At 68.9% G+C, this 45599-nt stretch carries 47 protein-coding genes and 3 pseudogenes; 25 read left to right on the forward strand and 25 right to left on the reverse strand.

Annotation, left to right across the window (positions count from 1 at the left end):
• Positions 1-278 (reverse strand): antitoxin (locus ACN675_RS13695; protein ID WP_420751362.1); only part of this gene is annotated, 278 nt, incomplete at its 3' end.
• A 58-nt stretch (positions 279-336) separates the two neighbouring features.
• Entirely contained in the window at positions 337-2814 is a 2478-nt protein-coding gene (locus ACN675_RS13700) for an HAD-IC family P-type ATPase (protein WP_420751363.1), read from the reverse strand.
• Positions 2815-2910: 96 nt separating this feature from the next.
• Between ACN675_RS13700 and ACN675_RS13705 the strand changes: the two genes are divergently transcribed.
• Positions 2911-3522, forward strand: coding sequence for a flavodoxin family protein (locus ACN675_RS13705; protein ID WP_420751364.1), 612 nt, complete (start codon positions 2911-2913; stop codon positions 3520-3522).
• 12 nt (positions 3523-3534) lie between these two features.
• Here the strand turns inward: ACN675_RS13705 and ACN675_RS13710 are convergent, their stop codons facing one another.
• Both ACN675_RS13710 and ACN675_RS13715 read right to left on the reverse strand, forming a co-directional pair.
• Entirely contained in the window at positions 3535-3723 is a 189-nt protein-coding gene (locus ACN675_RS13710; protein ID WP_420751365.1) for a hypothetical protein, read from the reverse strand.
• Positions 3724-3734: 11 nt separating this feature from the next.
• Complete coding sequence (locus ACN675_RS13715) at positions 3735-5135, reverse strand: cytochrome P450 (protein ID WP_420751366.1); 1401 nt, start codon at positions 5133-5135, stop codon at positions 3735-3737.
• 100 nt (positions 5136-5235) lie between these two features.
• Here ACN675_RS13715 and ACN675_RS13720 point away from each other — a divergent pair, with 100 nt between their 5' ends.
• Entirely contained in the window at positions 5236-5457 is a 222-nt protein-coding gene (locus ACN675_RS13720) for a helix-turn-helix transcriptional regulator (protein WP_420751367.1), read from the forward strand.
• Positions 5454-5957 carry a DUF2029 domain-containing protein gene (locus ACN675_RS13725; RefSeq protein WP_420751368.1) on the forward strand — a complete coding sequence of 168 codons (504 nt, stop codon included), beginning with the start codon at positions 5454-5456 and terminating at the stop codon, positions 5955-5957. Before ACN675_RS13720 ends, ACN675_RS13725 begins: the two co-directional genes overlap by 4 nt.
• Positions 5958-6043: 86 nt before the next feature.
• Here the strand turns inward: ACN675_RS13725 and ACN675_RS13730 are convergent, their stop codons facing one another.
• The 3 genes from ACN675_RS13730 to ACN675_RS13740 form a co-directional block, all read right to left on the reverse strand.
• Positions 6044-6544 (reverse strand): hemerythrin domain-containing protein, encoded by a 501-nt coding sequence (locus tag ACN675_RS13730; protein ID WP_197252599.1) that lies wholly within the window; start codon positions 6542-6544, stop codon positions 6044-6046.
• A gap of 109 nt (positions 6545-6653) precedes the next feature.
• The gene (locus ACN675_RS13735) at positions 6654-7772 is read right to left on the reverse strand and encodes an MBL fold metallo-hydrolase (RefSeq protein ID WP_420751369.1); all 1119 of its coding nucleotides are present in this window, start codon (positions 7770-7772) and stop codon (positions 6654-6656) included.
• Between the two features lie 67 nt (positions 7773-7839).
• The gene (locus ACN675_RS13740) at positions 7840-8571 is read right to left on the reverse strand and encodes an enoyl-CoA hydratase (RefSeq protein ID WP_420751370.1); all 732 of its coding nucleotides are present in this window, start codon (positions 8569-8571) and stop codon (positions 7840-7842) included.
• 173 nt (positions 8572-8744) lie between these two features.
• On the opposite strand from ACN675_RS13740, the gene ACN675_RS13745 reads away from it, so the two are divergent.
• The gene (locus ACN675_RS13745) at positions 8745-9734 is read left to right on the forward strand and encodes an Acg family FMN-binding oxidoreductase (RefSeq protein WP_420751371.1); all 990 of its coding nucleotides are present in this window, start codon (positions 8745-8747) and stop codon (positions 9732-9734) included.
• 39 nt (positions 9735-9773) lie between these two features.
• On the opposite strand, the gene ACN675_RS13750 is transcribed toward ACN675_RS13745, so the two are convergent.
• Positions 9774-10004: a hypothetical protein gene (locus tag ACN675_RS13750; RefSeq protein WP_420751372.1), complete on the reverse strand. Its 231-nt coding sequence runs from the start codon at positions 10002-10004 to the stop codon at positions 9774-9776.
• Positions 10005-10019: 15 nt separating this feature from the next.
• A complete protein-coding gene (locus ACN675_RS13755; protein ID WP_420751373.1) occupies positions 10020-10907 on the reverse strand; it encodes an SPFH domain-containing protein in 888 nt (295 codons plus the stop codon).
• 156 nt (positions 10908-11063) lie between these two features.
• Between ACN675_RS13755 and ACN675_RS13760 the strand changes: the two genes are divergently transcribed.
• Positions 11064-12164 carry an NAD(P)-binding domain-containing protein gene (locus ACN675_RS13760; RefSeq protein WP_420751374.1) on the forward strand — a complete coding sequence of 367 codons (1101 nt, stop codon included), beginning with the start codon at positions 11064-11066 and terminating at the stop codon, positions 12162-12164.
• Between the two features lie 2 nt (positions 12165-12166).
• Complete coding sequence (locus ACN675_RS13765; protein ID WP_420751405.1) at positions 12167-13234, forward strand: S1C family serine protease; 1068 nt, start codon at positions 12167-12169, stop codon at positions 13232-13234.
• A gap of 80 nt (positions 13235-13314) precedes the next feature.
• On the opposite strand, the gene ACN675_RS13770 is transcribed toward ACN675_RS13765, so the two are convergent.
• Positions 13315-13818, reverse strand: coding sequence for a pyridoxamine 5'-phosphate oxidase family protein (locus ACN675_RS13770; RefSeq protein WP_420751375.1), 504 nt, complete (start codon positions 13816-13818; stop codon positions 13315-13317).
• A gap of 110 nt (positions 13819-13928) precedes the next feature.
• On the opposite strand from ACN675_RS13770, the gene ACN675_RS13775 reads away from it, so the two are divergent.
• Positions 13929-15566: an ABC-F family ATP-binding cassette domain-containing protein gene (locus ACN675_RS13775; protein WP_420751376.1), complete on the forward strand. Its 1638-nt coding sequence runs from the start codon at positions 13929-13931 to the stop codon at positions 15564-15566.
• Positions 15563-15937: an RNA-binding S4 domain-containing protein gene (locus tag ACN675_RS13780; RefSeq protein ID WP_420751377.1), complete on the forward strand. Its 375-nt coding sequence runs from the start codon at positions 15563-15565 to the stop codon at positions 15935-15937. Before ACN675_RS13775 ends, ACN675_RS13780 begins: the two co-directional genes overlap by 4 nt.
• Before the next feature lie 12 nt (positions 15938-15949).
• On the opposite strand, the gene ACN675_RS13785 is transcribed toward ACN675_RS13780, so the two are convergent.
• Complete coding sequence (locus ACN675_RS13785; protein WP_420751378.1) at positions 15950-16525, reverse strand: TetR/AcrR family transcriptional regulator; 576 nt, start codon at positions 16523-16525, stop codon at positions 15950-15952.
• A gap of 92 nt (positions 16526-16617) precedes the next feature.
• Between ACN675_RS13785 and ACN675_RS13790 the strand changes: the two genes are divergently transcribed.
• The 5 genes from ACN675_RS13790 to ACN675_RS13810 all read left to right on the forward strand — a co-directional run bounded on the left by ACN675_RS13790 (position 16618) and on the right by ACN675_RS13810 (position 20545).
• The gene (locus ACN675_RS13790; protein ID WP_420751379.1) at positions 16618-17502 is read left to right on the forward strand and encodes an oxygenase MpaB family protein; all 885 of its coding nucleotides are present in this window, start codon (positions 16618-16620) and stop codon (positions 17500-17502) included.
• A gap of 152 nt (positions 17503-17654) precedes the next feature.
• Positions 17655-17930 carry a helix-turn-helix transcriptional regulator gene (locus tag ACN675_RS13795; RefSeq protein ID WP_420751380.1) on the forward strand — a complete coding sequence of 92 codons (276 nt, stop codon included), beginning with the start codon at positions 17655-17657 and terminating at the stop codon, positions 17928-17930.
• 1 nt (position 17931) lies between these two features.
• Positions 17932-18468, forward strand: a complete 537-nt coding sequence (locus tag ACN675_RS13800) for a hypothetical protein (protein ID WP_420751381.1) — start codon at positions 17932-17934, stop codon at positions 18466-18468.
• Positions 18465-19355: an ABC transporter ATP-binding protein gene (locus tag ACN675_RS13805; protein WP_420751382.1), complete on the forward strand. Its 891-nt coding sequence runs from the start codon at positions 18465-18467 to the stop codon at positions 19353-19355. The genes ACN675_RS13800 and ACN675_RS13805 overlap by 4 nt, the downstream gene beginning before the upstream one ends.
• Positions 19352-20545 (forward strand): ABC transporter permease, encoded by a 1194-nt coding sequence (locus tag ACN675_RS13810; RefSeq protein ID WP_420751383.1) that lies wholly within the window; start codon positions 19352-19354, stop codon positions 20543-20545. Before ACN675_RS13805 ends, ACN675_RS13810 begins: the two co-directional genes overlap by 4 nt.
• An 18-nt stretch (positions 20546-20563) precedes the next feature.
• Here ACN675_RS13810 and ACN675_RS13815 read toward each other — a convergent pair.
• From ACN675_RS13815 to ACN675_RS13845, 7 genes and pseudogenes are all read right to left on the reverse strand, one after another.
• Positions 20564-20887, reverse strand: a pseudogene (locus ACN675_RS13815) (carboxymuconolactone decarboxylase family protein); the annotation flags it as partial.
• A 32-nt stretch (positions 20888-20919) separates the two neighbouring features.
• Entirely contained in the window at positions 20920-22503 is a 1584-nt protein-coding gene (locus ACN675_RS13820; protein ID WP_420751384.1) for a long-chain-fatty-acid--CoA ligase, read from the reverse strand.
• Positions 22504-22548: 45 nt separating this feature from the next.
• Positions 22549-23130: an RBBP9/YdeN family alpha/beta hydrolase gene (locus ACN675_RS13825; RefSeq protein ID WP_420751406.1), complete on the reverse strand. Its 582-nt coding sequence runs from the start codon at positions 23128-23130 to the stop codon at positions 22549-22551.
• 39 nt (positions 23131-23169) lie between these two features.
• Positions 23170-24501, reverse strand: coding sequence for an MFS transporter (locus ACN675_RS13830; protein ID WP_420751385.1), 1332 nt, complete (start codon positions 24499-24501; stop codon positions 23170-23172).
• A 100-nt stretch (positions 24502-24601) separates the two neighbouring features.
• Positions 24602-25654 carry a 3-keto-5-aminohexanoate cleavage protein gene (locus ACN675_RS13835; RefSeq protein WP_420751386.1) on the reverse strand — a complete coding sequence of 351 codons (1053 nt, stop codon included), beginning with the start codon at positions 25652-25654 and terminating at the stop codon, positions 24602-24604.
• Between the two features lie 46 nt (positions 25655-25700).
• Entirely contained in the window at positions 25701-26591 is an 891-nt protein-coding gene (locus tag ACN675_RS13840) for a TauD/TfdA dioxygenase family protein (RefSeq protein ID WP_420751387.1), read from the reverse strand.
• A gap of 26 nt (positions 26592-26617) precedes the next feature.
• A complete protein-coding gene (locus ACN675_RS13845) occupies positions 26618-27592 on the reverse strand; it encodes a quinone oxidoreductase family protein (protein ID WP_420751388.1) in 975 nt (324 codons plus the stop codon).
• A gap of 231 nt (positions 27593-27823) precedes the next feature.
• Between ACN675_RS13845 and ACN675_RS13850 the strand changes: the two genes are divergently transcribed.
• Together ACN675_RS13850 and ACN675_RS13855 are read left to right on the forward strand one after the other, a co-directional pair.
• Positions 27824-28846, forward strand: a complete 1023-nt coding sequence (locus ACN675_RS13850) for an AraC family transcriptional regulator (RefSeq protein WP_420751389.1) — start codon at positions 27824-27826, stop codon at positions 28844-28846.
• A 73-nt stretch (positions 28847-28919) separates the two neighbouring features.
• The gene (locus ACN675_RS13855; protein WP_420751390.1) at positions 28920-29978 is read left to right on the forward strand and encodes a YeiH family protein; all 1059 of its coding nucleotides are present in this window, start codon (positions 28920-28922) and stop codon (positions 29976-29978) included.
• A 28-nt stretch (positions 29979-30006) separates the two neighbouring features.
• On the opposite strand, the gene ACN675_RS13860 is transcribed toward ACN675_RS13855, so the two are convergent.
• Complete coding sequence (locus tag ACN675_RS13860; RefSeq protein WP_420751391.1) at positions 30007-30798, reverse strand: hypothetical protein; 792 nt, start codon at positions 30796-30798, stop codon at positions 30007-30009.
• A gap of 208 nt (positions 30799-31006) precedes the next feature.
• On the opposite strand from ACN675_RS13860, the gene ACN675_RS13865 reads away from it, so the two are divergent.
• Both ACN675_RS13865 and ACN675_RS13870 read left to right on the forward strand, forming a co-directional pair.
• The gene (locus tag ACN675_RS13865; protein ID WP_420751392.1) at positions 31007-32512 is read left to right on the forward strand and encodes a carboxyl transferase domain-containing protein; all 1506 of its coding nucleotides are present in this window, start codon (positions 31007-31009) and stop codon (positions 32510-32512) included.
• A gap of 631 nt (positions 32513-33143) precedes the next feature.
• Positions 33144-33536, forward strand: coding sequence for a hypothetical protein (locus tag ACN675_RS13870; RefSeq protein WP_247848501.1), 393 nt, complete (start codon positions 33144-33146; stop codon positions 33534-33536).
• On the opposite strand, the gene ACN675_RS13875 is transcribed toward ACN675_RS13870, so the two are convergent.
• The 3 genes and pseudogenes from ACN675_RS13875 to ACN675_RS13885 form a co-directional block, all read right to left on the reverse strand.
• A complete protein-coding gene (locus ACN675_RS13875) occupies positions 33515-33898 on the reverse strand; it encodes a hypothetical protein (protein ID WP_420751393.1) in 384 nt (127 codons plus the stop codon). The two genes, ACN675_RS13870 and ACN675_RS13875, sit on opposite strands and share 22 nt — an antisense overlap.
• Positions 33899-34016: 118 nt before the next feature.
• A pseudogene (locus ACN675_RS13880) lies at positions 34017-34433 on the reverse strand (alpha/beta fold hydrolase); the annotation flags it as partial.
• Positions 34434-34531: 98 nt separating this feature from the next.
• Positions 34532-35206, reverse strand: a complete 675-nt coding sequence (locus ACN675_RS13885; RefSeq protein ID WP_420751394.1) for a GOLPH3/VPS74 family protein — start codon at positions 35204-35206, stop codon at positions 34532-34534.
• Positions 35207-35340: 134 nt separating this feature from the next.
• On the opposite strand from ACN675_RS13885, the gene ACN675_RS13890 reads away from it, so the two are divergent.
• Entirely contained in the window at positions 35341-37254 is a 1914-nt protein-coding gene (locus ACN675_RS13890) for a propionyl-CoA synthetase (protein WP_420751395.1), read from the forward strand.
• Positions 37255-37290: 36 nt separating this feature from the next.
• Here ACN675_RS13890 and ACN675_RS13895 read toward each other — a convergent pair whose 3' ends face one another.
• Positions 37291-38361, reverse strand: a complete 1071-nt coding sequence (locus ACN675_RS13895; protein ID WP_420751396.1) for a YihY/virulence factor BrkB family protein — start codon at positions 38359-38361, stop codon at positions 37291-37293.
• Positions 38362-38435: 74 nt separating this feature from the next.
• On the opposite strand from ACN675_RS13895, the gene ACN675_RS13900 reads away from it, so the two are divergent.
• The gene (locus tag ACN675_RS13900; protein ID WP_420751397.1) at positions 38436-38942 is read left to right on the forward strand and encodes a flavin reductase family protein; all 507 of its coding nucleotides are present in this window, start codon (positions 38436-38438) and stop codon (positions 38940-38942) included.
• 52 nt (positions 38943-38994) lie between these two features.
• On the opposite strand, the gene ACN675_RS13905 is transcribed toward ACN675_RS13900, so the two are convergent.
• Positions 38995-39888 (reverse strand): type IV toxin-antitoxin system AbiEi family antitoxin domain-containing protein, encoded by an 894-nt coding sequence (locus ACN675_RS13905; protein ID WP_420751398.1) that lies wholly within the window; start codon positions 39886-39888, stop codon positions 38995-38997.
• A 180-nt stretch (positions 39889-40068) separates the two neighbouring features.
• Here ACN675_RS13905 and ACN675_RS13910 point away from each other — a divergent pair, with 180 nt between their 5' ends.
• The 3 genes from ACN675_RS13910 to ACN675_RS13920 are packed head-to-tail and all read left to right on the forward strand — an operon-like array spanning position 40069 to position 41862.
• Positions 40069-40845, forward strand: coding sequence for a pyrimidine reductase family protein (locus ACN675_RS13910; RefSeq protein WP_420751399.1), 777 nt, complete (start codon positions 40069-40071; stop codon positions 40843-40845).
• On the forward strand, positions 40838-41323 hold the full coding sequence (locus tag ACN675_RS13915) for a CinA family protein (RefSeq protein ID WP_420751400.1): 486 nt from the start codon (positions 40838-40840) through the stop codon (positions 41321-41323). The genes ACN675_RS13910 and ACN675_RS13915 overlap by 8 nt, the downstream gene beginning before the upstream one ends.
• A gap of 50 nt (positions 41324-41373) precedes the next feature.
• Positions 41374-41862: a hypothetical protein gene (locus ACN675_RS13920; RefSeq protein ID WP_420751401.1), complete on the forward strand. Its 489-nt coding sequence runs from the start codon at positions 41374-41376 to the stop codon at positions 41860-41862.
• 4 nt (positions 41863-41866) lie between these two features.
• Here the strand turns inward: ACN675_RS13920 and ACN675_RS13925 are convergent, their stop codons facing one another.
• Positions 41867-43666 carry an acyl-CoA dehydrogenase gene (locus tag ACN675_RS13925; RefSeq protein ID WP_420751402.1) on the reverse strand — a complete coding sequence of 600 codons (1800 nt, stop codon included), beginning with the start codon at positions 43664-43666 and terminating at the stop codon, positions 41867-41869.
• A 93-nt stretch (positions 43667-43759) separates the two neighbouring features.
• Between ACN675_RS13925 and ACN675_RS13930 the strand changes: the two genes are divergently transcribed.
• From ACN675_RS13930 to ACN675_RS13940, 3 genes and pseudogenes are all read left to right on the forward strand, one after another.
• Positions 43760-44419, forward strand: a complete 660-nt coding sequence (locus ACN675_RS13930) for a TetR/AcrR family transcriptional regulator (RefSeq protein ID WP_420751403.1) — start codon at positions 43760-43762, stop codon at positions 44417-44419.
• Entirely contained in the window at positions 44416-45120 is a 705-nt protein-coding gene (locus tag ACN675_RS13935; protein WP_420751404.1) for a response regulator transcription factor, read from the forward strand. Before ACN675_RS13930 ends, ACN675_RS13935 begins: the two co-directional genes overlap by 4 nt.
• Positions 45120-45599, forward strand: a pseudogene (locus ACN675_RS13940) (two-component sensor histidine kinase); the annotation flags it as partial. The gene ACN675_RS13935 and the pseudogene ACN675_RS13940, both read left to right, overlap by 1 nt.

The raw sequence follows: 45599 nt of genomic DNA on the forward strand, positions 1-45599 counted from the left end.
GGCGGCGGGCCCGGCTGCTCCGTCCCGGGGGGCGGGGTCGGGGGCTGGGCCGGCGGCGCACCCGGCGGCGGTGTGCCCGCGTCCTGGCCACCGGTGGCACCGAGGTGCTTCTTCGCCGCGTCCTGCGCCTTGTCGACATGCTGGGCGTACTTGCCGCCTGTCCTCTGATCCACCTGGTCGCCGGCCTTGTCGATGGCCGAACCGACCTTGTCGGGATTCTGGGCGGCGTAGTCCTTGCCCTTGCCGAACAAGCCCTTCAACGTATCCATGAAGCCCATCTGCTGTTCCTTCCGTCGAAGCGGATGGTTCTTGCCGAGGGTGTTCGCAATACGCCGGTCAGTGTACGCCCGGGAGCAGATCGTCCGGGGCGGCGAACAGGCGGCGGTGCTCGCCGTGCAGACGCCCGGTGACCCACCACGAGACCTCCACCAGGAACACACCGACGGCGCCGCACACGAACGCGATCGTCGTGTAACCGAGGTCCGACGGGTCCAGCGCGAAGAACTCGCGGCAGAACGGCACCGTGAACAGGATGACGTAGCCGAGCACCGATCCGATCAGAAGCACAATCTTCCACAGCTGGTACGGCCGGGCGACGACCGCAAGCACCCACAGCGCGATCATGATCAGGGTGATCAGCGCGGACGTACCGGCCTGGATCTTCTGCTGCTCGGTCTGCTCCGGTCCCCCGTACACGAGCACGTAGCAGACGAACGTCGAGACACCGATGATCACACCCGACGGAATCGCCAGCCGCATCACGCGGGGTACGAACCCGGGCCGGGCCCGCTCGTTGTTCGGTGCCAGCGACAGCAGGAACGCCGGGATGCCGATGGTGAACCAGGCGGCGATCGTCACGTGCCGCGGCAGGAACGGGTAGGGCAGCGGATCGAAGTCGAACAGCTGTGACAGCACCCCGGAGACCCCGACGAAGAACGCCAGCAGCACCGAGTACACCGTCTTGGTGAGGAACAGATTCGACACCCGTTCGATGTTGCCGATGACGCGGCGGCCCTCCCCCACCACGTGCGGCAGCGTCGCGAACTTGTTGTCCAGCAACACGATCTGCGCAACCGCGCGGGTAGCGGGGCTGCCCGAGCCCATCGCGACTCCGATGTCGGCGTCCTTGAGGGCCAGCACGTCGTTCACGCCGTCGCCGGTCATCGCGACGGTGTGCCCACGCGACTGCAGTGCCCCGACCATCGCGCGCTTCTGATCGGGCCGCACCCGGCCGAACGTGGTCGCGGACGCGACGGTGGCGGCGAGCTCGTCCGGGTCCTCGGGGAGGGTACGCGCGTCGACGGGCCGATCCCCGTTCGCCAGACCCAGGGACGACGCGACGGCACCGACCGACACGGCGTTGTCACCGGAGATGATCTTGACGTCGACCTTCTGGCCGGCGAAGTATTCGAGGGTGTCCTTCGCGTCGGGCCGCACCCGCTGCTCGAGCACGACCAGCGCACGAGGAGTGACGATGCCCGGCGCGGCCTCGTCGTCGACGGGGCGGTCGCTCTCGGCGAGCAGCAGCACCCGCAGCCCCTGCGCGCCGATTTTCTCGGCCTTGCGGGCGGCGTCCGATGCCGGATCGAGCAGCACGTCGGGGGCGCCGAGCAGCCAGTTGCCGTGGGCACCGTACGACTGGCCGCTCCACTTCTTCGCCGACGAGAACGGGGCGGTCGCGGTCGCCTCACCCCAACCCGGATCGTCGGGCAGGGCTTCTCCGATCGCGGCGACGCTCGCGTTCGGGCGCGGATCGTCGCCGGCGATCGCCGCGAGCGCGGCGCGGACGGCGTTCTCGTCCGCCCCGTCGATCGGCACGATCTCGGCCAGCCGCATGCCGTTCTCGGTGAGGGTTCCGGTCTTGTCCGCGCACACCACGTCGACGCGGGCCAGGCCCTCGATGGCCGGCAGTTCCTGCACGAGGCACTGGCGCTGCCCGAGCCGGACCACTCCGACCGCGAACGCGATCGACGTCATCAGCACGAGACCTTCGGGGACCATCGGCACCAGCGCGGCCACCATGCCGCTCAGCGCGGGACCGAGCGACTCGCCGCTCGAGAACAGCTGGTTGTAGATGATGAGCAGACCGGCCGGGATCATCAGGTAGGTGATGAACTTCAGGATCTTGTTGATGCCGGCCATCAGTTCCGAGTGCACCAGTGTGAACTTGCTGGCCTCCTCGGCCAGCCGCGCCGCGTAGGCATCGCGACCGACCTTCGTCGCGCGGTAGGCGCCACTGCCCGACGCGACGAAACTGCCGGACATCACGGTCGCGCCGGGCGCCTTGTCGACGTTGTCGGATTCGCCGGTGAGCAGCGACTCGTCGAGCTCGAGGCCCTCGGCTTCGACGACGACACCGTCGACGACCAACTGGTCGCCGGGACCGAGTTCGATGATGTCGTCGAGCACCACCTCGCGCGGGGCGAGCTCGGCGGACCGGCCGTCGCGCCGCACGACCGGCTTGGTCTGGCTGACGATCGCGAGCTTGTCCAGGGTCCGTTTCGCGCGGACCTCCTGGATGATGCCGATGCCGCTGTTCGCCACGATCAGCAGGCCGAACATGCCGTCGATGATCGAGCCGGTGGCGAGCACGATGAGGAACAGCACACCGAGGATCGCGTTGATCCGCGTGAACACGTTCGCGCGGACGATGTCCTTGACGGACCGGGACGCGCGATCGGGAACGTCGTTCGTCGCGCCCCGCGCCACCCGTTCGGCGACCTGCTCGGTGGTCAGGCCGCCGGCGACATGGGCGGGATCGGTCACGACCGTCTCACCGGCACCGACGACCGCGGTGGGCTCTTCAACTGACATGAAGAACAGGCTATGCCAGCGCGGGGAAGTTGCGATCGCGCACCGAGCGGCACGAGCGCGTTTCACCCGCGAAGCGGCACGGGTACCCGCGACGGCATGACATCTCTGAAGGCGCTCGCACTGGTCTGCACGCTCAAGCCGTCCCCGGCCGCGTCCAGCAGCGATCTGATCACCGAACATGTCCTCGCCGAGCTCGGCAAGTACGACGTGACCGGTGAGACGATCCGGCTGGTCGATCTCGACATCCGTCCCGGCGTCGAGGCCGACATGGGGAACGGCGACCGATGGCCGGACGTCCGACGGCGCATCCTCGACGCAGACATCCTGCTGGTCGCGACGCCCACCTGGCTCGGCCAGATGTCGAGCGTGGCGAAACGCGCGCTGGAACGACTCGATGCCGAACTGTCCGAGACGGACGACGAGGGCCGCCCGATCCTGTTCGGGAAGGTCGCGGTCGCGGCGGTGGTCGGCAACGAGGACGGGGCGCACGCGATCGTGGCGAGTCTGTTCCAGGCGCTCGACGACTGCGGGTACACGATCCCGGCGCAGGGCTGTACCTACTGGAACGGAGAGGCCATGACGCCCGGTGACTACAACGACCTCGACTCCGTGCCCGAGGCGGTCGCGTCGGCGACGGCAACCCTCGCCCGCAATGCGGCGCATCTCGCCCGCGCACTGCGGAAGGAACCGTATCCGCCGGCCGAGTGAGGACCGGCCCGGTCACTGCTCGCCGACTCCGCCTTCTTCTCCTGCCCGGCGCGCCGGATCCGTCGCCTCCTGACCGGCGTCGGTGCCGCTGTCCGACCGGTCGTCGTGATCCGATTCGACGTCTTCCTCCTGCGGGGTTTCCTCGGGGTCGGGCGCCACCTTGTGGAAGCCCTCGTCGTCGTGCTTACCGGACGCGTTCATGTCGCTCCTCCTCACCCTTGCGCACCGGCGGTGCGCGCCACCTCGAACTTCAACCCGAAGTTGTCGAACGTGTTCGGCAACGGACGGTCGGGGGACGGCACCGGCTCGGAGACGACCCGGAAGTCCGCGGCGGTGAGCATCCGCGCCAGGAGGGTGCTGGTCACCAGCAGCACGAGGTTGCGTCCCGGGCAGGCCGCCGGCCCGGCGCTGAACGGCACCAGTTCCGGATGTCTCTCCGCGCGTCCGTCCAGCCACACCTCGGGGACGAACTCGTCGGCGAACGGCACGGTCTCGGCGTCGCGATGGAAACCGGCGGTGAGGATCATGAATCCGGTGCCGGCGGGGATGGTGAACGGCTCGCCCGCCGAGTCCCCTACCTCCGGGCCCCACATCGTGTCGCGGGTGGAGTCCCGCAGGATCATCGGCGTCGTCGGCCACAACCGCACCGCTTCGAGTACGGCGGCCCTCAGATACGGGTAGGGCTGCGGCTTTTCGGCGTCACCTGCGGCGATCTCCGCGCGTGCGCTCCCGCGCTGTCCCGGGTGACCGGCGAACAGCGCGAGCGTGCGCGCCGCGGCCATGCCCGCGGCGTCGAACGCGAACAGCCAGTGCGGAATCTGACCGACCGGATCGGTCGCACCTCCGGCGGGGAGGGCGGCGAGTGCTCCGGCGAGCGAACCCGGCTCGGCCCGGTCCACGTAGCGATACAGGTCTTCGGTGAAGCGGTCGCGCAGACGGCTCCGCTCGGGAATGAAGTAGGACCAATTTCCGTTCGCCCGGAGCTTTTTCAATCTGTCGGTGATGCCGTTGTCCTCGGCGGCGGAGTCACCCAGGACGATCCGGCGAACGATGCGCCACCACGTTCGGGTGAACTCGTCGTTGTCGAGAGTGCCGGTGCGGATCGCCGATTCGAGGAGGGTGCCCGCCTCCCGGTCGACGACCTCGACGATCGGCTCGGCCAGGTGATGCAGGGTGTGTTCGGTGTCCAGCGCCCCTTCGTTGAGCCGGCGGCGTTCGGCGCGGATGTGGCCCTGCGAGATGAGCACACCGTGCGGCTGGAACGGCGAGAGTGCACCCTTCTTCTCCCGGGTGACGGGGTCGAACGGGTCCGGCGAGTCCCCGAGGATCCTGCCGACGTCGGCCGGGTCGAGCACGACCGCCAGCCGCCTGCCGGGCAGCTCGATCTGCAGCGGCCCGGATCCGTGTTCCGCACGCAGCCGGCGCAGCGCGTGCACGGCGGACGCGTCGGCGCCGAACCGTTCCAGCAGCGCCATCGACCGGGGCCTGCGAGCGATGACACCGGCGGCGACCGACGGGAAGCCGAGGGTCGCGACCAGACGCAACGCCCGGAGGCCGCTCACGGCCGGGCCGGTCGCGGACGTCGAATGTGCGGTATCTGCGGGTATCGGCATGACGGACTGGTACCCGCTCCGCCTCCCCGCGAAACGAACCGGGGCCACGAAAAGACAAGCACCCTTGACACCGTATGACAAGGATGCTTGACTTCTCTTCGTGGCAGGCACACCGAGCAGCAACCGAGTTCGCGAGTTCCGCAAGCAATTGCGGATCACCCAAGCCGAACTGGGCGAGCGGGTCGGCGTCAGCCGCCAGAGCATCGTGTCCACGGAGAAGGGCGACTACGCGCCGAGCGTCTACCTCGCGTTACGGCTTGCCCGCACCCTCGGCACCACCGTCGAAGATCTGTTCCCACTCACCGAGGAGGACTCACCATGACCGCATTCGTCAAGGCCGCTCGCGTGATCGGGGATCTCGACGACGACTTCTACCGCGACGAACGTCAGCGCGACGTCTGGAACGAAACGTCCGCAGTGGGATTCCAACTGGCCCAATGGATTGCGCTCGTCGCGACGGCCGTCCTCCCTTGGGTCGCCGGACGCGTCGGCGCGTGGACCGCACTCGGCATTCTCCTCGCGTGGATCGTGGTCTCGATCGTCACCACCGCCTACGCACGCTCCCAGAACGTCGACGTGTACGCCTCGGCCAAGACGTGGCGTCCCCGCGCCGTCTTCGCTGCTGCGCTGTACATCGTCGGCGTGGTCGGGATCTATGCGCGCCTGTCGGCTCCGATCGACCAGGACCCGGAAACGTGGCTCGGAATGGTTGTCGGCGGAATCTGCGGTACAGCAGCAGTTTTCGCCATCATCACGTGGCGCAAGCGCCACGATGCCCGGCGGATCGCCGAGGAAGAAGCGCGCGACGCCGAGGACATGTGAGCGCTTCTTCCCCGGACTTCCGTTGCGCCGGACTTCCGTTGCGCCGAACTTCCGTTGCGCCGGACTTCCGTTGCACTGGAACAGGTTCAGGCCAGAACGGCGTCGACCGTCTTCTTGAGCGCCGACGGCTGGGCCGGTGAGCGCGGCGCCTTCTTCTTCAGTTCGAGCATCTCCGCACCGATCTCCTGCAGCTTCTTACGGCCGAGTTGCTCACGAACCTGCGGGAACCACTCTTCCTCTTCCTCTTCGATGTGGTGCTCGACGTTCTCGATCAGCACCGTGGCCTTGGCGTCGAAACGCTCGTCGGACGGCGACATTCCCGCCAGCTCGGTGACGAGCACGTCGGCGACGTGGTGTTCCTCGTAGGACTCGAGAACGTCTTCCTCGAGGTCCGGCAGGAGGTCGCGGACCTTCGGATACATGCACTCGTTCTCGATGTAGGTGTGCACGGTCAGCGCCTCGATGATCTTGTCGACGAGCTGGCCCTTCTCCTTCTCCGCGTTCTCACCCGCACCCCGGAAGGCACGGAACAACCGTCGAATCTCCTTGTGATCGTCCTTCAGAATCACGATGGCATCCGTCGACATCAGAACCCTCCTCGAGCCGTGGTCCGGCCACCCGAGCCGGACGCGGAATCCGTGTGGCTCCTTGGTACCCACGGCAGGAGTCGGGCAAACGGCGCATCGCGCGAAGTCTTCAGCCGAGGGTCACCCACCACGGATGCTGGGCACCCGGCCGGAGCGCGTCGACGCGCTGCCCCGGCATCGGGACCGCGGTCGCGACCCCCGCGGCCCGCGCTGCCGGCAACAGCCGCGCGATCGGCTCGGACCACGCGTGGAAGGCGAGGTTGAAGGTGCCCCAATGTACCGGCACGAGCAGACTGCCGGGACGGTCCGCGCAACCGAGGTCACCGTGCGTTCGCACGGCCTCCTCGGGGTTCATGTGGATGTCAGGCCAGCGACGGTCGTACGCGCCGACCGGCAGCAGCGTCAGATCGAACGGTCCGTACCGGTCCCCGACGTCGGCGAACCGCCTCGTGTATCCGCTGTCGCCGCCGAAGAACACGCGGCGAGTCGGGCCGGCGATCACCCACGACGACCACAACGTGATGTCTCGCGCGAATCCGCGACCGGAGAAGTGACGGGCCTCGGTGCACGTGATCGTCAGCTCCCCGACCTCGGTGTGCTGATCCCAGTCGAGTTCGACGATCCGCTCCTCCGGAACCCGCCACCGGCGCAGGTGCGCGCCGACGCCGAGCGGCACCAGGAAGCGGATGTCGCGTTGCGTGGCGGCCAGCAGTTCGATGGTGCGGCGGTCGAGATGGTCGTAGTGGTCGTGGGAGATCACGACCGCGTCGATGCGGGGCAGTTCGGCGAGCTGCACCGGCACCGGATGCATGCGGGCGGGCCCGATCGTCTCCGACGGCGACACCCGATCACTCCACACCGGGTCCGCGAGAATGCGATGCCCGTCGATCTCGACGAGCGCGCTCGAATGCCCGTACCAGGTGACCGCCAGCTCGGCGGCGTCCACCGGCGCGAGCGGCGGTGCGAGCGGCACCTCCGTCCGCGGTGTTCCGACGGTCCCGCGGGTCAGGATGTCCTTGAGGAAACCACCGCCCGCCTCCGGACCGAGCGTGCTGCTCGGCTCGGAGTTGTGGAACCGGCCGTCGCGATATCGGGGCGAACCCGCCGCGTACGGCCGGATGTCGGCGACGGACGCGCCGATCGAGGTCGGCAGACCGCGGGCGGCACGCGCCACCCACAGCAATCCGGCTCCGGCGAGGGCGGACGAGGCAGCCTGTTTGACGCTCACCACACCACTCTAGGGCGCGTCTCCCGATCCCTCTCGGATCGAAATGGGGAACGGGAGACGTGCCGGGCTACTTTCCGCGGAACACCGGATCGCGCTTCTCGGCGCGCGCCACGCGCGCCTCCTGCGCGTCCTCGCTGAGCCACGCCGCCGCCAGCGCCGACATCTGCTCCGGCGACGGTTCGTCGCGGGTGCGGTCGTCGTTGAGGAACAGTTTCATGGCGCGCAGCGACAGCGGCGCGAGTGTCGCGATCTCCTGCGCCCATGCCTGCGCGGCCTCGAGGTCGCCGATCCGGTTGGCCAGGCCCCGCGCGAGCGCTTCGTCCGCATGGATCGAATCGGCGGCGAGGAACACCGCGCGAGCGGCTCCCCCACCGATGAGCGTCGCGAGCCGGCGCACGGTCCATCGATCCACCGAGATCCCGAGCCGGGCGGCGGGCACCGCGAACCGGGCCTTCGGCGCGACCACGCGCAGGTCCGACGCGAGTGCGAGCTGCGTACCGGCTCCGATCGCGGGGCCGTTGACGGCGGCGATCACCGGAATCGGCGCCGTCTCGATGGTCGTCAGCATCTCGGTGAGGCTGTCGAGGAACCCCTCCGCGTACACGTCACCGGACAGATCGGCACCCGCGCAGAACGCCGGTCCTTCGCCGGTGATGACGGCGACGCGCGCGTCGTCCTCGACGGCCTGCTCGATGCACTCGCGGAGTTGCACGCACATCTCGGTGTTGAGCGCGTTCCGCCGCTCGGCGCGCTGCAGTTTCATCGTGACGACGTCACCGTCGCGGCTGATCCCGATCATGTTCCTTGCCTCACCTTCCGATCCTGGCGCAGGCATCATCCCATCCGGCGAGCCTGAGCGTTCCACGCGGTCGCGCCTGTCGCTGGCGGTAAAATCAGGGGCGGCGAACAATGATGGGGAGCGGATCAGCACACTCGTCGGCTGTACGGCGGGCTGCACTCCCAGGAGTGGTCATGGACCCACGGATTCCCGATGTGAACACGGTCAAGATGGCAGTCGATCTCGCCTGCCGCGCACCGTCGGTGCACAACAGCCAACCGTGGCGGTGGACGTACTCCGACGGGCACCTCGACCTCTTCAGCGACCGCAGCCGCCTGTTGCCGTCGACGGATCCGTCCGCACGGCAGCTCGTCCTGAGCTGCGGCGCCGCCCTCCATCACCTGCAGATCGCGGCGACCGCGTTGAAGTGGTCCACCGAGATCGAGCGCCTGCCGGTGGGAGAACATTCCAACCATCTGGCCAGCATCCGGTTCAGCCACGGTGCTCGACCGGCATCGCACGATTTCGATCTCGTGGCCGCGATCCGCAGGCGCTATTCCGACCGCAGGCCGTTCGCGCCGCCGTCGGCCGGCACCGGCTTCCCCGGACCGCTCCGTGAGGTGCTCCACCCCGGAACGAGAGTGACGGTGTTGCCGGAGGACGCTCGCCAGGTCCTCGGTGCGGCCACCGAACTCACTGCTGCGATGCGGCGCTACGACAGCGCGTATCAGACCGAACTTCATTGGTGGACCGGCCATTGCGTCGAATCCGTCGGCATTCCCCCGGAGGCGCTCGCCACGGCGGAGCAGAGCGCGCGCGTCGACATCGGCCGCCGGTTCCCGCCGGGCAGCCGAACGTCGGGCGAGGCCCCGGACATCGACCGCTCGACCGTCCTGGTGGTCAGCACCGAAGGAAACACGTGCGAGGACTGGCTGCGAGCGGGCGAGGCATTGTCGGCGGTATTGCTCGAGGCCACCGTCGATCGACTGGCCACGTGCCCGCTCACCCACGTAACCGAGTTCGGGCAGAGCCGGGAGATGATCCGCACGTTGCTGCCCGAGGGCGGATGCCCGCAGGCGCTGGTTCGTGTCGGCACGACCGCGCCGGAGAACCGTCCGAAGCCGACGCCGAGACTGCCCACGGATTCGGTGTTCACGGTGACCGTCCGGCGCGCGACACGGTAACTCGATCAGAAACTCTTGCAGAGCAACGGTTTCGTACCTTCAATCGTCCGTGTCGCCCGGGGCCGGCTCGGCGCGGTCGGTCTTCGCCGGGCGACCGGGCCGGCGGATCTTCTCCGCATGACCGGGCATCCGGCCGGCCTCGGTCAACGCGCGGCGCAGCAGGAACTCGATCTGCGCGTTGGTGCTGCGCAGCTCGTCGCCCGCCCACCTCGCCAGCGCATCGTGGACCGCCGGGTCGAGCCGCAGCAGCAGCTTCTTGCGTTCGGCCATGCGGATCGGACCTGACTACTGGTAGAGCGAACCGGTGTTGACGACGGGCTGGGCGCCCTGGTCTCCACAGAGTACGACGAGCAGGTTGCTGACCATCGTGGCCTTGCGTTCCTCGTCGAGTTCGACGGTGTGCTCGCGCTCGAGCTGATCGAGGGCGGTGGCGACCATCCCGACCGCGCCCATGACGATCTGCTCCCGCGCGGCGATGACCGCGCCCGCCTGCTGGCGGCGCAGCATGGCCTGTGCGATCTCGGGGGCGTAGGCGAGCTGGTTGATGCGCGATTCGACGACGTGCACGCCGGCCGAGTGGACGCGCTCGGCGACCTCCTCGGACAACTTGGTGGTGATCTCGTCGGCGTTCTGACGCAGCGACATCGTGTCGGCGGGCGCGTCGTAGGGATAGCTGCCGGCGATGTGACGAACGGCGGCTTCGGTCTGGACCGCGACGAACTCCTCGAAGTCGTCGACGTCGAAGACGGCGCGGGCGGTGTCCTGGACCTGCCACACGATGACCGCGGAGATCTCGATGGGGTTGCCGTCCGCGTCGTTGACCTTCGCCTTGCCGGTCTCGAGGTTGCGGATCCGGGTGGAGATCTTGCGGCGGGTGTTGAGCGGGTTCATCCAGCGCAGTCCCGGTTCCCGGAGAGTGCCCGCGTAGGAACCGCCGAGCAGCTGCAGCACGCGCGCCTGGTTCGGTTCGACCAGCACGAGACCGGCGAGGGCGGCGCTCGCGAGGGCGACCAGGACGGCACCGGCGACGATCAGCGGAATGTTCGTCTGCAGTGCACCCAGCACGATCAGCCCGATGCCGGCCAGTTCGACGAGGAGCCCGATGCCGAGCACCACCCAGCCGTTGCGGGAACGCCCGGGGCGTTCGGTGATCGTCGATTGCGTTGCGGCCATGGCACGCTCCTCGTCGTGGTTCGGTAATGCGATATTAAAGTGATATCACATTTTCCGCCACGGTTTCGAGGGCTCGGAGTCATAGCTCGGTGGACCGGCCGGACAGTTGGCATCATGATTGCCACAGACCAACCCACGACAGGGAGTGGACACGATATGACGACCGGCGATCCCGACACGTTCGTCGACATCGTCGTGATCGGAGCCGGACAGGCCGGCCTGTCGGCGGGCTACTACCTGCAGAAGTTCGGCAAGGAGCCGGACAGCGAGTTCGTGGTACTGGACCGGTCGTTCGGCCCCGGCGGGGCATGGCAGCACCGCTGGCCGACGCTGACCCTCGACACCGTCAACGGACTCCACGACCTGCCCGGATCCTCGTTCGCCGACGCCGTCGACACCACCGACGGGAAGGTACCCGCCGCCGCGGCGGTCCCCGAGTACTACCGCGCCTACGAGCAGCGCTACCACCTTCCGGTGCGCCGGCCCGTCCAGGTGATCGTCGTGTGCGACCGCGGCGAATACCTGCGCGTGGAAACCGATCACGGCGTGTACGCCGCGCGCGGCATCATCAACGCGACCGGCACCTGGGAGCACCCGTTCGTGCCGTGGTATCCCGGCGCCGCACGGTTCCGCGGACGGCAACTGCACACCAAGGACTACCGGACGGCCGACGAATTCGCCGGCAAGCACGTCCTCATCGTCGGCGGCGGCATCTCCGCGGTGCAACTGCTCGACGAGATCTCCCGCGTCACCGAAACCACCTGGGTCACCCGACGCGAACCTGCTTGGCGCGAAGAGGAATTCACTCCCGAGGAGGGGCGGGCCGCGGTCGCGGTCGTCGAAGACCGGGTCCGGCACGGGCTGCCACCGGGATCGGTGGTGTCGGTGACCGGCCTCCCCCTCACCCCGGCCCTCCGTGCCGCCCGCGAACGCGGTGTGCTCGAACATCTTCCGATCTTCTCGGAGATCACCGAGCACGGCGTCCGGTGGCCGGACGGACGGGAGCTGGACGTCGACGTCATCCTGTGGTGCACCGGATTCCGCAGTTCCCTCGATCATCTGGCACCGCTCGGCCTGCGCAACCCCGGCGGCGGAATCACCATGACCGGCCGGCTCGCGACCCAGGTCGCCGTCGATCCGCGCATCCACCTCGTCGGGTACGGTCCGTCGGCGTCGACGATCGGCGCGAACCGCGCCGGCCGGGCCGCAGCCCGCGAACTCGTCGACCACCTCGAAACGGAAGCCTCCGCGAGGTGAGCATGCGCGGCCTGTCGATGCTGGTCGTCGGACTCGCCACGGCCGCGAGCCTGACGCTGTCCGCACCGGCCACCGTCGACACGGTCGTGCCGCCCCCACCCCCACCGGTGCCGGCGGCGCCACCCCTGCCCGCGACCGCGGAGGAACTCGCCGCCCGGATCGTGCCCGCCGTCGTCACGATCACCGCCACCGACGGGTGGACGGGGATGGCGGGGACCGGGATCGTCCTGACCTCCGACGGCCTCGTGCTCACCAACCATCACGTCGTCAGCGGCGCCGACGAGATCACCGCCGTCAGCGCCGCGACCGGCCTCGCTTACGACGTCGCCGTCAACGGCTACGACCGCGTCCACGACATCGCGGTCGTGCAGCTCGGCAGCGCCCGGGATCTGCCGGTCGCGACGCTCGCCGACACCGAGGCGCCCCAGGTGGGTTCCGCCGTCACCGCGTTCGGCAATGCCGACGGCGGCGGGGTCGTCGTCGCCACTCCCGGCACGATCGTCGCGACCGGGCGCAATGTGCTGGTGCGGGACTCGGTCGACGGGTCGCGGCACCGGCTGACCGGGATGCTGCAGTCGGACGCAGCGATCCGGCCCGGCGATTCCGGTGGTCCGCTCGTCGACGCGTTCGGCGCCGTCGTAGGGGTGAACACGGCGGGCGCGATCTCGGAGGATCCCGCCGAGACCCCCCTCGCCCCGGAGGCCTACGCGGTGCCGATCTCCGCCGCGATGCGCATCGTCGAGCAGATCCGCTCGGGCACCGGCGGCGACACCGTGCACGTGGGCCCGACACCGCTGCTCGGAGTCACGGTCACCACCGTCCGCGAGAACGGCGAGAACCGCGGCGCGGAGGTGCTGTGGGTGTCGTTCGACTCACCGGCCGAGACCGCCGGACTCGACATCGGCGACATCATCACCTCGTTCGACGGCAAGCCGGTCGCCTCCAACGGCGACCTCGAAACCCTCCTGATGGCGCGACGCCCGGGCGACACCGTCGAGATCTCCTGGCGCGACAAGACCGGCGCCGCACAGACCGCGACGGTGACCGTCGAATCCGGTCCCCCGCGCTGACGCCCGAGGTCGAGTGCGCAGATCTTGTTGCGTCCCATCGAAAATCCCGACAAGTTCTGCACGCTCGCCGGCCGCGGCACTCACCGTAGCCGGTGCGTCGTCTGCCCGTGCGGGTGCTTCGCGAACACGAGGACCTTGCGCGGGTCGACCCGGAACACCTCCGCGCTGAACTCCTCGCCGCCGAACCCGCCGTCGACCACCTCGAAGCGCCACTGCTCCCCGTACTTGGCGAGGTAGGCGTCCGCCAGCGTCTGCAACTGGGCGGGATCGGCGATCCGGTGGGCGTCCCCTTCGACCACCACATCGGTGCCGTCGGCCCAGATGTTCGTGCCCGTCGTCACCGCGACCTGCGGCTCGTGCTGCAGGTTGCGGGCCTTCTGCTCGCCCGGACCCGTGCAGAACCAGAACGCGCCGTCGCGCCAGAGCCCGATCAGCGGGGTGACGTGCGGTCCTCCGCCGCGCCCGGTGGTACTCAGCCAGTACAGTTCCGCGTCCGCGAGCAGGCGTTCGGTGTCGCTCCACGCCATCGGCTGCGCGTCCGGATCACCGAACCGTGTGTCGATCGTCGTCACCGGTGTGCCCATGCCGGCCTCCCTCGTTTCGCCGATTGTCCACCGATACCGACCTCGCCGACCCCCGAAACTCAGCATCCCCGGGTGACGGGCCCGTTCACCCGGGGCGGGATAATCGCCCGGTGAGCGCAACACTACGAATCGACGGGCTGTCCGCGTCCCGCGGTGAACGGACCCTGTTCAGCGGACTGGACCTGACGGTCGCACCCGGCGACGTGATCGGCCTGGTCGGCGCGAACGGCGCCGGCAAGTCGACGCTGCTCACGACCCTCGCCGGCGTCGGTACCGCCGACGTAACCGGCACGATCACGCTCAGCCCGCCCGACGCGACCGTCGGCTATCTCGCGCAGGAACCCGAGCGCATCGCCGGGGAGACGATCCTCGGGTTCCTCGAACGACGGACCGGTGTCGCCGAGGCCGAGCGCGTGATGAATGCCGCGGCGGAAGCGCTCGGCGAGTCCGAGGTCGACGACTACACCCCTGCGCTCGAACGGTGGCTCGCGCTCGGCGGCGCCGACCTGGCCGAACGCGCGGAGAAAACCGTCGCCGACCTGGGCCTCGACGTCGGGCTCGACGCACCGATGACCGGTCTGTCCGGCGGGCAGGCGGCCCGGGCCGGGCTCGCGGCGCTGCTGCTGTCGCGCTACGACGTGCTGCTGCTCGACGAACCGACCAACGACCTCGATCTGGCCGGGCTCGAACAGCTGGAGCGGTTCGTCGCCGAGACCCGCACCGCGCTCGTGGTGGTCAGCCACGACCGCGAGTTCCTGGCGCGGACCGTCACCGGCATCGTCGAACTGGACCTGGCGCAGCAGCAGATCTCGGTGTACGACGGCGGATACGAGGCGTACCTCAACGAGCGGGAGGTCGCGCGACGGCACGCCCGCGAGGCCTACGAGGAGTTCGCCGACACCAAGCAGCAGCTCGAGGATCGCGCTCGGATGCAACGCAATTGGCTCGAGCACGGGGTCCGCAACGCGCGCCGCAAGTCGAAGGACAACGACAAGATCGGCAGGAAGTTCCGCGCCGAGGCCACCGAGAAGCAGGCAGCGAAAGCCCGGCAGACGCAGCGTCGCATCGAGCGGCTCGACGTCGTCGAGGAGCCTCGCAAGGAATGGGAACTGCGGATGTCGATCGCGGCCGCACCCCGCAGCGGCGCGGTCGTCGCGACCTTGAACGGTGCCGAGATCCGGCGTGGCGCTTTTCGTTTCGGCCCCGTGACGACCCAGGTCGACTGGGGTGACCGCATCCTGGTGACCGGCCCCAACGGCGCCGGGAAGACGACGCTGCTCGGCCTGCTGCTCGGCACGTTGACTCCCGATGCCGGCAGTGTGTCGCTCGGCTCCGGCGTCGAGATCGGCGAGATCGACCAGGCGCGTGGGCTGTTCGAGGGCGAGGAGCCGTTGGTCGAGGCGTTCGGTGCGCAAGTACCCGACTGGCCCGACGCGGACGTCCGGACGCTGCTCGCGAAATTCGGGCTGAAGGGCCACCACGTGTTGCGGCCGGCGTCGTCGCTGTCCCCGGGCGAACGCACCCGCGCCGGACTCGCACTGCTGCAGGCGCGCGGGGTGAACCTGCTGGTGCTCGACGAACCGACGAACCACCTGGACCTTCCGGCGATCGAGCAGCTCGAACAGGCCATCGACAGTTTCGAGGGCACGCTGCTGCTCGTCACGCACGACCGCCGGATGCTCGACACCACCCGCAGCACCCGGCGGTGGCGCCTCGACGACGGGAAGCTGAGCGAGGAGAACGCATGAGCGGCAGTGTCCGGGTGGACAGCTGGACGTGGTCGGTGCGGCTGTTCAAGACCCGCTCGGCTGCCGCGGCGGCGTGCCGCGCCGGGCACGTGCGCGTCGACGGGGTGACCGCGAAGCCGTCGACACCGGTGACGATCGGCGCGGAGGTCCGGCTCCGCGCCCACGGGCTCGAAAAGATCGTCGAAGTCACCCAATTGGTGAACAAGCGGGTCGGCGCCCCCATCGCGGCAACCGCCTACATCGACCACAGCCCGCCACCCCCGCCGAAGGAGATCCTCGCGTCGCTCCCCCGCCGCGACCGCGGTGCCGGCCGGCCGACGAAGAAGGAACGTCGGGAGCTGGACCGGATCCGCGGGTTCAACGAGGACTGATCCGCCCGGCGGTCACTTCTGCACGGCAATCGAGAGCGTGTGTTCCACGAAGGTGCGGAAGGCCCAGGCCAGGTCGTCCCGGGATCGGTGGGTTCCGCTCTCGTACCCGACGAGCATGTACATCGCGACGGTCGCCTGCCGTTCGGCCAGCTCGCGGTCGCCGGTCGCGTCGAAGAACGCGTCGGCGATGAACTGTCGACGTTCCTCGTCGGCCTCGATCTGGATCGCCCGGACGTCGGGGTCGTGGGCCGCCCACACGCGGATGGCCGCCTCGGTGTCGTGAGGCAGACTGAGGGCGACGTCGATGAGGAATTGGAGCCGCTCGACCGGGTCGGCGACCTCTCGTGCATCGCCGATGAGGCGGTCGCTCTTGGTTTCGCGCCAGTAGCGGATGAGCGCGGACGTGTACTCACCCCAGTTGGGGAACGCGTGGTAGAAGGAGCCGCTGGTGGCGTCGACCTCCTCGCACACCGTCGCGAGTTTCAGTCCGGCGTGCCCCTGCCTGCCGAGCACGTCGAGGCCGGCCTCGAGGTAGCGCAGCTGAGCGCCGCGCGTGGGCACCTTCCTCTTTCCCCCGTCCGAAGCCATGTCTCCTCCGATCCGGCCACGTACTCGATTGTGACCTCTTGCACAAAAATATAACCCTACTTACACTCCGACCGGGACGCGAAGGAGACGCCGTGAGCAAACCCAACCGCAATGCCGGTCTCGACCCGGAGAGCCGATTCCACGAGATCTACCGCAACCTGACCACCTACGAATTCCCGTGGGACTTCAACCAGGCCCTGAGCTTCGCACTGTTCCGCACGTATGCCGTGCCGAGCATCGGGTCCCTGCTCGATGCGACCGGAGCGTTCACCGAGACCACCCAGAAGCGCTACGACGACACCTCGATCCTGCTCGAGGTCCCGCTCCTCCAGGGATTCGACAGCGCCGAGGGCAAGGCCGCGATCCGTCGCATCAACCAGATGCACCGCATGTACGACATTTCCAACGACGACTTCCGCTACGTGCTCTCCACGTTCGTGGTCGTCCCGCAACGCTGGATCCAGGCCTACGGCTGGCGGCAGCTGACCGACGACGAACTGCTCGCCTCGGTCCGCTACTACCAGGCCCTCGGCCGCCACATGGGCATCAAGGATATTCCGGGCACCTACGGCGAGTTCGAGTCGCTGATGGACAGCTACGAGGCCGAGCACTTCGCGTTCGACCCCGGCGCACGACGCGTCGCCGACGCCACGATGGATCTGCTCGCGTCGTTCTATCCGAGCTTCGCCAAGCCGGCGGTCGAACTGTTCAGCCGCTGCCTCATGGACGAGCCGCTGCTCGCCGCATTCCGCTATCGCGAACCCGGAAACCTGGCCCGGAAGCTCTCGGTCGGGGCACTGCGGGGCCGCGCCCGGCTGCTCGCCGTCCTCCCACCGCGACGCAAGCCGCAGTTCGTCCACGATATGCCCCGAATCCGCAGCTATCCCAACGGCTTCGACATCAACAGCATGGGGACCTTCACCCCCGGCTGCCCGGTTCCGCACGCGGCGCCGGCGAAGTCCACCACCCAGCAGTAGCCGTCTCGGGATCCGGCCCGCCGACCGTACGCGTCGGCGGGCCTCCCCTTTTCCGAGCGAATGTATCGCTCGACTCCTCAGATCGACTGAGCGTGCCACTCGCTCGGATGGCACGGTTGACAGATCGTTGGGTTTTCACAACACTTTGTTGCATGAGCCCGGTACGCCGTGGGGAAACCCTCCCCATCTACAACCGGATCCGCGTACTCCGCGCGGACCGCGGACTGAGCCGCAGTCAGCTCGCCGCCCTGGTCGAGGTCAACCCTCAGACCATCGGAGCTCTCGAGCGCGGCGACCACTACCCCAGCCTCGACCTCGCGTTCCGCATCTGCGACGTGTTCGGCCTGCCCGTCGAGGCCGTGTTCTCGCGCACGGAGTTCGCGCCGCTGTCCGCCGGGCTGCACCGTTCCGCACCGAAGGAGGCTTGAGATGCCCGCGCAGAACCTGCTCGAGCGGTACGAGGCGCGTCGCACGCGCAGATTCCTCGACAACCAGGAACGGATGTCCGGGTGGCTCCCGAGCTGGCGCACACGAGCGCGTCGCCGGCTGCTCACCGTGATTCTCGCCGTCGTGCTGGCCTGCATGTTCGTTGCCACGACCGCGACCTATTTCGTCCCGCTCGCCGCACTCGCCTGGCTACCGCTGACACTCGTGTTCCTCGTGACCTGGACGTCCCTGCAGATCGTGTCGAGCCGGCTGTCCGACGCACCCCGGCACGCGCTCGACGAACGGGAGATCTCCGAACGCAACAGCGCCCGGTCGATCGGACTCGGCGTCGCTCAGGTGCTCGTGATGATTCCCATCCTGGCGCTGCTGGTCGGATCGACCATCGACAGCGTCGACCACCAGGACTTGGCCTACGCCGCAGGCGGTTTCACTCTCGCCTCGATCCTGTTCGCCGGCTGCCTGCCCGCGATGATCCTGGCCTGGATCCGCCCCGACGACGACCCGGAGGACCGTCTGTGACCTTGACGCTGAGCCACCTGACCAAACGCTACGGCGACACCGTCGCCCTCGACGACCTGAGCTTCGAGGTCCGGCCCGGCGAACTGTTCGGGTTCGTCGGCAGCAACGGCGCCGGCAAGACCACCACCATGCGCATCACGCTGGGCGTGCTCGCCGCGGACTCGGGTGAGGTGCTGCTCGACGGCAAGCCGGTCGATCTCGATGTGCGCCGCAGCATCGGCTACATGCCGGAGGAACGTGGACTGTATCCCAAAATGCAAGTGGGACAACAGCTGTCGTATCTCGCTCAGCTGCACTGCCTGTCCCGTTCCGAGGCGGACGGCGCGGTGCGCCGGTGGACGGAACGCCTGGGCATCGCAGACCGTCTCGGCGACACCGTCGATTCGCTCTCCCTCGGCAACCAGCAGCGGGTCCAGCTGGCGGCCGCGCTCGTGCACGACCCGACGGTACTCGTGCTCGACGAACCGTTCTCGGGCCTCGACCCCGTCGCCGTGGACGTCATGAGCGAGGTACTCATGGAGAAGGCGAACAGCGGTGTTCCCGTGGTTTTTTCGAGTCACCAGCTCGATCTCGTCCAGCGCCTGTGCCATCGGGTCGGCATCATCGCGAAAGGCCGGATGCGTGCCGTCGGCACCGTCGACGAACTACGCTCCGGCGGCGACGCCCGCCTCGTCGTGCACGCCCCGCAGGCACCGCCCGGCTGGGCGGACGGGCTGCCCGGCGTCGGCACCGTCGAGCACACGGACGGCCGGACGGTGCTGACCGTCGCACCCGGGGTCGACGACCAGCAGATCCTGAAGACCGCACTCGAAACCGGTCCCGTGCACGAATTCTCGCTGCACCGACCGTCGTTGGCCGATCTGTTCCGGGAGGTGGTGTCCGCATGAGCGCCCCGTTGACCACGACACGTGCGATCGGGCTCGTCGCGCGACGCGAGTTCGTCACCCAGGTCCGGAAGAAGAGCTTCGTCGTCAGCAACGCGATCGTGCTCGTCGCGATCGTGGTGGGCATCGTCGCGATGTCGGTCTTCGGCGGATCCGACGACGACCGGCCAACCGTCGGTGTCGTCGCCGCGCCGCAACTGGGCGCGACGCTCGGTGCGATCGGCGAGGCCACCGGCATGTCGCTCGACATCTCCGAAGTACCGGACGCCGAAACCGGTCGCGCGCGGGTCGCCGCAGGCGAACTCGACGTCGTGCTGATCCCCCGCGAGGTCGCGGGTTTCACCGCCGTCACCGAATCGGATATCGACGGCGGGCTGAAGACCGTTCTCGATGCCGCCGTCGTGCAGGACGCACGGTCGGCGGCGCTGACCGAACGCGGAGTCGATCCGGCCGAGATCGCCGACGCCACCGCGCGATCGACCATCGTCGTCGAAGCGATCGACCCGCCGGATCCGGAGCAGGGCCAGCGCGTCGTCCTGTCGATCGTCGCCGTGGTGCTGCTGTACATGCAGATCCTGATGTTCGGCATGTACGTCGCCATGGGGGTCGTCGAGGAGAAGTCGTCGCGTGTCGTCGAACTGCTCCTGTCGACGCTGCGCCCGCTGCAGTTGCTGTGGGGCAAGATCATCGGCATCGGCGCCGTCGGCCTGTTGCAGCTCGCCGCGTACGGCGTCGTCGGTGTCGGAACCGCCCTGGCCACCGACACCCTCACCATCACCGGCACCGCGCTCGGGGTATTCGCGAGCACGCTCGGCTGGTTCGTCCTCGGATTCGCGTTCTTCGCGGTGCTCTACGCCGCCGCCGGGTCGATGGTGTCACGGCAGGAGGACGTGAACTCGACCTCCGGTCCGTTGATGATCGTCATCCTCGCGATGTTCCTCGCCGCGTTCTCGTCCGTCGACGATCCCGACGCCACGTGGAGCACGGTGCTGAGCTGGATTCCACCGTTCTCGGCGATCCTCATGCCCCTGCGGATCGCGGCCGGCGTCGCATCACCGTTCCAGATCGTCGGCACGATCGTGCTCATGATCGCGGTCACCGCGCTCCTCGGTGTCGTGGCCGCGAAGATCTACCAGCGTTCGATCCTGCGGATCGGCCGCACCGTCACGTGGAAGGAAGCCCTCGGGCGGTGACACTGCACCCGAGGTAGCCCGACGTTCCATCTCCTCCACGAGGATGGGAACACCGATGTTGCAGGAGTGGATCCCGACGGTCGTCGCGAACTTCAGGACGTCGAGGATCGCCTCGGGTTCCACTCCGAGTTCGAGTGCGGCGCGGATGTGGCGGCGGACGCCGGGCGCGTACATGTGCAGGCAACTGGCGTCCACCGCGATGCACAGGAGCTGGATCTCCCGGGGCGTGAGCGAGCCGGACTCCAGCGGTTGCATCGCCGCCGCCATGTACTGCTCGGTCCACCCCGGGTCCATCCGGTCCAGGTCGTCCCACAGCGGATTCCAGAAGCCCTCGTCCCGCATGCGTTCCACGGTCGGGCGGGATCCCGGGCCGGTCACGACACGTCCTGTCGCGGAGACGCCGCGGCCTCGACCAGAGCCCGCTTGAGGATCTTCCCGGTGGCGGTCATGGGCAGCACGGTCGTGAACTCGATCCGGCGGGGATACTTGTAGGCCGCCATCTGGTCCCTGCACCAGTCGATCAGCTCGGCCTCGCCGAGTCGTTCTCCCGGCTCGGGGATGACGAATGCCTTGACCTCCTCGCCGTGTCGCTCGTCGGGGACTCCGACGACCGCGGCCAGCGAAACCGCCGGGTGGCTCATCAGCACCTCCTCGATCTCGCGCGGATAGACGTTGAATCCGCCCCGGACGATCAGGTCCTTGGCCCGATCGACGATGTAGTAGAAGCCGTCGTCGTCCCTGCGTGCGAGGTCGCCGGTGCGGAACCAGCCGTCGCGCATCACCTCCGCCGTCGCATCGGGCCGATCCAGATAGCCCTTCATGACGTTGTGCCCGCGCAGCACGAGTTCACCGACCACGTCGGGCCCGACCACGGGATTTCCGTGCTCGTCGACGAGCATCGCCTCGATCCCCCACACCGGAACCCCGATCGAACCGGGCCGCGGGTCCCGTTCGGGGTCACTGAACATCGCCAAAGGCGACGTCTCCGACAGGCCGTAGCCCTCGAGGATGCCGATGCCGAAGCGATCGGCGAACCGGGTCAGGATCTCCACGGGCAGTGCCGCACCGCCGGAGATCGCACGGCGGAGTGTGCAGGCGATGCGCTCCACGTCGACGGACTCGTCCACCGCGCCGAGCAGCGCCCAGTACATCGTCGGCACACCCGCGAACACCGTGACCGACTCGGCGAGCATCAGATCCAGGGCGGCCCTCGCCTCGAATCGGGGCAGGAGCACCAGCGTTGCGCCCACCGACAACCCGGCATTCATCGTCACCGTCTGCCCGAAGGAATGGAACAGCGGCAGCGTGAGCAGGTAGGTGTCGTGGCGCAGCGGATTGCTGTCGAACAGGCGGTTCGCGGTCAGGGCGTTGAGGACCATGTTCGCGTGCGTGAGTTCCGCACCCTTCGGCCGACCGGTGGTGCCGCTCGTGTAGAGCACGACCGCGGTGTCGGTGGGGCAGCGCACCACGGCGCCGGTTCCGACCACCCACCCGGGGTCGACGCCGGGTTGTGCCTCGGTGCCGTCGGCCGTCGTCACCGCATCCGAATCCGCGGAGAGGAAAAGAATTTCACGACAACCGTCCGCTTCCGCGAACGCGGATCGCCCGTACTCGCCCGTCGGCATCTCGCCTGTGCCCTCGAAGCAGAAGTAGAGGACTGCACCGGAATCGTTCAGGTGATAGGCGATCTCGCGGGACTTGAGCAGGGTGTTCAGCGGCACCACCACGCCCCCGGCCTTGAGGATGCCGTAGTACACGGCGGGGAACGCAGGGATGTTCGGGCACGTCAGCGCAATTCGGTCGCCCGGCCGGATGCCGCGGTCGACCAGCAGGGCCGCGATTCGGTCGGCGCGGGCATCCAGTTCGGCGTAGGTCAGACGCTCGGCGCCGTGGACGAGCGCGATCCTGTCCGGGTAGCGGCGCGCGGAATCCTCGAGAAGCACGGAAAGATTGAGCATGGGTGGATAGATCCTGTCGTTGCGGAGTGTGATGTCCGGAGTCACTCACTGTGCCTGTGAGACAACCGGACTCGTATCGTCGATCAGTTCCTGCAGCAGTGTCTCGGCTCCCGGCCAGGGGCCGTACCCGGCCGCGGGATTCAGATGCCCGACGTCACCGAGATCGACCAGTCGGCTCCCCCATGCCTCCGCCATTCCGGCGACCCGGCGGAAGCCGGCGAGCGGATCGGTGCGGCTGGCCGCGACGATACTCGGGAACGGCAGGGTTCGGCGGGGAATCGGCGTCCATCCCCCTCGTTCGAGTTCGTCCGGCGTCGGATATCCGTCCGGCAGCGGCAGTTCGACGTCCGCGGGGGTCGCGAGCAGTGCCCCCTGGATCGGGCGGGTCGGGTTCTGTGCCCAGTGGACGGTGGTGACGACGCCGGCGCTGTGCGCGACGAGTACCACCGGGCCGGTGATGTCGGCGAGGACGGCGTCGAGAGCAGCGACGCGGGCGGCGCGGTCGAGCTTGTGGTGTTCGAGCGGCGGCACGATGCGGGCGTCGTCGAGTCGTTCGGCGAGCAGGGTCTGCCAGTGGTCGGCGACATGGTCGCGCAGGCCGGGCACGATGACCACGGTCGGGGACATGTTCACGAGGGGCTCCGGGGTCGTCGGGGAACGAAGTGGTCAGTGGGTGTGGACGGCGCGGTCGCGCAGCTCGGCGAAGCGCCGCAGACCCGCCGGATACAGTCGCTTGCCTGCGATCAGCGCGACGATGGCGACGACGTAGACCAGCGGCGACAGCTGCAGCGCACCGACGAGTCCGAGACGGTCGGCGAGGATGCCGACGACGAACGGTCCCAGTGCGAGGCCGAGCAGGTTGTTCGCGACGGTGAGGGTGCCCATGGCCGAGGCGCGGACCGAGGAATGGGTGAGGTTGGCGACCATCGCGGCGGTCGGGCCGGACGATCCTGCGGAGAAGAACGCTCCGATGCCGAGGAGCACCAACTGGGCGGTTCCTGCCTCGAGGCGGAACGCCGCTGCCAGGGTCACCAGCGAGATCGCGCAGTAGACGACGGCGGTGGTCCACTTCCGGGCGATGTCCAGGCGCCCGACCCGGTCGGTGATCACGCCGCAGACGACCATGCCGCTGCCGATGAGCAACACGACGATCGCCGCCGCGACGGCCGCCTTGTCGGGGGCGAGCCCGTAGTACCGGTTGAAGAAGCTGGGAGTCCACGAGAGCAGGACCGCTGCGGTGAACATCTGCAGGCCGCCACCGGCGTAGGCACACAGGACCGCGGGGTTGGTGAACAGGCTCGACACGGGAGCCCGGAAGCCGTCCGGCGGTGACGCGACCTTCGTGCCGGGAGTGTCGTCGACCGAATACCGTGCCAGCTTCCGTTCGCTGACGAGGGCGCGGAACAGCGCGACGAGGAGGAGACCGAACACTGCCATCGCGGCGAACGACCACCGCCAGCTCAGATGCACGGCGATCAGGCCACCGAGCGCGACGCCGACGACCGAGCCGAACGAACCGCCGGCCATGAACGCGCCGCTGAGGGTCGCGTGGATCCGCGGTGCGAACACGCTCAGGACCAGTGCGATACCGACGCTGCCGTAGGCCGCTTCGCCGACGCCGACGAGGAACCGGGCACCGAGCATCTGCTCGTAGTTGCTCGCGACCGCGCACAGCAGCGTCGCGACGGACCATAATGCGGCCATGAGCACCAGGCTCTTGACGCGACCCCACCGGTCGGCGAGCAGCGACAGCGGGAGCGTGAGCAACCCGACCATGAGCGCCACGATGCTCGTCAGCGATGCCAGTTCCGAATCAGCCAGTGACCATTCGGATTTGAGAAACGGGAAGACGGCGCTGAGGACCTGGCGCGACATGTAGTCGGAGAGCAGCAGACCGAAGGTGAGTGCGAAGACGATCCACGGGTAGACCCGTGAGCGGGAGCGCGGTCCGGCGACGGGGGCGCCCGGATCGGCGACAGAGGTGGTGTGCAGTCCCATGGGTGCTCCTGGGGAGACGGTTCGGTGAGTGGGGACTCGGGACGAGGGTGCGGTCCCGGGGCACGGTGCGGGTGCGTGCCCCGGAACCGCAGGGGGTGGATCAGGCGTGCTGTGTGAAGCCGACCTGCCCGGGGCGGCGGTTGGGCGCGTAGCCGAGCTTGGCGAGGGTTTCGTCGGCGTCGCGGTAGGTCTGGCCGATCCGGTAGATGTCGCGGGCTTCCTTGCCGGTGGCGACCTCTCGGCCGAGTTCACCGGCGATCCGGACGAGCTGCTGGATCTGCTGGACCGAGGTCATCTTCCGACCCTTGCGGCCCCAGAGGGTGTCCTCGTTGCCGCACCGGGTGTGCAGACCCATCGCGATCGCCATCGCGTTGACGGGAAGCACCGAGCGCATGAGGGTTTCGAGGGTCAGGCACGCGCCGTCGGGGACGCGTTGGATGAAGTTCATGATGTTGTACGGGTTGGGGCCGTCGAAGCCGCCGCCGATGCCGACCCAGGTGAGGTTGAGGGGTCCGGTGTAGACGCCGCGGCGGATGAGCCGTTCGACGGTCTCGAGCTGCGGGATGCTCGACAGCTGGAAGTGCGGCTGGATTCCCGCCGCCTGCAGGCGACGCAGGTGCTCCTCGACCCACTCGGGTCCGGCGGGCACCGTCATCTCGCGGTAGGTCGTCGCCAGCTCCGGGCGTTCCATGGAGGTGCCCGCGATGTCGTCCGCGGTCATCAGTTCCATGATGTTCATCTGCGAGGTGTTGATCGCGATGGTCACCTGATCCGGCTTCGGGTCGAGTTCGGCGAGCATGTGCCGCACATCGTCGTCGAGCCATTTCGCTTCGGCGCCTTCACCTTCCGGAGCGAAGGAAATCGAGCCGCCGACCTGCAGGATCATGTCCGGCACGGCCTCGCGCAGGCCGGCGAGGAGCTCGTTGAACTTCGACAGTCGCTTCGAACCCTTGCCGTCGAGTTCGCGAACGTGGATGTGCAGCACCGTCGCACCGGCGTTGTAGCAGTCCACGGCCTGCTGGATGTGCTGTTCCATGGTCAGCGGCAGGTCTTCGGGAAAGTCGGCGGGTTCCCACTCGGGACCGTAGGGCGCCGCGGTGATGACCAGCTTCTCCTGGCACTCGGGGAACAGGGCGTCGTCGTGGAAATGCATGGGGAGTCTCCGTATCGGTATCGGTATCGGTGAGAACGAGGGAAGGTCAGAACGGCCGGTCGCCGACGATTCCGGCGCGTTCCATCTTGCGGACGGCCGGCCAGTAGTCCTGGACCGCGTAGTGCTGTGTGGATCGGTTGTCCCAGATGGCGATGCTGTTCCGGGTCCACCGCCAGCGCACCTGATACTCGGGGATCGCGGCCTGGGATACCAGGTAGCGCAACAGGTCTCCGGATCCGGGCGCGTAGTCGCAGCCGAATCGCACGTTCTCGGGGGTGTGGTAGTTCACCAGGTGCGTGGTGAAGGAATTGACGAACAGGATCTGCTCGCCGGTCTCCGGGTGGATCCGGACCACCGGATGCTCGGCGTCGGGGAACCGGTCGTGCAGCGCGTGCCGCTCGTCCGTCGCCAGTGCCGCACCGAAGCTCGACTCGATGCTGTGCCGTGCACGCAGGCCTGCGATCTTCTCCTTCACCGCATCCGGCAGGCGACGGTAGGCCTCGACCATGTTCACCCAGATGGTGTCGCCGCCGACGGGAGGTGTCTCCACGCACCGGAGCACGCAACCCATGGGCGGGTTCTCACGCCACGTGGCGTCGCAGTGATAGGCGTTCTCGTAGTGCTCGGGCGCGCTGTCGAGATCCTTGTAGATCCGCACCAGACCGGGATGGTCGGGATGGCTGCCGAGAACGGGGTGGTCCTCGAGTGCGCCGAATCGTTCTGCGAGAGCGACATGCTCGGCGCAGGTGATGTCCTGGTCGCGGAAGAAGAGCACCTTGTGCTCGAGGAGCAGCGCACGCAGCTGGGCGAACAGCGTTTCGTCGCGGGCGACGTCACCGAGGTACACGCCGGACAGTTCGGCGCCGATCGTCGCGGTGAGCCGCTCGACCCGGAATGCGGTGCGGGTGTCGCCGGCCGGAGGGAGCGTTGAGGTCATGGGAGTGTCCTTCGCGGTGGTACAGGTCAGAAAGTGAAGACCGAGGAGCCGACGCTGCGGCCGGATTCGATGTCGCGGTGGGCGCGGACGGCCTCGTCGAGCCCGTACCGCTGGTTGATCTCGATGGTGATGTCGCCCGCCGCGACGTGCGAGAAGAGCTCGCCGGCGAGTTCGGCACGCTCGGCCGGGTCGGCGATGTAGTCCGCCAGCGCGGGGCGGGTCACGTACAGCGAACCCTTGATCGCGAGCTGCATGGCGTCGATCGGGGGGATCGGCCCCGAGGCGGTGCCGAAGCAGACCAGCAGACCCCGTCGGGCGAGCGTGTTCAGCGACGTCTCGTAGGTGGTGGCGCCGATGCTGTCGAACACCACCGGTACGCCCTTGCCGTCGGTGAGTTCGCGGACGCGGGTGGCGACGTCCTCACGGGTGTAGAGGATCACCTCGTCGCATCCGTGTGCCCGGGCGATCGCGGCCTTCTCTTCCGTGGATACGGTCCCGATGACCTTGATTCCCAACAGTTTCGCCCACTGGGTGAAGATCAGGCCGACACCGCCGGCTGCGGCGTGGAGCAGCACCGTATCGCCCGCCGAGAGCGGCCGGATCCGGCGCAGCAGGTAGGAGGTGGTCAGTCCGCGCATCGTCATCGCCGCGGCGGTCTCGAAAGGGATCGCGTCGGGCAGACTGATGAGATGCTCGGCGGGCATCACGCGCTCGGTGCTGTACGCGCCGAGGGGGCTGCCGGTGTAGGTGACGCGGTCGCCGGGCGTGAAATCCTCGACGCCGGCGCCGACCGCCTCGACCACTCCGGCGGCTTCGACGCCCATACCGGCTGGCAGCGGCACCGGGTACAGGCCGGTGCGGAAGTAGGTGTCGGCGAAGTTCATGCCGACGGCCTCGTGACGGATGCGGACCTCGCCCGGTCCTGGGTCTCCGACCTCGACGGCCTCCCAGGTGAGGACCTCGGGGCCACCGGTTTCGTAGAAGCGAACGGCTTTCGCCACGGTATCTCCTTCGCGGCCGCACCGGGTCGCAGACGGGCTGCGACGGGTGGGGCCCGGTTTCGGGGTGCGTTCGATCCCGTTGCGGGATCGCGGAATTCACCGACGCTGTGCGTGTCCGGCTCCGGTGTTCGTGGAGCCGATCTGTGATGTGGCTAACACTACTGGGCTCCCGACCCCTATGCTTATCCTCATGGGACATGACCCTGTTCATTTCGGGACATCGGTGACGACATGAAGCCACTCGCCCGCTACGCATCGCTGAACAACTACGTCGAGCTCGCCCACTCGGCCGGACTCGATCCCGCCCGAATGATCCGCGACGCCGGCCTCGATCCCGCCGGACTCGGCCTCCAGGACCGCTGGGTACCGGCGTCGGCCATCGCGACGCTGCTCGAGAACTCGGCGACGGCGTCCGGCCGCGACGACTTCGGCATCGCGCTCGCCGGACTGCGTCGCTTCTCCAACCTCGGCCCCTTGAGCCTGGTCATCCGCGAGGAACCCGACGTCCGCAGTGCCGTGAAGATGCTGGTGCGCTATCAGCACATGTACAACGAGGCACTGAGGACCCGCATCGGCGAGAACGGCGGGATCACGACCCTGCGCGTCGAACTCGACGTGGGCGTACCCGGCGACTTCCCCCAATCGATCGACCTTGCCGTCGGGGTACTGCACCAGCTGCTGAAGGGATTCCTGGGCCGGACGTGGCGACCGCTCTCGGTGTCCTTCACCCGTCCCGCACCCCACGATCCAGCCGCCCATCGCCGGATGTTCGGAACCGAGGTGCTCTTCGCCGAGAGATTCGACGGAATATCCCTGTACACCAAGGACCTCGACGCACCGAACGCCATGTCGGATCCGCTGCTGCGCCCCTACACCCGGAAGATCCTCGAAGGTGTCGACGCGCGCGAGGACGTCACCACCTCGAGCAGGGTCCGCGACCTGATCGAGCTCCTGCTGCCCACCGGGCGGTGTTCCGCCGAGCAGGTTGCCCGGAGCCTGGGCGTCGATCGCCGTACCGTGCACCGCCAACTCGCCGCAGAGGGTCACACGTTCTCGTCGGTGCTCGACTCCACCCGCGCCGAACTGGCCTCACACATGGTGGGCAACACCCGGTACTCGCTCACCGAGGTCTCCGAACTTCTCGGATTCTCCTCCCCCGCGAACTTCTCCCGCTGGTTCCGAAAGCAGTTCGGCCACAGCCCGAGTCGATGGCGCTCCGGGACCACCGAAGGTAGGTCCCCCGCACCCGAGTAACATATCGAATCGATATGTCCTGATGCCGGAATGCCGTCTATCGGTTTCGGCGTACTCGGGCCACGGTGGGAGAATGGTTCTCTCCCCCACCGCCGCCGCACCTCCGATCCGGACGCGTCTGCGAACCCCGTTGCCGGGGCTCGCATTCTGCGCCGTGGGTGCCGCCGCGGCGCTCGGCATCGCCGCACCGACCGGCGTCAGTCCACTGCTGGTCGCGATCGTCCTCGGTGCGACGATCACCAATTTCGTTGCACTACCGTCCTTCACCGCCTCCGGCATCGCAGTCGCCTCGCGACGGCTGCTGCGCATCGGCGTGGCACTGCTGGGCCTGCAACTGTTGCTCTCCGATGTTCTCGGCCTCGGCTGGGGCGTTCTCGCCCTCGCCGCCGCCGTGGTGGTGGGCGGGATCGCCGGCACCATGGCGGTGGGCCGGCTTCTCGGCATGGAGTGGGGCGAGCGTCTTCTCATCGCGTGTGGCTTCTCGATCTGCGGCGCCGCCGCGGTCGCGGCGGTCGAGGGGGTAACCGCAGCCCGCAAGCAGCACGTCGTCACGGCCGTGGCGCTGGTGGTCGTGTTCGGGACCGCCATGATCCCGGGACTCCCGTTCGCCGTGTCGCTGCTGGGGCTCGACACGACCCGGGCCGGTATCTGGGCCGGTGCTGCCGTCCACGAGGTGGCGCAGGTCGTGGCGACCGGCGGCGCGATCGATGCCGGCCGTCTCGGAACGGCGGGGGCGAGCGCCCTCGCGGTCGCCGTCACCGTCAAACTCGCCCGTGTCGCACTCCTCGCGCCCGTGGTCGCGTGGATCGGCGTCGTCTCCCGCCGTCGCAGCACCGCGGACAGCCCCGCCGGGCGGCCACCGCTGGTTCCGCTCTTCCTGCTCGGATTCGTCGGGTTCGTGGCGCTGCGGGCGACCGGGCTGCTGCCCGACCGGGCGCTCGACCTCGCACGACTCGCCCAGACCGCGCTGCTCACTACCGCGATGTTCGCGCTCGGTACCGGCGTGCGGATCTCCGTCCTCCGCGGGGTCGGCTGGCGCCCGTTCGCCCTCGCGGCCGTCTCCACCGTCTGGGTCTCGGCGATCGCCCTGGGCGGTGTCCTTCTCCTCGACCTCGAGCCGGCGACCGGGTGACCGCGCCACGATGCGACGCGAACGTCGGTCAGCCGAGGTAGCTCCGCAGCGGCGTCGACTCCGGCTGATCGAGCCGCCAGAATGTGCCGCCGTCGCAGGTTTCGGTGTCGCCGCTGATGTAGCTGGCGACGGCGCCGGCGGCGGTCGTCGGGTCCGGGAATCGCCGGCCCTCCATCGGACCGGCCGTGATCTCGAGGGCGCCGGTGGCCGGGTCGAACCTGCCCTTGACGCGATAACCGCCCCGGTCGGCGATCACCCGCAGCCGCAGGTCCTCGACGGCCTCGGGTTCGGTCGACTTGCGCACCGCACCGGCACCCGCCTTCTTCGCACGGTTGCGGGCGCGCCGCTCGGCCTCGGCCTCGGCCGCGTCGTCGTCGGTGTACAGGGTGGTGTCCTTGGCGGCTGCCAGGCCGAGCAGGTCCCAGCAGTCCTTGCCGTGGACGACGCTGCTGAGGGGGATGGCGTGGCTGCCTGTGTGGGTCCGGCCGGGGACATCCGCCATCCAGAGGTCCACCTCGGCGGCGATGCCCGCCGCGACCTCGTCGGAGGGCAGCACGAAGTATCCCGGCGGGTCGCTGCCCAGGTCGACGAACACCCAGAACTGCGGGCCGGTGTCGTCGGTGTCGGGCAGGGCATCCTGCCGTCTGGCCTGCCAGTCCCCGTCGATCCTGGTCCGGACGCGGACGATGCGGCTGCTCCCGTCCGCACCCCGGACCTCGACCGGGTTGCGCGGCAGGTGGTCGAGCCGCTCGGCGCGGCCTCCACGCTGGATGACCTCGGAGATGAAGGCTTGGATCCCTCGACCGGCGGTGTCGTGCACTCGACTGCGTCCATTTCTGTGTCGCGACCCGTACGCCTCGGTGAGCTGTGTTGCGACGGGTCTACGCGGCACGACTCGGGTTTCTGCACTCACAGTACGGGCACGGGGTGCGGCCACAACAGGACGCGTCGGCATCCGGTGGGTCGAGCCGAGTACCGGGCAACCACTCGGGTATAGCTTGACACCAGGATCGACAGGTGGAGGCGACGTGGCCGGCAGCAAAATCTCCGCACGGGAGTTCATCGACAGCGTCCTCGACGAGGGCAGTTTCGTCTCCTGGGACACGACACCCGTCGACGTCGGCGCCGACGAGGCGTACCGCGCCGAACTCGCTCGTGCGGCCGAGCGTTCCGGCGTCGACGAATCGGTGATCACCGGTATCGGCACGGTGCACGGCCGTCCCATCGCGATCATCGCGTGCGAGTTCGCGTTCCTGGCCGGGTCGATCGGGGTGGCCGCGTCCGAGCGCATCGTGTCGGCGGTCGAACGCGCCACCGCCGAAGGTGTGCCGCTGCTCGCGTCCCCCACCTCCGGCGGCACCCGCATGCAGGAGGGCACGCTCGCGTTCGTGCAGATGGTGAAGATCGCCGCGGCGGTCGCCGCGCACAAGGCCGCGCACCTCGGATACCTGGTGTACCTGCGCAATCCGACGACCGGCGGGGTGTTCGCGTCATGGGGTTCGCTCGGCCACATCACCGCCGCCGAACCCGGTGCGCTCGTCGGCTTCCTCGGACCGCGCGTCTACAAGGCGCTGTACCACGAGGAATTCCCGCCGGGTGTGCAGACCGCCGAGAACCTGTCCGCCAACGGCGTGATCGACGGGGTGGCCCCCCTCGAGGCGGTGCGGCGGCTCGTGCACCGCACGCTGCGGGTGCTGGTCGAGCCGAGCAGCCCGGACGAAGGCGCCGAGGCTGCCGTCACGGACATCGACGAGGTGCCGGATGTGCCCGCGTGGCAGTCGGTGATCCTGTCCCGCCGTCCCGAACGGCCCGGTATCCGGCAGTTGCTGCGGCACGCCGCGTCGGCGCAGGTACCGCTGTCCGGCACCGGTCAGGGCGAGGCCGACAAGACGGTGCTGCTCTCGCTCGCCCGGTTCCGGGGCGTGTCGTGCGTGCTGTTCGGTCAGGACCGCAGCGGCCAGTCCGCTGCGCTGACGATGGGGCCGGGTGCGCTGCGCGAGGCGCGTCGCGCGATGCGGCTCGCCGACGAGTTGAGGCTGCCGCTCGTGTTGGTCATCGACACCCTCGGTGCTTCGCTGTCGCGTGAGGCCGAGGAGAAGGGCCTCGCACCGGAAATCGCCCGGTGCATAGCCGATCTGGTGACGCTGCCGACCCCGACGGTGTCGGTGCTGCTCGGTCAGGGCACCGGCGGGGGTGCCCTGGCGTTGCTGCCCGCCGACCGCGTGCTGTGTGCGCAGAACGGCTGGCTGGCGCCGCTGCCGCCGGAAGGTGCGAGCGCGATTGTGCACCGCGACACGACGCACGCACCGCAGATGGCCGCCGCGCAGGGAGTGCGCTCGCGGGATCTGTTGCGCCACGGCATAGTCGACGGTGTGATTCCCGAATTCCCCGACGCCACAGAAGAACCCACGGAGTTCGTGAAGCGGGTCGGCGCGGCCGTGGCCGTCGAACTCGGCGATCTGGCGAGCGAATCCGCCGATACGAGGTACGCGCGGCGGCTCGAGCGCTACCGCCGGCTGGGGTTGCCCGACTGAGAATTCGACCCGGGAGCGTGCCGGCCGGGGAAGGCCACCGCGCGCCTCACGGACACCCTCGGCATCCCGGCACACCACTCCCGCGCCAATGGTGTCTACATTCCGGCGGATACGTCGTGGCGGCACGAGATGCTGTCCCGGTCGTACGGCACCTGCTCGGCCGACTCCGCGACCGCCGCGAGTGCAGTGCGTCGCCGCCGAACTCGACACCTGGGACGATTTGGACCGCCCGGCAAGGGAACTCACGGTGGGGGGGATCACGCTCGACGCTAGACGAGCGAGCCACTCCAGCCGAATAACCTTCCTGCGGTACCCAACCCGCGTACATCAGAGTTGACCACGCGTCGAAACCGACACGCTCGCCACCACCAGAAACTCAGCCGGACCCAGAGAGGCGGCGCCCCGCGACGACGGTCCGCGGCGCCGCCTCATCCTGCACTCTTGACACGCCGACGTCCATATCAGAGGCGCGGGAAGTCGGAATGGTTCCCGCGATCGGCTGTTTGCTTCCGGTCCGGTCCTCCGCCCGGCCGCCGGCTCGTCGGCGGTGCCCGGCGAGCCCGTCGGTCCGAGCGAGAACCTGGACGGCATTGAGAGTGTGATTTACCCTGTGATTAGGAGGTGGATTGCAATGACAACCGCACACCCACGACCCGACCTCGCCGCCTACAACGACGCCGCCCGCATGACCCAATCGGAGCTGGTCACAGCGCTGCGCGAGCTCCTCGGTGCCAAGCTGGTCGCGTACCTCGGGAAAGTCAAGGAAACCCGAGCTGTCCGCCAGTGGGCCGAAGGCACCCGCACCATCAACAACGAAACCGACGTCGAACGCCTCCGCATCGCCTACCGCGCCGCCCGACTGATCGCAGAACGCGACACCCCGGCCGTGGCCCAGACCTGGTTCCAGGGCCTGAACCCGATCCTCGACGACCGCCCGCCGGCGCTGCTGCTCCGCGAGGGCGATCTCCCCGACGTCGGCCCGAAGGTCCTCGCCGCTGCCCGTCAGTTCGCAGCGGTCGGATGAACGCACCCGACCGAACGCTGGGTGGTGAGAAAGCGGTCCGCGTCGACCGGGCGGACCGTGCCGGTGGCGAGTTCCTCGACGTGGTCGAGCACCGGAATCAACGCCTCGCCGAGGGTCGCGCCGGCCGGGATCGGCGGCAAGTCGTGGAAGCGGCCGTTCGGCACGAGTTCGGCGACCCGGCGGACGGCGTCCCGGGCGAACAGGGTGTCCGGCTGGTGCAGCACCTCGGCGCGGCACTGGATCGAGGGCAGCACCTGCGCGTAGTTCGCCCCGCATCGCCCACTCGAGATGTTGCTGCGCAGTTGCCGGTGTGGCAGAACAACGTTCGAGCAGAGCCATGATGCGACGGTTGTGCGGAACATCGAGGGTGGGATGCGTCAGAGAGGTCAGTTCTCCGTGCCCCCAGCGCGCATACGCACCCCGGAACGAATCGACGAACCGGTCCCGTTGGATGCGGGTCCACCCGGGCGGCGGCTCGTCGTTCTCGGACAGCAGAGCCTCCGACCAGGGCTCGGCGAGGACCAGCCCGGAGACCCGGTCGGGACAGCGGGCGGCGAGCAGGGCGACCGCCCCGCAGGTGCTGGACGCTCCGACCAGTGTCACCTGTGCGACACCGGCGTCGTCGAGGACCGCGAGGACATCGTCGGCCTGCTCCTCGAGGGTCGGGACGTGATCGACGGGATCGGACAGCCCGAAGCCGCGCCGCTGGAAGAACAGCGACCGCGCGAATCTGGAGCAGCGTTCGAAGTTGTAATGCAGATGCGGATCGGTCCACATCAGGTCCGGGTGCATCATGTCCTCGAAGAACCAGGCCACCGGGTGGGGTCCGCCGCCCATCAGCTGGTACGCCAGTGCGTGGCCGTCGCGCTGGATGTACCGCGTCACGGGCGGGTCCATGGGACAACGATAGGCGGCGACCGGGCAGGCTGCGAGGGATCGGCCCGGGAGTGACCGGCGCCGGATTCTCCGGTGACCCGGCGCGGCGATATTCCTGCTCACCCGCTAGAGGCCGCGACGGCTCCCGCGGTGACGGCCGCGATCATGGCGGTGTTGACCGCCTCGACCGCCTGACGGACCGCGGCTCCCGCCCATTCCCCTTCGGCGATCTCCTTCGCGCGCTTGTTCACGGCACGCTTGTCCGCGTCCGGGAACACCTTCGAGGCCGCGGAGACTGCCGAGAGCATCGAGATCAGGGCCGCGGTCCGTGGCGACGGGGTGAGACCGTCGACCAGCGCGGCGCGCAGTTCGGCGCGCACGTGCCGCTCGTGGCTCTCGTCCACCGCGGGCCACCGGCGCGTCGTGAACAGTCCGAGGATCCGACCGCGGTCTTCCCGCAGCCATCCCCGATCGACGATCCGATCGATCAGCGTGTCCTGCAGCCCCTTGGTGAGCTTCTCGATCGCCGACGTCGGTTTCATCGGTTTCGCGTCGGCGAGCCTGCGGGTGGCGTCGGCGAGCACCGAATCGTCCGGCGCCGAATCCGGGCGCACCACGAGCCGGCCCTTCCGGACGACGCTGCCGTCGACGTCGGGCGTGACGGCCCCGGCGAGTGCGAGTTCGAGCAGCACCGCCCCGGCCAGCACCCGCGGCAATCGGGTACCGTCCACGATCGGCTTGCCCGATTCGTCGTCCAGCAGCAACAGCAGCAGGTCTTCGGCGAGCAGCGTCATGCAACCCACGCTACTGCCCGCCACCCGCTCGTCGACCGATTCGGACCGTCCGGCGCACGGCACCCGCACGGAACCGCGGGGTGGCGCCCGGGGCACCGTTCGGTCGCATAAGGTGTTCGGCGTCACAGTGCTGTGTGGAGGAAGGACACGAATCGATGAGCTCGTACGCGGAGGCGTTCCGGCAGAGTGTGGAAGACCCGGAGACATTCTGGCTCGACGCCGCGCGCGGAGTGGACTGGGTGAACGCACCGACCCGGGCTCTCGACGGTTCCGAAGCGCCCAGCTTCCGCTGGTTCCCGGACGGCACGCTCAACACCAGCGTCAACGCACTGGACCGGCACGTGCAGGCCGGCCACGGCGACCGCACCGCGCTGATCTGGGACTCGGCGATGGTCCCGGCCAAGCGCACCTACACCTATTCCGAGCTGCTCGACGAGGTCGCCGTGTTCGCCGGCGTGCTGCGTGACCAGGGCATCGTCGCCGGGGACCGTGTCATCGTCTACATGCCGATGATCCCGGAGGCAGCCATCGCGATGCTCGCGTGCGCCCGCATCGGCGCCGTGCACTCGGTGGTGTTCGGCGGGTTCGCCGCGAAGGAACTGGCCACCCGTATCGACGACGCGCAACCGGCGCTCCTGGTGACCGCGTCCGGCGGTCTCGAGCCGGGCCGCACCGTCGAATACCTCCCCATGGTCGAACAGGCGATCGGCTTGTCGCAGACCCCGCCGCACACCGTGATCGTCAAGGACCGCGAGTCCATCCCGGGCTCGGCCGCGGACTACAAGACCTCGTCGGCGGCGTGGTTCGACTGGGACGAGCTGGTCGCCGACGCCACACCGGCCGATCCGGTCCCGGTCGCCGCCACCGACCCGCTGTACATCCTGTACACCTCGGGGACCACCGGGAAGCCGAAGGGTGTGGTCCGCGACAACGGCGGTCACGCGGTCGCGCTGACCTGGTCGATGCGCAACATCTACGACATCTCCGCCGGTGACGTGTGGTGGACGGCTTCCGACGTCGGCTGGGTCGTCGGCCACTCCTACATCGTGTACGGGCCGCTGCTCGTCGGCGCGACGACCGTGATGTACGAGGGCAAGCCGGTGGGCACCCCCGACGCGGGCGCGTTCTGGCGGATCATCTCCGAATACGGTGTCCGTGCGCTGTTCACCGCGCCCACCGCGATCCGCGCCGTCCGCAAGGCCGATCCGAACGCCGAGGAGCTGAAGAAGTACGACATCTCGTCGCTGCGGACGTTGTTCGCGGCCGGCGAGCGTCTCGACCCGGACACCTACGAATGGGCGACCGCCGTCCTCGGCCGCCCCGTCGTCGACCACTGGTGGCAGACCGAGACCGGCTGGGCGATCGCAGCGAATCTGCGTGGCCTCGAACCGATGCCGCTCAAGGCCGGCTCCCCCACCGTCCCGGTTCCGGGCTACCGCGTCGAAATCGTCGACGGCGAAGGCAAGCCCGTCGAGGCCGGCACCGAGGGCAACATCGTCATCGCGCTACCGTTGCCGCCCGGCACCCTCACCGGTCTGTGGCGCGACGAGGACCGCTACCGCCGCTCCTACCTCGACACGTTCCCCGGCTACTACCTCACCGGCGACTCGGGGTACATCGACGAGGACGGCTACGTGTTCGTCCTCGGCCGCTCCGACGACGTCATCAACGTTGCCGGACACCGCCTTTCGACAGGAAGCATGGAGGCGGTCGTGGCGTCGCACCCCGCGGTCGCCGAGTGCGCGGTCATCGGCATCCGCGACGAGCTCAAGGGCCAGCGGCCCAGCGGCTACGTCGTCCTCAAGGCCGGCGTCGAGATCGATCCGGAGACGCTCCGGCAGGAACTGGTCGCGATGGTCCGCGAACAGATCGGCGCCGTCGCAACCTTCCGCGACGTGACCGTGGTGCAGGCGCTGCCGAAGACCCGCTCCGGCAAGATCCTGCGGAAGACCATGCGGCAGATCGCCGATCACGAGCAGTACACGGTTCCCTCGACCATCGAGGACCCCGCGGTGCTCGAGGCGCTGGAGCGGCAGCTCGGCGGCTAGAGCAGAAGACGCAGGGGCCCCGCCGCCGAGAGCTGCTCAGCGGCGGGGTCCTTCCGTGTCGTGACCGGCGCCGGTGCGCAGCTGTCGTCCGTAGTCGACGAGTTCCTGCAGTTTCGCGTCGTTCTTCTCGCTCACCCGGGTGTCGCGCTCGGGCAGCTGCAGCGACTCCTCTGCGGCGATGCCGGCCTGCAGCTGGCGGCCGCGCTCGAGTTCCGCATCGAATTCGGCCCCGAACAGTAGCGCCAGGTTCGTGATCCACAGCCACAGCAGGAAGATCACCGCACCGGCGAGCGAACCGTACGTGCGGTCGTAACTGCCGAAGTTGGAGACGTAGAACGCGAAGATCACCGAGGCTGCGATCCAGGTGCCGATCGCGATGACCGATCCGAGACTGAGCCACCGGAACTTCGGTTGCGCCACATTGGGTGTGACGTAGTAGAGCACCGCCACGATCACCACGACGAGCACGAGCATCACCGGCCATTTGGCGATGTTCCACACGGTGACCGCGGTGTCGCCGAGCCCGACGGCATCGCCGAGGGCACGCGCGACCGGACCGCTGATCACGAGCATCGCGGCGGTCGCGCCGGCGGCGACGAGCGCCAGCGCCGTGACGAGCAGCATCAGCGGCCGCAGTTTCCACACCGGCCGGCCCTCGTCGATCTCGTAGATGCGATTCATCGCCCGGCCGAACGCGCCGACGTAGCCCGACGCGGTCCACAGCGCGGCGAGGATACCGATGATCAGCGCGAGCCCGGCGGACGGAGCGTTCACGAGCTGCTCCACCGGTTCACGCAGGGTGTCCACCGCCGAGGCGGGACCCAATTCCTCGACCATCTGCATCATTCCGTCGACCGTGGATCGTCCCTGCCCGACCACGCCGAGCAGCGACACCACCACGAGCAGCGCGGGAAACAGCGACAGCACCGCGTAGTAGGTGAGCGCGGCGGCGAGGTCCGTGCACTGGTCGCGGCCGAATTCGCGCACTGTCCTGCGGATCACGTACTTCCACGACGGTTTCGTCAGATCCGTCGGTGAGTCCGGTTTGCGGGGATCGTCGGGCGCGACCGTCCCACCGGTGCGTCCCGAACCTTCGTCGACCGTCATGGCAGCGTGAGTACCCGCGCTCGGCGGCCGATCAAACGCGCGCGCCCGGCCTCGATCCGACGTACGATGCGGCGATGTCCGATCCCATCAGCGGCTCGAGCGACGGGTTCTCCGCGATCGTGGACCGCCTCGACTATCCGATGTTCGTGGTGACCACGCGCGCGGCGAACGAACGCAGCGGGTGCCTGGTCGGTTTCGCCACCCAGGCGGGGATCGACCCACCGCGGTTCCTCGTGGGCCTGTCCGACAAGAACCGCACGTTCCGGGTGGCCACCGCGGCCGACCATCTCGCCGTGCACGTCCTCGACCAGCGGAACCTGTCGCTGGCCACGCTGTTCGGCGGGGAGACCGGCGACGAGGTGGACAAGTTCGCGCACTGCCGCTGGAGCGAGGGTCCGCACGGGCTGCCCATCCTGGACGATGCCGCGGCCTGGTTCACCGGCGAGATCCTCGGCCGGTTCGAACTCGGCGACCATGTCGGTTTCCTGCTCGCCCCCGACGAAGGCGAACTCCGCAGCGACCTCACCGACCTCGTGACGTTCCGCGACGTACGCGACATCGACGCCGGCCACGACGCGTGACGACGGCTCTCCCGACATCCGCTAGGTCCCCGGTCAAACTTCCCGACGATCGTCACAGCGTCTGACTGGGCGCCGAGCGGATACGGCGGAGTGCCCTCCCGAACCGCGCCACGACCGTCTCGAAGCGGAAAAGCTCCGGCCAGGTCCAGCGGACCACCTCGAACCCGAGGTCGCGCAACGCGTCCTCTCGCCGTTTCTCGGCGCGGACGTCGCCGACCTCCTCGTACTTGACCATGCCGTCGAACTCGCCGATGATCCCCCACTGCTCCCAGAAGAAGTCGACGCGCGCGACGAACACGCCACCGGGGGTGCGGATCGTCCGCTGCAGGTCGGGGTCGGGTATGCCGCTGTCGCGCAACCGCAGCCGGCTGAGGGATTCGCCAGGGCTCTCGCTGTGTCCGTCGAGGAAGCCTACGACGCGCCGGGCTGCGGCAATCCCGGTTCGCGGCACGTCGAGCGGACCGTCGAAACACAGGTCCGGGTAGCGACGCAGGGCGCTGTCGCCGATCACGACGGCTTCGTCCTCGCTCACCGTCCGGGCGAGGTCGACGACGGTACGAGCCGGGGACGTGACGCACACGCCGTCGAGTTCGACGACGTCCCCGTCGAGCCTCCCGGCGTGCACGTCGCGCGTCTCCGACCGATACCCTCCGGCGTCGCGCCCGTTGGTGACGTGCACCTGCCCCAGGTCGGTACGCCACACGTCGAACCCGTGCAGGACGGCGGCGGAGATGTGGCTGATCGCCGCGGCCGGCCCGAGCTTCGCCCCCGCGGCCCGCGCGTAGATCGTGTGCCGACCGACGTCGTCGAGGTGCCGTAGTCCCTCGTTGTCGAGATAGACGCCGGGCGTGAGCCGTGCGAGGTCGCCGCGTCGTACCGCCCGCCGCAGTTCGGCGTCGGTACGGCCGGCAGCGAGAGCGTCGCGTCGGAACAGCGGTTCTGCCATGACCGCCAGCGTGCCGCACGACGACGCGCGCTTTCCCCGGTGAACCGGTGATCCGCGGCGATCTGTGGATGGATGCGCCGCCTGTGGAATTCGTATCCGCTCGGTGGCCAGCCATCCTTCCCGACGATCGGACCAGCGGATAGCTGGCGGCACCGCGGATACCCGTGATCTGATCGGAGGATGCGCCGCCTCGACGACCCGATCGATCCCGCCCGCACACTCGACGACGCCGGCCTGCGCGCCCTGTACGCCTATCCCCCGCAATCGGACGGGCCGTGGATCCGCGTCAACTTCGTGTCGTCGCTCGACGGTGCCGTCGCGGTGGACGGCCGCTCCGGCGGGCTCGGGACCCCGGCCGACAAGAAGGTCTTCGGGATGCTGCGTGAGCTCGCCGAGGTGATCGTCGTCGGGGCGGGCACGGCCCGGGGTGAGAACTACGGGGGTGCACGCACGAGCCCGGCGCTGCGCGAACGCCGGGCAGCGGCGGGGCTGCCCGAGATCGCGCCGATCGTGGTGGTCACCGCGTCGGGGGATCTCGATCCGCAGATGCGGCTGTTCACCGACACGTTCGTGCCGCCGGTTGTGTTCACCAGTGCCCGGGTATCCGATGCGAAGCGTCGCGCGTTGATCGATGCCGGCGCGGACGTGCGGGTCGTCGCCGACCACGAGATCGACGGCACCAGCCTCGTCTCGGCGCTCGCCGACGCCGGCTGGCGCCGGGTGCTGTGCGAGGGTGGCCCGAGATTGTTCGGCACCCTGATCGCCGACGGGGTGGTCGACGAGCTGTGCCTGACGCTCGCGCCGATGCTGGCGGCCGGTTCGGCGGGTCGCATCGCGACCGCCCCGGTGTCGGCGCCGACGTCGATGCGACGCGAGCACTTGCTGGCCGACGACGACGGAACACTGCTGGGCCGGTGGGTCCGGTCCGAACACCGGGAAGGGGACTCGAATGAGTGACGTGGCGGACGGCACGCGGCAGTCCGAGGAACTGGTCGAGCGGCTCGCCGACCTCACGGATGCCCACGGGTACACGGTGGCGTGCGCGGAGTCGCTGACGTCGGGGGCGATCGCCTCGCGACTCGGCGCCGGTCCGGGAAGCTCGGAATGGTTCCGCGGCGGCATCGTGGCGTATTCGCGGTCCGTCAAGCACGGTCTGCTGAAGGTGCCCGAGGGTCCGGTGGTGTGCGAGGCGGCGGCGCGGGCGATGGCAGAGCACACGGCGCGGCTGCTGGATGCCGATCTCGTCGTCGCCGTCACCGGAGCCGGTGGACCCGACCCGCAGGACGGACGTCCCCCGGGCACAGTGTGTTTCGCGACGACCGGACCGGGCGGCACCCGCTACGAGGAGCGGTACTTCGAAGGCGATCCGGAAAAGGTGCTGGCGAAGACGGTGCGTCACGCCCTGACGTTGCTGGTGGACCGCGCCTCGGCCTGACGGCGGTAATTCGGGTGCGTGCCGGTGCACGCGGCATCTACCGTACGAGCATGCAGGTTGTGTTCACCAAGGGTCCCGGCACCAGCTACGACATCGCCGTACATCGTGGGACCGGTGCGGTGCTGGCTCCGCGCAACGGTCCCGGCGGTCATCCCTATCTGCCGCACGACCTGGTGCATCTGCTCGTCGAGCAGGTGGCCGGTATCGAACTCGGGGTGTTCGGGCAGCTCGCGGCGGGTGACAACGGCCTGTTCTGGCCGGCCGATCCCGCCGAGCGGGCGAAAGCCGCCCGTCACCGGAAGTCCAAGGGCGCCAAGCTCTCCGATCGGGCGAAGAAGGACATGGGCCGATCGGAGGAGCTGGCGGGAATCGCCGTTCCGGTGTGGGAGGTGCGGCGCGGGTTCGCGAAATCTCTGCCCGCGTACGTCACCCGCAACGAGATTCCACCCGTCGTCGAGCAGATCGTCGGACGACTCGACGATTACGCCGACCGGTGGCATGCGCTCCCGGTCGGCGAATCTCTCACCGTGCCATGGTGATAGCTCAGAACACCTCGGGCGAGACGTCGAGCGTGGTGCGGTCCAGACTGTCGAGCAGGTCGAACTGGGGTCCGGTCTTCGGCAGTTCGAAACGGTAGAAGTACCGGGCGGCAGCGCGCTTGCCGTCGAAGAAGGCGCCCTCGCGGTCGCCGACGGCGAGGAGCTGTTCGAGCCAGATCCACGCGACCACCACGTGTCCGACCGCTTCGAGGTAGACCGACGAGTTCGCCAGCGCCAGTTCGGGATCGCGGCCCGCCCACAGCTTCGCGGTGGTGGTACCGACGCGCACGACGGCCGCCTCCAGCTCTTGCGCGTACTCGGCGGCGGCGCCGCCGGCGGCCCGCGCCTTCGCGACGGTCGCGGCGATGGTCTCCCCCAGCAGCGCCAGACCGGCACCGCCCTTCATGATCACCTTGCGGCCGAGCAGGTCCAGGCCCTGGATGCCGTGAGTGCCCTCGTGGATCTGGTTGAGCCGGTTGTCGCGGTAGAACTGCTCGACGTCGAACTCGCGGGTGTAGCCGTAGCCGCCGTGCACCTGGATCGCGAGACTGTTCGCCTCGAGGCACCACTGCGAGGGCCACGACTTCGCGATCGGGGTGAGCACGTCGAGCAGCAGGCCGGCGCGGTCGCGGGCGTCGGCGTCCGCGGCGCTGCGCTCCTCGTCGACGAGCTTGGAGCAGTACAGCCCGAGCGCGAGGGCACCCTCGACGTATGCCTTCTGCGCCAGCAGCATGCGGCGGACATCGGCGTGCTCGATGAGCGGCACCTGCGCGGAGGCGGGGTCCTTGTCGGCGAGCGGACGGCCCTGCGTGCGGGTGCGCGCGTACTCGAGCGACTGCAGATACCCGGTGTAGCCGAGGGCGGTCGCGAGGAATCCGACGCCGATGCGCGCCTCGTTCATCAACAGGAACATGTACGACAGGCCCTTGTTGGCCTCGCCGAGCAGGTACCCGACCGCCCCCTCGCGCCCGCCGGGGGTGAAGGACCCGTCGCCGAAGTTCAGCAGCGTGTTGGTGGTGCCGCGGTTGCCCATCTTGTGGTTCAGGCCCACGAGGGCGACGTCGTTGCGTTCGCCGAGCGTGCCGTCGGCGTTCACGAGGAACTTCGGGACGATGAACAGCGAAATGCCCTTGACGCCGGCCGGTCCGCCGGGGATCTTCGCGAGCACCAGGTGGACGATGTTCTCGGTCAGCTCGTGGTCGCCGCCGGAGATCCACATCTTGGTGCCGGTCAGGCGGTAGGTGCCGTCGTCCTGAGGGACGGCCTTGGTGGTGATGTCGGCGAGCGACGAGCCGGCCTGCGGCTCGGACAGGCACATGGTGCCGAAGAACCGGCCCTCGAGCAGTGACGGAACGTACGTCGCGACCTGCTCCTCGGTGCCGTGGGTGGCGATGACGTTGGCGTTGCCGACGGTGAGGAAGGGGTACGCGGAGGTTCCGGCGTTCGCGGCCTGGAACCACGCCATCGCCGCGCGCAGCACGGTCACCGGCAGCTGCGTGCCACCGAGCGACTCGTCGAAGCTCGCGGAGAGCAGCCCGGCCTTGGAGAACTGGTCGAGGGCCTCCTTGACCTCGGGGATCATCTCGACGCGCCCGTCCTCGCCGATGCGCGGTTCCTCGGCGTCGGCCTTCTTGTTGTGCGTGGCGAAATGCTTGGTGGCGAGGTCGGCGCTGAGGTCGAGGATGCCGTCGAACGTCTCGCGGGAGTGCTCGGCGAAGTAGGGGCGGCCGGTCAGCGACACGACGTCGAGCCAGTCGTACAGCAGGAAGTCGAGGTCACGCCGGGACAGGACGGGAGCGGGCATGGCTATCCTTTCAGGACGACTAAGCGCTCACTTAGTAAACCGGTGACGGTGCATGATGTCAATGAGCACCCCGATCGACCAGGACGGACAACCATGACCGACAGCACCGCCACCACCGCCGGGCCCGGCGACCCCGCCGCCCTGACCGGCGTCAAGTCAGACGTCGCGCGGCGCCTCGTGCTGTCGGCCGTGGACTCGTTCGCCCGGCGCGGCTACCACGCCACGACCACCCGCGACATCTCGGTCGGTGCAGGGCTGAGCCCCGCCGCGCTCTACGTGCACTTTCCCTCCAAGGAGGAGGTGCTGTTCGAAGCGAGCCGCATCGGGCACCGGTTCGTCCTCGACTCGATCACCGCGGCCGCCGCCGGTGCGGAGACTCCCGTCGACCGGATCCGCGCGATCGTCGACCGGTTCGTGCGCATCCACGCCGAACACCACACGATGTGCCGCGTCGCCCAGTACGAACTGCACGCCCTCACCGACGAGCACTACCGGGAGATCGCGGAGATCCGGCGGGCCACCGACGCGGTGATCCGCGAGGAGATCCAGCGCGGCGTCGACGCGGGTGCGTTCACCGTCGGCGACGTCCCCACCGCGGCGCTGGCGATCCTCTCGCTCGGCATCGACGTCTCCCGCTGGTACCAGCCCGGCCGCATGGACATCGACGCGCTCGCCGGCAACTACGTCGCACTGGTGCTGTCCATGCTCGGCGCCGCCCCGGATGCGAACGCACGGGGCACAATGCCCACATGAGCGCCCACGCCACCGTCCTGGTCGTCGACGACGACGAGGACGTGCTCGCGTCGCTGCGCCGCGGACTGCGCCTGTCCGGTTTCGCGGTCCTGACCGCCACGGACGGTCACGACGCGCTCGCGGTCGTCGAGCAGCAGCGGCCCGACGCGATGGTCCTGGACATGAACATGCCGATCCTCGACGGCACCGGCGTGGTGACCGCGCTGCGCGAGGCGGGTGACGACATCCCGATCTGCGTGCTCAGCGCCCGCAGTGCCGTCGACGACCGCATCGCCGGTCTCGAAGCCGGCGCCGACGACTACCTCACCAAACCGTTCGTGCTCGCCGAACTGGTTGCACGAATCAAGGCGATGCTGCGTCGCGGGCGAGGCGGGGGACGCGGGCGGGGTGGCGTTCCCTCTGCGACCGTGCGGGTCGGTGACCTCGAACTCGACCCCGCCGGTCGGCGCGTGCACCTCGCCGGGGTGCCGGTCGAACTGACCAAACGCGAGTTCGAGCTGCTCGAGGTGCTGGCACGCAACGCCGGGATCGTGCTGCCCCGCGACCGCCTGCTGTCGCTGGTGTGGGGCTATGACTTCGCATCCGACACGAACGTCGTGGACGTGTTCGTCGGATACCTGCGCCGCAAGCTCGAGGCCGGCGGCGCACCCCGACTCGTGCACACCGTGCGCGGAGTCGGGTTCGTGATGCGAGAACCTTGATGCCACACCGTTTTTCACTTCGAGCGCGGGTTGCGGCGGCAACCGCGTTGGGCACGACCGTGGTCGTCGGCGTGCTCGGGGTGCTCGTCGCGATCGAGATCGACCGCAACAACCTCGCCCAGCTCGATCGCCGCCTCGACACCGCCGCGCAGGTTCTCGTCGCCAACGCCGGGACCGCCGGATTGTTCCTGCCCGCGCTCGGCGACGCCGGCGCGTTCGCGGTGACGATCCGCGCCGAGAAGGACGGCCGCGTGCGCACCAGTACCCCGACGCAGCTTCCCGAACTCGACCTCGGTGCCCACACCGTCACCGTCGGCGACGTCCCCTACCGCGCCGTCACCGCACCGGTCGAGGCGACGCGCGCCCGCCTGTCGGTCGCCGTTCCGTACGCGGAGGCACAGGACATCACGACCACGCAGCATCGGCAGCTCGCCGTCGCCGGGCTGGGCGCGATCGCGGTCGCCACCGGTCTCGGCTGG

Source organism: Rhodococcus sp. O3 (assembly GCF_048897285.1).
GTDB lineage: Bacteria > Actinomycetota > Actinomycetes > Mycobacteriales > Mycobacteriaceae > Rhodococcus.

Coding starts and splice junctions, on each gene's coding strand:
- ACN675_RS13855 (WP_420751390.1), top strand. CDS start 28,920: ATGGTTCTCTCCCCCACCGCCGCCGCACCTCCGATCCGGACGCGTCTG.
- ACN675_RS13840 (WP_420751387.1), bottom strand. CDS start 26,591: ATGACCTCAACGCTCCCTCCGGCCGGCGACACCCGCACCGCATTCCGG.
- ACN675_RS13830 (WP_420751385.1), bottom strand. CDS start 24,501: ATGGGACTGCACACCACCTCTGTCGCCGATCCGGGCGCCCCCGTCGCC.
- ACN675_RS13800 (WP_420751381.1), top strand. CDS start 17,932: ATGCCCGCGCAGAACCTGCTCGAGCGGTACGAGGCGCGTCGCACGCGC.
- ACN675_RS13755 (WP_420751373.1), bottom strand. CDS start 10,907: ATGGCCGCAACGCAATCGACGATCACCGAACGCCCCGGGCGTTCCCGC.
- ACN675_RS13700 (WP_420751363.1), bottom strand. CDS start 2,814: ATGTCAGTTGAAGAGCCCACCGCGGTCGTCGGTGCCGGTGAGACGGTC.
- ACN675_RS13705 (WP_420751364.1), top strand. CDS start 2,911: ATGACATCTCTGAAGGCGCTCGCACTGGTCTGCACGCTCAAGCCGTCC.
- ACN675_RS13915 (WP_420751400.1), top strand. CDS start 40,838: ATGAGTGACGTGGCGGACGGCACGCGGCAGTCCGAGGAACTGGTCGAG.
- ACN675_RS13780 (WP_420751377.1), top strand. CDS start 15,563: ATGAGCGGCAGTGTCCGGGTGGACAGCTGGACGTGGTCGGTGCGGCTG.
- ACN675_RS13820 (WP_420751384.1), bottom strand. CDS start 22,503: ATGCTCAATCTTTCCGTGCTTCTCGAGGATTCCGCGCGCCGCTACCCG.
- ACN675_RS13925 (WP_420751402.1), bottom strand. CDS start 43,666: ATGCCCGCTCCCGTCCTGTCCCGGCGTGACCTCGACTTCCTGCTGTAC.
- ACN675_RS13905 (WP_420751398.1), bottom strand. CDS start 39,888: ATGGCAGAACCGCTGTTCCGACGCGACGCTCTCGCTGCCGGCCGTACC.
- ACN675_RS13850 (WP_420751389.1), top strand. CDS start 27,824: ATGAAGCCACTCGCCCGCTACGCATCGCTGAACAACTACGTCGAGCTC.
- ACN675_RS13760 (WP_420751374.1), top strand. CDS start 11,064: ATGACGACCGGCGATCCCGACACGTTCGTCGACATCGTCGTGATCGGA.
- ACN675_RS13765 (WP_420751405.1), top strand. CDS start 12,167: ATGCGCGGCCTGTCGATGCTGGTCGTCGGACTCGCCACGGCCGCGAGC.
- ACN675_RS13885 (WP_420751394.1), bottom strand. CDS start 35,206: ATGACGCTGCTCGCCGAAGACCTGCTGCTGTTGCTGCTGGACGACGAA.
- ACN675_RS13785 (WP_420751378.1), bottom strand. CDS start 16,525: ATGGCTTCGGACGGGGGAAAGAGGAAGGTGCCCACGCGCGGCGCTCAG.
- ACN675_RS13715 (WP_420751366.1), bottom strand. CDS start 5,135: ATGCCGATACCCGCAGATACCGCACATTCGACGTCCGCGACCGGCCCG.
- ACN675_RS13795 (WP_420751380.1), top strand. CDS start 17,655: ATGAGCCCGGTACGCCGTGGGGAAACCCTCCCCATCTACAACCGGATC.
- ACN675_RS13875 (WP_420751393.1), bottom strand. CDS start 33,898: ATGTTCCGCACAACCGTCGCATCATGGCTCTGCTCGAACGTTGTTCTG.
- ACN675_RS13910 (WP_420751399.1), top strand. CDS start 40,069: ATGCGCCGCCTCGACGACCCGATCGATCCCGCCCGCACACTCGACGAC.
- ACN675_RS13745 (WP_420751371.1), top strand. CDS start 8,745: ATGGACCCACGGATTCCCGATGTGAACACGGTCAAGATGGCAGTCGAT.
- ACN675_RS13770 (WP_420751375.1), bottom strand. CDS start 13,818: ATGGGCACACCGGTGACGACGATCGACACACGGTTCGGTGATCCGGAC.
- ACN675_RS13920 (WP_420751401.1), top strand. CDS start 41,374: ATGCAGGTTGTGTTCACCAAGGGTCCCGGCACCAGCTACGACATCGCC.
- ACN675_RS13730 (WP_197252599.1), bottom strand. CDS start 6,544: ATGTCGACGGATGCCATCGTGATTCTGAAGGACGATCACAAGGAGATT.
- ACN675_RS13835 (WP_420751386.1), bottom strand. CDS start 25,654: ATGCATTTCCACGACGACGCCCTGTTCCCCGAGTGCCAGGAGAAGCTG.
- ACN675_RS13930 (WP_420751403.1), top strand. CDS start 43,760: ATGACCGACAGCACCGCCACCACCGCCGGGCCCGGCGACCCCGCCGCC.
- ACN675_RS13825 (WP_420751406.1), bottom strand. CDS start 23,130: ATGTCCCCGACCGTGGTCATCGTGCCCGGCCTGCGCGACCATGTCGCC.
- ACN675_RS13740 (WP_420751370.1), bottom strand. CDS start 8,571: ATGATCGGGATCAGCCGCGACGGTGACGTCGTCACGATGAAACTGCAG.
- ACN675_RS13750 (WP_420751372.1), bottom strand. CDS start 10,004: ATGGCCGAACGCAAGAAGCTGCTGCTGCGGCTCGACCCGGCGGTCCAC.
- ACN675_RS13900 (WP_420751397.1), top strand. CDS start 38,436: ATGTCCGATCCCATCAGCGGCTCGAGCGACGGGTTCTCCGCGATCGTG.
- ACN675_RS13895 (WP_420751396.1), bottom strand. CDS start 38,361: ATGACGGTCGACGAAGGTTCGGGACGCACCGGTGGGACGGTCGCGCCC.
- ACN675_RS13810 (WP_420751383.1), top strand. CDS start 19,352: ATGAGCGCCCCGTTGACCACGACACGTGCGATCGGGCTCGTCGCGCGA.
- ACN675_RS13710 (WP_420751365.1), bottom strand. CDS start 3,723: ATGAACGCGTCCGGTAAGCACGACGACGAGGGCTTCCACAAGGTGGCG.
- ACN675_RS13870 (WP_247848501.1), top strand. CDS start 33,144: ATGACAACCGCACACCCACGACCCGACCTCGCCGCCTACAACGACGCC.
- ACN675_RS13935 (WP_420751404.1), top strand. CDS start 44,416: ATGAGCGCCCACGCCACCGTCCTGGTCGTCGACGACGACGAGGACGTG.
- ACN675_RS13725 (WP_420751368.1), top strand. CDS start 5,454: ATGACCGCATTCGTCAAGGCCGCTCGCGTGATCGGGGATCTCGACGAC.